Origin of the sequence: Halorubrum wangae, assembly GCF_051194135.1 — an archaeon.
Taxonomy (GTDB): Archaea; Halobacteriota; Halobacteria; order Halobacteriales; family Haloferacaceae; genus Halorubrum.
On sequence record NZ_JBLZNH010000007.1, the window covers coordinates 1 to 57,671 of the forward strand.

Consider the following 57,671-nt stretch of genomic DNA (forward strand, 5'->3'; position numbering starts at 1 on the left):
GACCTGGATGACACCGAACGACCACGGCTCACATCAGATTTCCTCTTACGCCGGAGCGCAGGGGGCGAAATCCTCATATCGGTGAGTCGGCCAAACCGACTCTGCGAAACCGGGCCGAATTGAACGGCCCGAATCCGCGGTGCGTTCTTCGCGTTTCAACCGAACGGGCTTATACACTTAAGCACGTCGGAACGCTTTGACCGGCCGCGGTGCGGCCGACCGTTGTCCCCCACGCCGGGGGACCTTCGCATTAATCACGAACCCCGGCTTGTACTTAACCCCGTCGAACCATCGGCGCCTCGTCATGCGGTTTCAATGAGAAAGGTTGCCACGACAAGCCGGGGATCGAACGCATGCGAGTTGTGTCGAGGGCGCGCCGGTCGGTCACGTCGTCAGGGGTAAGTCACACCGAATTATCTGAAATCTGTCACTGATTGTTGGCGGCCGATTTCTCGTCGAACGTGGCACTGTTCGCTCCTCTGAGAATGTCGTCGTCGCCCCATCGAAAACGGGACCCCACAGGGCGAGGCTGGCGACTTTCGTCACGGGGCCCATCTCGTATCGCGTCACGCGCCCGCGCAATCAATAATAACCTATAACGAAAAACGAGGAATTAGAACGGAAAACGACGGACCTCCGAAGGCAATAAAATGAGGTCGAGGACCACGTGGCGAGCGCGCGGTCGTTTATACCACGGGCGTTTATAAGGGAGGGGGACACATATAAAAGCGAACGATGACGAACCCTGCTGATTCGATCGAAATCCAGAACGTCGTTGCATCGACCGGGATCGGCCAAGAACTCGATTTAGAAGCACTCGCAGAGGACCTCCCGGGCGCAGATTTCAATCCGGACAATTTCCCTGGGCTCGTCTACCGGACGCAGGAGCCGAAGGCAGCCGCCCTCATTTTCCGTTCGGGGAAGATCGTCTGCACGGGTGCAAAGAGCATCGATGACGTTCACGAAGCACTCGGAATCATCTTCGAGAAGCTCCGCGGGCTCCAGATTCCGGTTGAGGAGGACCCGGAGATTACGGTGCAGAACATCGTATCGAGCGCCGACCTGGGTCACAATCTGAATCTCAACGCGCTCGCGATCGGACTCGGATTAGAGGACGTCGAGTACGAGCCGGAGCAGTTCCCTGGCCTCGTCTACCGAATGGACGAGCCGGAGGTCGTCATCCTGTTGTTCGGCAGCGGAAAAATCGTCATCACCGGTGGGAAACGAACCGACGACGCCGAGGAAGCGGTCGAGGAGATCGTCGAGCGGATCGAAGGACTCGGCCTGCTCGGCTAGGCACTCATTCGATCGGATCGGCACGGTACGCTACGTAGCGCCGAACCAGCAGCACGTGACCGGGAAGAGACGTTCCGGCGCGAGCGGCCGTCGTTCGCAGTCGGACGACGGAACGGAGTAGAGCACGCGTCGCGCGGAACTACGACGCGTTGTCCTCTGTCAGCACATCCTTCACGACACTCGGATCCTCCAGCAGTTGGTGTTTCGTGTAACTGCCCTCGGCGCTCCCGCCGCTGTGTTTCGACTGCTCGATGATGTCGAGGAAGGCGTGCTCCTTGAGGAGGTCACGGACGCGACGGAGCGAGAGGCTGTCCGACCCTTCCTGCCGACAAATGTTCTCGTATATCTCGTACACGCGGCTGGTCCGGAAGCCGTCTTGTCGCCCGTTCGAGAGGGAAAGCAACGCGAGCGCCTGCAGAACGTACCGGGAGTGCGGGGTCGACCCTCGAATGAGTTCGCGGAATCGATCCGTCTCGGCTCGTTGACGAGCCTGTGTGACGAACTCCTCGCGAACGGTCGGTTCGTCGTTTCCCTGTGCGATCTCGCCGGCGTATCGGAGGATGTCGATCGCCTTTCGGGCGTCTCCGTGTTCTCGTGCCGCGAGCGCCGCGGCCCGGGGGACCGTGGACGGTTCAAGCACGTCGTCGTGGAACGCGTCCGCGCGTGCCTGCATGATCTTTCTGAGCTGGTTCGCGTCGTACGGTGGGAACACGTACTCGCGTTCGCAGAGGCTCGATTTGACGCGCTCGTCCATCCGATCCTTATACTGAATCTTGTTACTGATCCCGACGACGCCGAGTTTGCAGTCGGTGATCTTTCCGGCCTCACCTGCCCGCGAGAGCTGCATCAGAATCGCGTCGTCGTCGAGTTTGTCGATTTCGTCGAGGATGATGAGGACGACGTCGTACCGCTGGTCGAGGATTCGCCACAGCCGTTTGTAGTAGGTCGAGGTCGAGAGTCCCTTATCTGGAACGTTGATGTCCGTCGCGTCCGGGTCGTTCACACTGTCGGCGATCGTCTGTACGGCCTGGGTCTCGGTGGTGTCCTGCGCGCAGTCGACGTATGCGAAGGTGGCGTTGACGCCCTCCTCGCCAGCGGTCGAGACCAGCCGTTTCGAGACGTACTTCGCGCAGAGCGATTTCCCGGTTCCGGTCTTGCCGTAAATGAGCACGTTGCTCGGACTCTGGCCGAAGATGGCGGGATTGACCGCGTTGGCGAGATCGGAGATCTCGTCGTCGCGACCGACGATCCGACCCTCTCCGGGAAGGTGGCTGATCTCGAGGAGCTCCTTGTTCGCGAATATCGGGTCCTCCCGAGTGAAGAGGTCGTCCGCTGCGTCCATGGGATCGACACCGGGTTTCCGGTGAAATGCGTTCCGCTTCGAAGGTGCGAGTGAGGAAGGTATCGAGACACACACCGGGTTTCCGGTGAAACCGGGGAGGTAGGGGAGGGAATGGGGTGTATCGTAGAGGGTAGGGAGAACTGAACAGAAGAAAGTGGCCAGTGAGGGCGTTACTGAACCGAAACGGACCGAACAGGACTGGTGAGTACGGACTCGAAATACCGAGTTAATTCACCGGAAACCCGGTGTCCGACGACCGCCGACAACCGAAACGGAACGGTAGAGACGTTTCCCGAAAACGCCCAAGTACCGAACAGTACGATCCGGGTCGAGCGGACAGAAGAGAACCTGTGCGAAACAGAGATACTGCTCAGGGATGGGTACACTGCTCAGAAGAGGATACTACTCGAAAGAAAACCGAGGGCGGTCATCGTATTTGAGGCGGGTCGGTGGCTCCGATGTTCAAAGTCGGCTATTCTTCGGACTGCGTCGCTGACTGCGTTTCCGATGAAAACTCTCTCTACTATGCGTAGAGAATTCTCTCTACTAAGCGAGTTAGTGGACTTTTCTCAAAACCAGTATTTGATTCTTACGGACTCAAATAGACACAAACGACGCGAATGGCAACAGTTCAACCGAGCGAATCGTGACACTCACAACGACGCCAACCACACTCGCCCCATTTCACCGGAAACCCGGTGTGTCACTCCCTATCTTCGCTGTACTGCTCGGGAGGACGTTGCTTGGAAAACTTCGAACGGAGCAATCGATTCAGACGCACCGACCAACTCGACCCACCGGTCGACTGGCCGTGCGACTGGCCGGGCGTTACTCCTGCGCGTCGACGACCGCCACGCTGGCCAGGTTAACGATGTCTTTGACCTCGTCGCCACGCTGGAGGACGTGGACAGGCTGGTCCATGCCGACCAGCATCGGGCCGATTGCCTCCGCACCGCCGAGGCGCTGGAGCAGCTTGTACCCGATGTTGCCAGCCTCGAGATTCGGGAACACGAGCACGTTCGCGGCCTCATCGAGCTCGGAGAACTCGTACGTCCCGTTGAGAATGTCGTCGACGACGGCGGTGTCTGCCTGCATCTCCCCGTCCACCGGGAAGTCGACCTCGTCGTCACCGTGGAGTATCTCGACCGCTTCGCGGGGTTTCCGCGTCCCCTCGTTGTCGACGCTGCCGAAGTTGGAGTACGACAGCATCGCCGCTCGCGGCTCGACGTTGAACCGTCGCGCGAGGTCAGCGGTGTGCCGCGTCACCTCGGCCAGCGTCTCCGCATCCGGGCTCTGGTTCACCGTGGTATCTGCGCAGAAGATGACCCGGTTCTTGAACGTCAGCATGTACACCCCGGCGATCGTCTCGGTGTCGGCGGCGGACCCGATGATCTGCAGTGGCGGTCGGAGCGCCGACGGGTAGTGGTGCGTCAACCCGGTCAGCATGGCGTCAACGTCTCCAGATTTGACCATGACGCTGCCGAGGTAGTTCGTGTCGCGGCGAACGAGCTCGTTCGCTTCTCGGCGCGTGATCCCTTTCCGCTTCCGGAGTTCGTGGAGGCGGTCACCGTACGCCGAGACGTCGCGGTGTTTCGGATCGACAATTTCGGGCTCGAACGAGAGTCCGAGCTGGCTCGCCGTTCGACCGATCTCGTCGGCGTCTCCGAGCAGCACCGGATCCGCGATGCCCTGCTCCGAGAGCTGATAGGCCGCGCGAATCATCTTCTCGTCGGTACCCTCTGCCAAAGCGATGCGTTTCGGGTCGCTCTTCGCTTTGTTCAGGACGACGCGCATCATCTCTCGGGACTTGCCGAGACGCGCTTCGAGCTTCTCGCGGTACTGTTCGAGGTCGATCTCGGTTCGCGCGGCGCCCGATTCCATCGCCGCATTGGCGACGCTCGGCGCGACCTCGAAGAGGACTCGTGGGTCGAGCGGCTTCGGGATCACGTAGTCCGCACCGAACTGGAGCGGTTCGTCGCCGTAGGCCTTCACGACGGCGTCCGGAACGTCTTTCCGCGCCAGCTCGGCGAGCGCCTCGGCAGCCGCCCGCTTCATCTCCTCGTTAATCTCCGTCGCTCGCACGTCGAGCGCACCGCGGAAGAGGAAGGGGAACCCGAGCACATTGTTGACCATGTTCGGATAGTCCGAGCGGCCGGTCGCCATGATCACCGTGTCGTCGCGGGCGTCTTTCGCGTCTTCGTAGGTGATCTCCGGGTCGGGGTTCGCCATCGCGAAGATGATGGGGTTGTCGCCCATCGACTGCACCATCTCCTGCGAGACGATTCCGCCGACAGAAAGGCCGACAAAGACGTCAGCACCGTCCATCGCGTCTGCGAGGTCTCCGTCGGGCCTGTCGCTGGCGAACTGGCTCTTGTACTCGTTGACGTCGCCGTTCGCGGCGCGCTCCTCGGTGATGATACCGGAGGAGTCGCACATCGTGATGTTCTCTCTTCGCGCGCCGAGCGAGACGTAGAACTTCGCGGTGGCGATGGCGGACGCACCCGCGCCGGAGAACACGATCTCGATCTCGGACAGGTCTTTCCCGGAAATTTCGACCGCGTTCATCAGGGCGGCGCCGGAGATGATAGCGGTCCCGTGCTGGTCGTCGTGGAAGACGGGGACGTCCATCTCGTCTCGGAGGCGTTCCTCGATCTCGAAGCACTCTGGTGCCTTGATATCCTCGAGGTTCACGCCGCCGAACGTCGGTTCCATGGCGGTGACCGCCTCGCAGAACGGATCGACTTCGTCGATGTCGAGTTCGATGTCGAAGACGTCGATGTCGGCGAAGCGTTTGAACAGCACGCCCTTCCCTTCCATTACCGGCTTCGACGCCGCCGCGCCGATGTTCCCGAGTCCGAGGACAGCGGAGCCGTTTGAAATGACCGCAACGAGGTTCCCCTTCGCGGTGTATTCGAACACCCGTTCGGGGTCCTCGGCGATATCGAGACAGGGCGCTGCAACCCCCGGTGAGTAGGCGAGAGACAGATCACGCTGCGTGTTTGTCGGCTTCGTGGTCTCGATCGCAATTTTTCCCGGTGGCTCTTGGCGGTGGTAGTCCCGCGCGTCGTCATCCAATCCCATATGCTCCTCAATTAGCGAACGGAGTAAAAAGGTATGTGAACCAGTCGAACCATCTTTTCGACGTTTAACGTGAGCCGAACCGAGTTCACACTCACTCGAATGTCGTTCCGATCTCACTCGAGCTCATTCAAACTCACTCGATCACGCTCGATTACGCTTGACCACGCTCGACCACCCCGACCACGCTCGACCACACCCGACCACGCTCGACCACACCCGACCACGCTCGACTACACTTGACCACACCCGACCATGCTTGACCGGGCCGTGTTGCGTGATTCCTCTCACCGATCGGAGTCGTCCTCAATAGATGCCCCCGTCGGTTCGTCCGTTCCGGGTCGGAGAGCGGGATGGAGCAGTGAAAGCTCGGGATCGACTCCCTCCAACGTCGAGACCTCGTAGATGAGCCGGTACGAGAGAGCGACGACCTGTACGGGTAACACGAGGGCAACGAGCCCGACGACGCCCGCAATCGCCACGACCGCGATCGCTACCGTTCCTGACGTCGTCCCCAACAGCGCGCCGAGCCCGCCCAGGAGTGCGGCCGCGATGAGGAGCACGAGCCCGGCGACGGTGGCGACGAGCGCGAGGGCGAGGAGCGTCGCGACCCCGACGACGACCGACAGCCCAATCGAAATAACGAGGTGAACGACGAGGTAGACAAAGAACTCCGGCCAGTCGGTGCGCAAGACAGGGAGAAATCGCCGCCAGCCGCCGATCACGCCGGTGTCCGCGACGACCATCGTCGGAACGACGAACTCGTAGGTGAATCGGAGTGCGAGTGCGGCCACCGCGACGACCCCAGCCCCGACGAGACCGAGTGCGACGACGGCCCCGATCGGCAACGAGACGAGGGTCCCGACCATCGAATCGATCATCGCCGACCCGGTCGGCGCGTCCGCGAGAACCGTGACGCCGACAGCGAGCGCGACGGGCGTCCCCGCGACAACACTCAACGCCACGGTAAATACGAACAAGCCAAGCGACTGACGGAGTCGAGAGAGGAAGGGTGCGATGATCCGGACCTCGTCGGTGCGAAGCGCATCGTAGAAGACGAGCCGTAGCGACAGCGACGCCACCGAGACCGCGACGATCAGGAGAATGAGGCCGACGACGCCGAGCGCGAGTAGCTCCGGAGTGACCGCGTCAGCGATCGCATCGGGCACACCGGATCCCGGACCGAAACCACCGGAGCCGGCTCCCGCCGAGCCAGACCCGACCTCTGACGAAGGCGTGACGTCCGAACCGGAGGCCGCCGGAGCGGACACGTTCGTACTCACTCCGCCGCCGCCCATGAACAGCACGAGGAGGGCGAGCTTCGTCCAGCGAACAGGGCTGAACGGAAACAGGAACCGCCGCGTCGCGTCGACCGAGTCGTCCACGGCGTCGACTGCGTGCCAACTCATGGTCGGCGCTTCTCGCGGGGCACGTATATACCATGTTGCAGGAACTCCGATCGCGCGACCGACCTCGAACATGCGACCAACCTCGAACGTGCGACCGACCCCGACCACAGCCCTTTACGCCGGACGGACCGAGTGCGCACACATGAAGGTCCGTGGCGAACGCGAGTGTCGAGAGTGCGGACGGCGCTGGTCGTACTACGAGACGGGCAGCGTCGAGTGCCCGGACTGCGAGAGCTTCCGAAGCGTCGGCGTCGACGACCGTACCGCTCACACTGACGCCCCGGTGTCGCTGGACCTCAGCGCCCATCGGGCTCGGTTCGGCGAGGCTACCGGGACGCTCCCCGCGGAGGGCGTCGACGAACTGAAGTCGGATCTCCGTGCGTACGTCCGCAAGCGTGGGTTCATTCGCGGCGGGGAGCTGCTCCCGCTCGATACGACCTACCTCGCGGCCAGAGAGCTTCTCGAGGCGGTCGACTGTTACGACCGCCTCCGAGACCCCACGGATCCGGACCGTGAGTATCTCCTTGACCTGCTGAGCGGTGCCGACGAGGGTACCCGCCTCCCAACCGAGGCCGTCCCCGACCGACTCCGCGAAGCCCGCGGCATGGCCGCGGCGCGCGCTGTCGACGAGTACCGGAGCGACCTTCTCGCGTTCCTCGACGAACTCGCCGGCGCGTCCGGAGTCGGTTCGGAGGACGAGACGCCCACGGTCTCCGTCTCCGCGGGGGACGGCGACGATGTCGAGGCGCGGATCGAGCCGGCGAGAGCGGTCCTCAACCGACTCCGCGACCGGGTGAAGCGAGTGGAAGCACTCAACGGAGACATCCCCGCAGCCGACGCGGACGCGCTCGTCGACGCCGCGAACGCGCTCGGCGAATGGGTCCGAACCGGCGACGACGTCGCGCTCGAACGGGCCCGGGAGCGCCTGACGCAGCAGGACGCCTGACGCAGCGTACGCTCCGACTCCATTCGGACCCATTCGGCCGGCGCACATCACGCGTGATACTCGCGGAGGTAGGTTCAACACAGCGCTTCGCGAACGCGTCTCCATGTCGCGGTTCGACGTCCACGACCACCGCCACGCGCTAAAACAGATCAGAGACACCGGATCGACGAAGCTGTGGGAGAACCGGAAAGAGGTCCGGTGTCCAGTCTGTGACGCGCCGTTCGTCCGGCTGTTCACCACGCGAGAGACGGGAACCACGTTTCCCGAGAGCGACGGCGCTCGGTTCTGTCTCCTCCGGGACGACGAAGCGATCCACCTGTTCCGTCACTGACTCCCGACCGTCCGTCTCCGGACGGCGTTCCGGTCGTCGGAGCGGGTCCGCTCAGTCGCTCGCGACCGACTCGACATCGGCGTCCGGGTCGTCGATGTACCGCTCGGTCCACGTCCCACGGGCGAACCATGCGACGCCGATCACCGCGCCGAGGACGTTGCCGAGCGCCATGCCGACCCAGACGCCGGTCTCACCCCACCCGGCGATGAAGACGAGGTATCCGACGCTGGCGACGCGACCGACCCAGAGGGTGAGTATCGATATCACCATCGCCGTCTTCGTGTTGCCGGCGCCGCGGAACGCGCCGAGGATCACCTGCGAGACCCCGATGAAGGCGAACTCCACGGAGCGGATACGAACGTATTCGACCGCGTAGGAGACGGTGGTCGCGGCGTCCGGGACGTCGCCCAGAAACACGCCGACGATCGATTCGGTGAACGTCACCGCGACAACCGCGACGAGGAACATCACGCCCGCCCCGGTGCCGGCGGCGAGTTTGACCGACCGCGCGGCGCGGTCCGCTCGGTCCGCCCCGAGGTTCTGTCCCACCATCGTATCGATCGCGCGCCCGAGCCCCATCGCGGGAAGGAAGACGAGCGAGATGAGTCGGTTTCCGAGGCCGTACGCCGCCACAACCGGAGGCGAGAACGTGACGACCATCGCCGTGAGCGTTATCATCGCGAGCGCGCTCGTCGTCTGCTCGACGCTGGAGGGTAGTCCCAACTCGAAGATGTCGCGGATGAACGCGAGGTCCGGGACAAGGTGGCTCACGGAGACGGTCGGACCCAGACCGGTTGCGAACAGCAGCCAGAGCCCGATGACAGTGGCGACGCCTCGCGAGAAAATCGTCGCCAACGCGGCGCCCTCGATCCCGTACCCCGTAAACCCGGTGACCGCGAACAGCGACGCTTCCAGCGCCATCGGATCGAGCACTCCGGCGACTGGGATGCCAGCGAGCCACTCGAACAGCGGGTTGTCGGCGAACCCGAAGATGAGGAACGGGTCGAGGAAGACGTTGAGAATCACCGACACCAGCATCACCGCCATCGGCGTCCGGGTATCGCCGTAGCCGCGCATCAGCGCGGAGAAGACGAAAAAGCCGAACATCAGCGGGATGCCGACAAAGATGACCTCCATGTAGTCGGCCGCGAGCGGGATCACCGTCGCCGCCGTATCGGCGTCGCTCGGGAGGAGCTCCAAGGCCGGACGCGTGTAGAAATATCCTCCGATGCCGATGAACACCGACAGTACGGAGACCGTGAAGATGGTCTGCCCGGCGACCAACCCCGCGGACCCGTCGCCGTCGGCGCCGGTGTACTGCGCCACGAGGATCGCGCCCGCGGTGGTGAACCCGCCGGCCACGGCGATGAGCAGGAAGATCAGCGGGAACGCGAGACTGATCGCCCCGACCGCCTCGGCCGACAGCCGACCGAGATAGAGCGTGTCGACGACGTTGTACGTCACCTGTAACAGCTGGATCACCACGATCGGCCACGCTAAGTGGAACAGCGGCCGAACCAGACTCCCTTCGGTGATCGACTCCTTGGAAATGCGGTCGCCGGTCTCGCCGTCGGAGTCGTCTTCGGGGGGGCGGGGATCGTCGACTTCGGGACGGTCGTCCGGGCTCGGATCGCGATCCGCGTCGGGAATCCCGTCGTCGTTTGAGCCGCCGTCGCCGCCCGCTGGAGGGGTTGTTGACCGGTCGTCGGGGGACTCGTCACTCACTACCGTAGAATCGGGGCGTTCGGTCAATCAGACTTCCGATTGCGGCGTGCTACGTGCCGGTATCTTCCCCGTTCCCGCCACGGCTCGTCGGGGGCTCATCTTCCGAGACCGTCACGCTCGCAGACTCGTCGGCGTCGGAATCCGATCGGAGATTCTCGCCATCAGACGCCTCTGCTACCTGTTGGGTCGCGGAGGGCTCGTCGTCCGGGGCGCCGACTCGCGCCACGCCGGAGGTGTCGTCGAAGATGAGGTGCCGGTGCGGGTACGCCATCTCGACGTCGGCGTCCGCGAGCCGCTCGCGGATCAACGTGTTCACGTCCGACTGGACCTTCGCGAGCTTGTACGGCTTCTTGACCCAGTACCGGAGGCGCAAGAGGATGCCGTCGTCGCCGAACTCGTGGAGGCGACAGTCCGGACTGGCGACGTAGCGCGCGACACCGACGCGGATGTCCGGGCCGCCGTTGATGACGGCTTCGCAGTCTCGAGCCGCGCGCTCGATGAGCCGCCGGGCCTGTGGAATGTCGCTCTCGTAGGTGACGAGCACCTCTATCGTCCGGCGGGTTCGCTCGTCTTCCGCCGAGAAGTTTGTCACGTCGCGTTCCCGCATCGTTCCGTTCGGAACGACGAGAAAAGTGTTATCCAGTGTGAATATCTTGGTGTACCGGATCGTGATATCCTCGACGAATCCGGTGGTCCCGTTCTCCAACTGGATCATATCACCGATCTCGAAGGGTTGGTCGGCGAGAATGAACACGCCGTTGATGAAGTTCCCGACGAGCGGTGCGAGGATAATACCGATCACGGCCGAGAACACCGCCGTCCCCACGAGCAGATCGGTGAACTGGAAGCCCGCCGCCCGCAACCCGATCAGCAACGCGACGGAGATCGTCCCGACCCGGACGCCGCGAACGATCGTCTGTGCGACGCTTTGTCTCGAAACGCGCCGCGCCACGGGTCTCCCAATAAGTCGAACCAAGAACTTCGAAACGATGGTGCCGAGCACCACGGAGAGAACCACCAACAACAGTCCCGATCCGGGGAGAGTCCCCAGCCGCGAGACGATATCAGACACCGGATCGAGGAGTTGACCCAAGACCGGTGCCATACCCGCGGGCTGTGCCATAGCCAATGCGCTGTCGCCCACCCGAAAAAGCGTTTCTCCCTGCGGACAGTTCCGAGCGGTAGAGGTCGACACCGGAAATCGGCCTGGGCAATCACTAACACCTCGCCGAACGAACCGGGTACTATGCCCAACTCGCCACATGTGCAGCCATCGTTCGACGTCAACCACGACGCCACGCCGGGCGACGCCCTCATCACCGGGTTCTCGTCGTTCGGCCTCGCGGGACTGACGGCCGTGGATTACCTGATCGACAACCTCGGCCTCACCGAGACCGGTCACATCCAGATCGAGGGGCTGCCCTCGATCACCCCCTTCGCGAAAGGCCGACCGCGCCATCCCATTCGGCTCTACTCCGCAGAGGACATCGACGTCACGGTGCTCGTGTCCGAGCAGTTCGTTCCGCCGGCGTCGGGGGAACTGCTCTCGCGGTCGATCCTTGACTGGACGGAGGGCGCCGGGGTATCGGAAATCGCGGTGTTGTCTGGGGTCCCGATTCCGCACGGGCCGGACGCGCACAAAACGTTCTACGTCGCGACTGACGACTACCGCGAGGCGCGCCTCGCGGACGAGTCGGTCCCGCCCATGGAGGCCGGCTTCTTAGACGGGACGGTCGCTTCGCTGCTCGAACAGGGGATAGAATCACCGCTCGGCGTCGGCGTGTTCATCACGCCGGTCCACGCGCAGGCTCCCGACGTGGAGGCCGCGGTTCGGCTCGTCGACACGGTGAACGCCACGTACGACCTCGGCGTGGACTCCGCACCGCTGGCGTCGTTCGCGGCAGAGATCCGCAAACACTACGAAGGGCTCGCCGAGCGGATGGAAGAGTCCGAGCCAGAGGGCACCTACGACCGAATGTATATGTGACGAGTCGGGAGCCGCTACCCGCCATCGACCGCTCCCGACCGCGTCGTTGGGTACTTGACCCACGATCGAATCCGGGGATGCGGGTTTGAAAACGCGTGCAACTCGACTCATAGTAAAAACCTATATCCGAGGGACGTGTCGCCTCCGGTATGACAGACGATCTCCGCGACACCCTCGATCACGTCGGGGACCGATTCAACCTCGGCGAGTACGAGATCGACGCCTATCTCGCGGTGTTAGAGCACGGGGAACTGACGGCGAGCGACATCGCTGACCGGACCGACATCCCGCAGCCGCGCGTGTACGACACGGTCCGGAGCCTCTCGGACCGCGGACTCGTCGAACTACGTGAATCGCGGCCGATGAAAATCGTCGCCGTCGACCCCGAGGACGCGTTCGGCGAACTCCAATCGTCGTTCGCCGAGATGGTCGACGAGCTGGAGGCGCGGTACACCGCGCCGACCCGAGAGACCGAGGCCGTGTCGCTGGTGAAGTCCCGCTCGACGATCCTCCGCTACCTCGAGGAGATCATCGCTGGCGCCGAGTACGAACTCGCGGTCTCGCTGACCCCCGGCCTGCTCCGCCGCTTCCGCGACGAACTCGCGGCCAAGGTGGCGAACGGCGTTAGCGTCGAACTCCTCGTGACGCCGGCGTCAAAGGCGCCCGATCCGACCGAGTTCGACTACCTCGAGGTCGCGACCATCGCCCGCGCGCGGCGGGGGATCACCACCCCCATCCTCGCGGTGGCCGACGGGGAGTACTCCGTCTACGCCACCCAGGACGCGCTCCGCGACGACCGCGAGCGGTACGGCGTCATCTTCAACCGGTCCGCGCTCGGCTTCCTCGTGTCCGGCTTCTTCGGGACCGTGCTGTGGACGACGGCTGAGACGCTGGCTACGAACGCGGCGGAGCGCCCGTTCCCGCGCCGGTACGCGTCGATACGCAGAGCGGTCAAGGACGTCAAAGACCTCCACGACGAAGAGTTCTACGCCACCATCGAGGGACGCGACATCGAGACGGGCGAGTCGGTTACGGTGCGCGGCCGCGTCGTCGACCTCGCGTTCGAGGACACCGAGGAGGTCGCGTCGCTGGTGATCGAGACCGACTCCGGACGCATCGAGATCGGCGGCCGCGTCGCCGCCCTCGAAGACGTTGAGGGACAGGAGATCGTCATCGGTCGCGACGAACCACCGGCGCTGTAGAGCGATACATCCTATTTATATTCGGAGCCGCGCGTGTGCCCTGATTTATTAGCCGGGGCGACGCCCGACCCGTATGGAGTACACGACCCTGGGCGACACGGGAACCACTGTCAGCGAACTCGCGCTCGGCTGTATGAGCTTCGGGAGCGAGCACGACTGGATGCTCGACGAGGAGGCGGGCCGTGAACTCGTCGAGCGAGCGATCGAACTCGGTATCACCTTCTTCGACACCGCGAACGTCTACTCGAACGGCGAGAGCGAAGAGATACTCGGCGACGTGCTCGCCGAGTACGACCGCGATCGCTTCGTCGTCGCGACAAAGGTGTACGGAGAGATGGACGAATCGAACCCGAACTCGGGCGGGCTCTCCCGAAAGGCGATCGAACAGGAGCTACAGCACAGTCTTGACCGACTTGGGATGGACACGATCGATCTGTATCAGATCCACCGCTGGGATTACGATACGCCTATCGAGGAGACGTTGGCGACGCTCGACGACGCCGTCCGCCGTGGCGACGTGCGGTACGTCGGCGCCTCCTCGATGTGGGCCCATCAGTTCGCCGAGGCACTCCACGTGAGCGAGCGCGAGGGGTACGAACGGTTCGTCACCATGCAGAACCTCTACAACCTCGCGTACCGCGAGGAGGAGCGAGAGATGGTGCCGCTGTGCAAGCGGGAGAACGTGGGAATGATCCCGTGGAGCCCCGTCGGCGCCGGCTACCTCGCGCGCCCCTTTGAGCGCGACGACGCCACGACCCGCGGAAAACACGAGACCGAACTGGGTCGCCCGTATCGCGAGGGCGGCGGCGAGGAGATCAACCGCCGCGTTCAGGAGTTGGCCGACGAGAAGGGGGTGAAGATGGCTCAGATCGCGCTTCGGTGGGTCGCCGGCAAGGACGTCGTCGACGCGCCGATCGTCGGCACATCGAGCGTCGAACACCTCGAAGACGCGGTCGAGGCGCTCGATATCGACCTCTCCGCGTCGGACGTCGAGTGGCTCGAAGAGCCGTACGAGACAGTCCGCGTCTCCGGCCACGAGTAGTCTCGACCGGCACGGTCGATCTCTCCGCCACGTCGCCGCCGTCCCTGTGTCGGCGTAACACACTTAACAGATCGCTCTGTAGTATGAGTCAGTGGCATCCCGACAGGGCGGGCCGGGAGACGCCGAGTCATCTCGTCCCGGATCGACGGAACGTCGGACCGCGTCCACGACCACGCCGGCGGAAGGGCGCGCGACGCGCTCAAACCCGTTTCCCGCGGGCCCGGAAACGACCGATCCGCGGCCGAATGGGCCTCGCTCGGATCGTCGGACTGCGGCCGCGCGGACTGCGGAGGACCCGCCAGTCCGCGACCCCGGCCGGTATGCGCTCACCGATCACTTCCGCGAACGGCTCGAACAGCCCGGTCGCTACGTGTCGACACGCACTGTGAGCGACGCAATTCGTCGGGGACAACTCCGCTGGAACCGGACGGACGGCTGGCGATTCGCCCTCGTCGAGGGCGGGATCCGATTCGTCGTGGTCGTCGGCGACACCGAGACGAACTCTCCTGTGGTCGTCACCGGTTGGACCGAGGTTGCCGACCGCGAGGCGGCCCTCGACGCCCGTCGGTGGGACCCGGTCGACGTCGACACGATCACGGTACGGGCGGCGCTCAGCGAGTCCGCCTCGACGCCCATCCCGGACCGCATTCGGCCGCGAAACGTGACTCGACCGTTCGTAGTCGGCGACCACCGCTTACAAACCGATCCGGGCGACCCGTACGTCCGGTGCGCCGAGTGCGGGTGCCGGTTCCGTTCAAAGGACGCGATCACTTCCCGCGGCTGTCACGGCCGCTCGGGTCGGTGACCGCCGCACGGCCGCCGATCGTCGACTGTTTGCCGCCGACCGCCGATCGGGGACGCTATTCCTTTCCGCATCGCGCCCTAATCGAACGTAATGACAGACGACGCCGGCGACTCCACTGCCGGGAGCGACGCCGCATCCGAGGGTCCGGGCGACCGGATCGGGTCTGAGACGACCAACGACATCTCGATCGATCGCTTCCACGAGGCACTCGAAGCCGAGGAACGCCCGATCGCAACTGCGAGCGAGGTCGCCCGACGGCTCGGCACGACGCAGTCGGCCGCCCGCGACGCGCTGGGTGCGCTTGTCGACCGCGGCGACGTGGACAGACTCGACGTCGAGAACGACCCGATCGTCTTCTACCCGACCGACTGGGGCCGCCTGGCGACCCGCGAGCGCGTCGTCGCGTTCCCGAACCGCCGCGAGATCGTCGTCGACCGCCCCACTCAGTACACCCGCGCGCGGCTCTCCCAGTTCGCTCACCTCGTCGACACGACCGGGACGGAGCCGGGCACCCGCGGGTACCTCTATCGGATTCGCCAAGAGGACGTGTGGGCCGCGCCGTTCGACGACGCCGACGCGCTGATCGCGAGTCTCCGGTCGGGACTCCCGCGGCGGTACGAGCACCTTGAGGAGTGGATTCGAGACCAGTGGCGCCGGGCCCACCGCTTCCGCCTGTACACTCACGACGACGACTACGTCGTTTTGGCGGCCGCCTCCGAGAGCCTGATGGGAAACGTCGCCGACCAACATCTCGACGACGACCACTTGCGGGCCCCGATCTCCGAGACGGAGGCGTGGGTGAATGAGGGCGCCGTCGCCGAGATCAAACGCGCTCTTTACGACGCGGGCTACCCGGTCGAGGACGACCGCGACCTCGACGTCGGCGACCCGGTCGACATCGACCTGACGACCGACCTCCGACCGTATCAGGAGACGTGGGTCGAGACGTTCCTCGAACGCCGCTCCGGTGTGTACGTCGGTCCGCCGGGGTCCGGGAAGACCGTCGCCGCCATCGCGACCATCGCTGGGGTCGGCGGCGAGACGCTCATCCTCGTTCCCTCCCGCGAACTCGCCGGCCAGTGGCGCGAGGAACTGCTCGCACACTCCACAGTCGACCCCGCCGACATCGGACTCTACCACGGCGGACAGAAGGAGATCCGCCCGATTACGATCGCGACCTACCAGATCGCGGGGATGGACCGACACCGCTCGCTGTTCGACTCCCGGAAGTGGGGCCTGATCTGCTTCGACGAGGCGCATCACGTCACCGCCCCAGTGTACTCGCGAACCGCCGAACTCCAGAGCAAACACCGGCTCGGACTCTCGGCCACGCCGGTCCGAGAGACCGGCAGTGAAGAGGAGATATACACGCTGATCGGCCAGCCGATCGGCGCCGACTGGGACGAACTGTTCGAGGCCGGCTTCGTCCAGGAGCCGGAGGTCGAGATTCGGTACGTCCCGTGGCGCGACGAAATGGCACAGAACGAGTACGCCAGCGCCGACGGCCGCGAGCGTCGCCGCGTCGCCGCGGAGAACCCCGCGAAGATAGAGGAGATCCGGTACCTGCTGGCCGCCCACCGCGACAAGAAGGCCCTCGTCTTCATCGAGTTCCTCGATCAGGGCGAGGCGATCGCGGACGCCCTCGGCGTCCCGTTCATCAGCGGCGAGACGCCGCACCACGAGCGGACGGAGCTGTTCCGGCGGTTCCGCGAGGAGGACGGAGGGAGCGACGGACTCGGCCCGGACGACGAGGGGATCGGCTCGGGAGACGACGGCCTCGACACCCTCGTCGTCTCCCGCGTCGGCGACGAGGGAATCGACCTTCCGAACGCCGAGGTCGCAATCGTCGCCAGCGGGCTCGGGGGCTCCCGTCGGCAAGGCTCACAGCGCGCGGGCCGGACGATGCGCCCCACGGGGTCGGCGCTCGTGTACGTGCTCGCGACCCGCGGCTCCAGCGAGGAGGAGTTTGCGCAGCGACAGATGCGGCACCTCGCGCGCAAGGGCGTGCGCGTGAGAGAGACGAACGTCGCGGAGTAGCCGTCGCGGACGCGATCGCCACCACCCGAGAGCACCCGCAGGGCCGGTTCGCGTCGGTATCCCGAAGGACCTGATCGCGAGCCTGACGCCCCAGCCTGCGGTCAAGATGTGCGAGACGAGCGCGCCGCCGGTCCGCCGACCTGCGTCTCGGTGACGAACGAGGCCGTCGACCGAGGCCGTCGATCCCGCCGCGGAACTGCTCGGTGGCGCTTGGCGGGGCGCGTGACCTTCTCCACGTGCTGCTCGCTGACCTTTGTAAACGCACAATTTGGGCCGTTCAGCACCTGAGGCGCAATCGAACCCGTAACGTGAACCTTAACAACTTTCGTTGTGAATTCAGGCCATGACTCACGCGAACGACGTCTCCGTCGGCATCGTCGGACTCGGCGGGATCGGAAACCACCACGCGACGAAGCTGGCCGCGCGCGGGGCGAACCTCATCGGCGGGATGGACATCGACGCGAACGCCCGTCGCCGGTTCCACGAGGAGTTCGGCGTCCACGCCTACGAGAACGAAGCGGACCTCTACGAACACTGCGACGCGGTTTTGATCACGACGCCGAACCGGTTCCACGAGGAGTACGCGGTGTCGGCACTGGAGGCCGGGCTGGACGTGCTCTTGGAGAAACCGCTCGCGCACACCGTCGAGAGCGCGGAGCGCATCGCCGCGGCCGCCCGTGACGCAGAGGGGTTCTGCATGGTCGGATTCAACAACCGGTTCGCGGAGCCGGTGCAGGTGATCAAAGGATATCAGAACGAGGGTCGGTTCGGCGAGACGACCCACGTCGAGGCGAACTACGTCCGACGCCGCGGCGTCCCCGGCCGCGGCTCGTGGTTCACGTCGAGCGACGTCGCCGGCGGTGGCGCACTCATCGACATCGGCGTCCACGCCATCGACCTCGCGCTGTACTTCCTCGACCACCCGGAGGTCGTCGAGGTGTCGGGTGAGACGCGCTCCGAGTTCGGCAGCCGCGACGACTACGCGTTCGTCCACATGTGGGGCGACGACAACGGCGCCGATGGCTTCGACGTCGAGGACTCCGCGTCGGCGTTCATTCGCGACGCCGACGGCAACACCGTGTCGCTGGAAGTGGCGTGGGCGACGAACAGCCCGACGAACGACGAGTTCGTGATTCGGGGGACCAACGCGGGCGCGACGTTCGACCGTGGCAGCGGCGACCTCACAATCCACGAGGCGCGCTCGTTCGACGGCGACCAGCACCACTTCTCCGACACCGAGATTGAGACTCGCGAGGGCGACAGCCACGACGCCGAACAGGCCGCCTTCCTCGAAGCGGTCGCGGCGGGCGAACCACCGGCGATCAACACGATCGACGAGGCGCTCTCCGTCCAGCACGTCATCGGCGCGATCTATCGATCCTCGGAGCGCGGCGAGGCGGTTCGGTTGGACTGAGCGGCGAGGTTCGCCACCCTCGAACCGTGTCGGAACCCGCGGCCCGGACCCCGGTATCAGAACCTATTCGGTCCTCCGGCCCGTTCTCGGAAGCAATCCGTGACACGCGACGCCGGCCCGACACCGCCCTCCGAACGCATCGTCAGCCTTGACGCGCTCAGAGGCTTCGCGCTTCTCGGCATCTTAGTCATCAACGTCTGGGTGTTCGCGATGCCCGAAGCGACGCTCCTGAACCCCACCGTGTACGCCGACGGAACCGTCTACGGCGAGTTCACGGGTGCGAACTACTGGGCGTGGTTCGCGGGCCACGTGTTCGGGCAGTCGAAGCTCATCACCCTGTTCTCGGCGCTGTTCGGCGCTGGAATCCTGCTGTTCATGCAGAGCAAAGAGGAGAAGGGACAAGACGCTGTCAGACTCCACTACCGACGGACCGCGGTGCTCATTGCGATCGGACTCGTGCACGCGTATCTGCTGTGGTACGGGGACATCCTCGTCGCGTACGGGTTTACGGGACTGTTCCTCGTGACTCTCCGTGACCTCGAAGCGAAGCAGCTCGCGGCACTCGGCGGGGTGTTCCTGCTGTTCGTCCCCGCGACGGAGCTGTTCGCGGCGATCAGCATCGGCGGCGACGCGATCGCGTCACAGTGGACGCCGAGCGAGGCCGTGCTGCGACAAGAGGTGGCAACGTACCGAAGCGGCTGGCTCGCGCAGATGGATCACCGCGTCTCCTCCTCGTTCCAGCGACAGACGACCGGCTTCGTCGGAGCCAGCTTCTGGCGGGTCGGCGGCGTGATGCTGCTCGGGATGGCGCTGTACCGCTGGGGCGTGCTGACCGGCGAGCGCTCTGCGAGACTTTATAAGAGGCTCGTCGCCGGCGGGGTCGTCGGGGTCGCGGTCGTCGTCGCCGGCGTCGCCTACATCGAGGCCAACGACTGGAGTGCGGGCGCGGCGCTGTACTGGCGCCAGTTCAACTACTGGGGCAGCCTGCTCGTCGCCGGCGGCTACCTCGGCGTCGTGATGCTGTACGCGAAGCGGCGCCCGGACGGCCCAGTGACGCGGACGTTCGCCGCGGTCGGTCGCACGGCCTTCACGAACTACCTCCTCCAAACCGTGCTCGCGACCACCATCTTCTACGGTCACGGACTCGGGCTGTTCGGCTCGGTGACCCGCGTCGAGCAGTACGCGATCGTCCTCGCTATCTGGGCGGTGCAGGTGGTGCTCTCGGTGCTCTGGCTCAAACGTTATCGCTTCGGGCCGGTCGAGTGGCTGTGGCGGACGCTCACGTACGGCGAACGACAGCCGATGCGAACTCCGGAGTGACTCGGTGCGCGGGGGAGGCGGGCGCTACCGTCGTATCAGCTACCGTGTGAACCCGATCACGCCTCGTCGACAACCGGGTTCGAGAGTGTCCCGACCCCTTCGTAGGTGATCTCGACGCGCTCGCCGGGTTCGACGAGCCCCGGATTCGCCGGACTGCCGAAGGCGATGCAGTCGTCGGGTTCGAAGGTGAACCGCTCGGAGAGGTACGAGACTATCTCGTGCGGCCCGAACAGCATTAGCTCCGTGTTCGCGTCCTGGCGCTGTTCCCCGCCGACCGTCGTTGAGATGTCGAGACCCGTCGGGTCGACGTCGGTCTCGATCCACGGGCCGAGCGGCGCGGAGCCGTCGAACGCCTTGCGCGCGGTCCGGCCCTGCTGGTCGAGCGCGTCCATGTCGTTCATGATCGTGTACCCGCGGACCACATCGGGTACGTCTTCGGGGGCCACATCCCGGCAGCGCTCGTCGATGACGGCGACCAATTCGCCTGCGTAGGTCAGTTCGTCGGTCCACTCGGGGTACGCTATCGACTGGCCGTGCGCGAGCAGGCTCGCCGGCGGCTTGATGAAGAAATCGGGCTCCTCGGGTCGTTCGTACTCCATTTGATCGAGCGTCTCGACGTAGTTCCGCCCGACGCAGTAGAGCGCGCTCGGGTCGCAGGGCGGGAGGAGTCGCCCGTCGCGACCGACTTCGTAGCGGCCGTCGTCGGCGACGATCGTTCCGTCATCGTACCGTCCCGTAACGGGTCCGTCGGGCGTGAGCAGGCGTGCAAGTCGCATGACAACCCGTCAGCGCGGGGCGTCGAAAAGGCGTCGGTCGCGGTCATCGCACAGCGGCCGTTTTCGGGGGCTTACTCCTCGTCGCCGGGGCGGCCGCTCTCGTCCTCCCGGCCAGTGTGGTCGGTTCCGGTGCCGATCACGACGCCGGACCGGATCTCCAGCGCCGTTTCGAACTCGTCGCGACTGGTCTGTCCGCTGCCGGCGCGCTCGACCGCCGCCTCGTGGGCCCGCACGACGGCGTCGCGCTCCCGTTCCGAGAGGCTCAGCCGCTCGCCCACGCTCTCCCAGTGATCGGGCTCGACGAGGAAGGTCTCGCGGTCCGGTTCGACGGCGATACGCTCGTACCGCCGCCGGTAGTCGTCGATGCGCGGCCCTAGATCGGCTTGCACGCGTGCGAGAAGTCCGGGAAGCTGCTCGGCGGGGACGCTCGCGAGCGCCGCCGTCTTCACGAGAGCGGACCCGTCGATCGGGTACTCGCCTCGGGTCGGCGTCGACCGCGGCTCGCTCGACTCTTCGTCGTCGACCATCAGCCCCCGGCGCGCATCGCTTTCTGCCGATATTTCGGGAGGAGCGCTGAGAGTGCCTCGGGCTCTCCCGCGAACTCAGCGGTCACCTCGGTGAGCGTGATAGACGCCGCGGCCGTGACCTTCTGCGCGCTGAGGGCGACGCGCCACCCGTCGCCGTCGACGCGGGTCGCCTCGGCGGGGTCGTCGGTGTCGACGAGCTCTCCGCCGAGGTTCCGCAGGTAGTGTGCCGCGAGTCGGCGCGATATCCCGCGATACGCGACCGTCTCGCGTACCCATCCCTCGTCGGCAGGCGGGAGACCGCTGCCGGAGTCCTCGTCGCGGGATGGACTCTCGACCTCGTCGCTATCGGTGGTCATGTGCCGCCCGCTACCGGGGGGAACACCGAGAGTCGGTCGCCGTCCTCCATCGCGGTCTCCAACCCGTCGAGATGGAGCACCTCGCGGCCGTTCTTCAGGACGTTGATCTGGGGGGCGAGGTTGCCGTCGACGATCAGGCGACCGGCCATCCCCTCGTACTCGTCTTCCAGCTCACGCAACACGTCACCGACGGTCGACCCGTCGGCGAACTCCGCCTCCACCGTCTTCCCCCCGGCGGCCTCACGAAACGTCGCGAAGAACCGCAGTTCCAGTTCCATACGCATCCATCGAGTCCCGGCGGCTTAAAAACGGGAGGCCGCGGGGATCGCTGCGTTTCGACGGTGCCGATCGGTCGCCCTGAGAATCGGTGTCGCCTACAGATCAGAGAGCCGAATGCCGTCCTCGACGAGCCGGAAGTTCCGCTCGCGACCCAGTTCGTCGCCGAGCCACTCGTGTTCGTACAGCTGTCCGATGAGTTCGACGTAGAGATTGCGCCACGCGATGGCGTAAATCGGCGACTGTCCCCACGCGCGCAGTTCCGGCACAAACTCGTGGTACGTGCTCGCCTGCGCCTCCATCCGCTCGACCGCATCGGCGACAACCTCGGCCGCTTCCGCGGGCTCCGTCCCCCCTATCTCCTCGTTGATCCGCGACTGGATCCCGGCGATGGCGCGCCGCATGTCCTGTGCCGCGGTACCATCCTCCTCGGGCAGCGACTCGAGGACCCCGCGCGGGACGCCGAGTTCGATTTCGGGCATGGACGAACCTCCGACGTCGACGCTCAAAAAACCCGTTCACCCGTCGGGCCGCACGACGGGGGCGCCAACTAGCCACCGACCCGTGACGGTCCCGACGCGCTCCCGCATGGTCGCCGGGTCGGTCGACACCGCTTCGTCGCCCGGCTGCGGTCCGTAGGCGCCGAACCCGGCGTGGTTGACGCCCGCGAGTTCGATCACGCGAGCGTCCTCCGGGAGGTTCGACCGGACGGCGCGCTCGCGATCCGCGTCGATCACGCCGTCGGCGGCGCCGAGCACCGAGAGGACGCGGAGTCCGCTCTCGGAGACGTCGCGGTCGCAGTACGAGGCGTGAAGGACGAGTCCGTCGAGGTCGTCGGCGTTGGCCGCGGCGTACCGACAGGCCATCGCCCCGCCGAGCGAGTGTCCGCCGACGTACCACGACTCGATCGCTGGGAGCGCCGACCGTGCGTCGTCCGCCCGGTTCGGCCCTAACACCGCGAGATTCAGCGGCACGTCGACGATCACGACGGCGACGTCCCGCTCCGAAACCACTTCGGCGGCAGTCGGGACGTAGCTCTCCGGTGTGACGCGTCCGCCGGGGTAGTAGACCAGTCCCCGCGTCTCCGCGGTCACGGGGCCGCTCCGAACGACCGTCAGGCCGTCGAGCCGGTCGACGGTGACGGTCGACGAGGCGTCGACCGCCGCCACCGCCGCCTCGTCCGGGCCCAGACCGGTAGCGAAGTACAATCCGGCGCCGATCGCGACCACCGCGACCACCAATGCGACCGCGGCGACGGCGATACCGACTGTCCGGCGCGAGGGAAGCCGACCGGCGTCGCCGTCTCCCTGACTCACGGCGTCGGCGCGGCCTTCTGGAGGGCCGTCTCGGCGATGTTGCCGCCGTAGTCCGCCGAGCGAAGCACGGAGTCAACGACGAGTCCGAGTAACTGCGCGCGGGCCGGATCCAGGTCGCGGAGGAGTTCGTCGATCGCACGCACCCGTTCGTCGATGGCCCTGACGCCGGTGCGGGCCTCGTTCGCCAGCCGCGTCGCCTCCTCACTGTCGTCGGCGAACAGCGCGTCCATCCCGGTGTCGATCACCTCGACCGCGTCGGCGTGGAGGTCTCTGACGGCCTCGACGACCGCTTCGGGTAGCGGCTCCTCAATGCTGAGCGTGAGGTGTCCGATCTTCGTCGCGTGGTCGCCGATCCGCTCCAACTGGCGGGCGCTGGAGTGGTAGTCGAAACACTCCTCGCGCGGGAGCCCCAGCTCCTCCGCCGCTTTGGGCGTGCGCAGCGTTGCGCGGAAGATCCGAGAGACGACGAGCCACAGGCGGTCGAGGTCGTCGTCGCGGCCGATGACGTCGCGCGCCAGGTCGTGGTCGCGCTCGGAGAGCGCGGCGATAGCGTCTTCCAACATCGACAGCGAGATCAGTCGCATCCGGGTGACGGCGTTGTGGATCGACAGCTCGGAGGAGTCGAGCAGGTCCTGAATGACGATCCGATCGCGGGTCTCCTCTAACACCTCCAGGCCGACGAGGCTCTGAACTGCCTCGCGGATCGTAGAGCGCTGCTCGGTCGAGATCTCGGCGCTCGACAGTTCGATCACGTCGAACCCGCTCACGTACATCGTCGTCACCGCACGGGTGAGTGCCCGCCCCGAGAGGTCGGTGATGTCCAGCGTTCCGCGGGTGCGTTCCTCCTCCGACTTGGGCGTGAGAAAGAGAGAGTCGCCGTCGGGGAAAAACTCGATTTCGGTGCCGGCCTCCACGTCGTTCTCCGTCGCCCACGTCTTCGGGATCGAAACGGTGTACGTCGACCCGCCGGTGACCTGCACCTTCCTCGTTTCCATGTTCCGATTCGCACACGGGCTCCCTTAAATGTGTCTGAAATATATATTCGATGTTCGAACTCTCTAAACGGCTTTACGCAGCACTAACGAATCTATCTGGCCATTCGACGGTCGAGCGTCGAGTTCGATAGCATCTCTATGACAAGGATAATGAGCGTCTATATATTTTTGTTGAGGGCCCTACGTATTCCGAAGACGTCGATTTTTGCGACCCTCGAACACGGGGGAGGCGACCCCGTCGAACCCTCCCACGCCGACTGAAGTTAAGAAGAGTTAAAACGGATGCAGCATAAGCGGGAGATGCGCTCGGTTGGTGTAGTCCGGCCAATCATGTTGGCCTTTCGACGGATTCGGCGCGACGATGCGCCGGTTCGGAAGACAGCCGACGACCAGGGTTCAAATCCCTGACCGAGCATTTTTCGAAAACCCGCACGCTCAGCGACGCCGTCGTCGCTCCGACTCCCCGAGCGCGCGTTTGCACTCGTTCGAGTCGAAGGGCAAGAGTCACCACGCCCGACGCCGTCGCCCCCGGTATGAGCGATCAGTCCGACGCAGACGACGCGAGCCGAGAGGACGCCGAGTCGCGGCGCTTCGAGACCCGCGCGATCCACGCGGGACAGGAGCCTGACCCCGAGACCGGCGCGCTAATGACGCCGATTCACGCGAACTCGACGTACAAGCAGGACGGGCCGGGCGACCATCGCGGCTACGAGTACAGCCGGACCGGGAACCCCACGCGGACCGACCTAGAGGAGAACCTCGCGTCGTTGGAGTCCGGAAGCCACGCGCGCTGCTTCTCGTCGGGGATGGCCGCGATAAACACCGTGTTGAACCTGCTGTCGGCGGGCGACCACGTCGTCGCCGGCGACGACGTGTACGGCGGTACCCATCGGATCCTTACGCAGGTGTACGACGAGTACGACGTCGACACCACCTTCGTCGACACGACAGACCACGACGCGGTCCGGGACGCGATGCGCGAGGAGACGGAACTGGTGTGGGTCGAGACGCCGACGAACCCCCTGATGAACGTCAACGATATCGGTGCGCTCGCCGACATCGCCCACGCTCACGACGCGCTCTGCGCGGTCGACAACACGTTCGCGACGCCGTACCTCCAACGCCCGCTCGAACACGGCGCCGACATCGTCTCCCAGTCGCTGACAAAGTACCTCGGCGGCCACTCCGACACCATCGGCGGCGCGCTGATTGTCGACGACGACGGCCTCGACGAGCGACTCGGCTTCTACCAGAACTCGGTTGGCGCGACGCCCGGCCCGTTCGATTCGTTCCTCGTGCTCCGCGGGACGAAGACGCTCCCAGTGCGGATGGACCGCCACTGCGAGAACGCGATGGCGCTCGCGGAATGGCTGGAGAACCACGACGACGTCGACCGCGTCTACTACCCCGGACTCGAGAGCCACCCTGGCCACGAGCTCGCGGCCGAGCAGATGGACGCGTTCGGCGGCATGCTCTCCTTCGAGTTCGACGGCACCCTCGATCAGGCGTCGACCGTCGTCAGCGAGACAGAGGTGTTCACGCTCGCGGAGTCGCTCGGCGGCGTCGAGAGCCTCATCGAGCAGCCGGCCGCGATGACCCACGCCGCCATCCCGCGCGAGGAGCGCCTCGCGGCCGGGCTCACCGACGGCCTCGTTCGGGTGTCGGTCGGAATCGAGCACATCGACGACATGAAAGCCGACCTGCAGGCCGCGTTCGACGCCGCGCTGGAGTGATCGGAGGCGAGTCGGCTAAATAGGTTCGCCACGAAGCCGGCACCCTTCGCCGCACGGGCACCCTTTATACCGCTCGCGCCGAGTGGCGACGCCATGAGCGATCCAGACGTACTCGTGTTGCGACAGACGATTCACGGATCGGGGGCGGCGGACCTCGTTGCGTCTCTCCGTGAGCGGCTCCCGGAGTACAAAATCGCGCTGGCTCGGACGCCCGCCGAGGAGCGCGAACTGATCGCCCGCGCCCGCGTCGCGGTCGGGCTCCACATCGACGAAGAGCTGTTGGCCGCCGCCGAGGAGTTGGAGCTGTTCGCCTGCGTCTTCGCCGGGACCGGCCACCTGCCGCGAGACGCGCTCGCGGACCGCGGCGTCGCGGTGACGAACGCCTCTGGCGTCCACGGGCCGAACATCGCCGAGTACGTCGTCGGGTCGATGATCACGCACGCCCGCCAATGGCCGCGAGCGCATCACCAGAAGGACCGGCGAGAGTGGCGCACCTACGAGACGACGGAGGTGTCCGGCTCGACCGTCGCGGTCGTCGGCCTCGGCGCCATCGGACAGACCGTCCTCGACCGACTCTCGGCCTTCGACGTCGACACGGTCGGCGTCAGATACTCGCCGGAGAAGGGCGGGCCGGCAGACGCGGTGTACGGCTTCGACGAGTTCCACGAGGCCGTCGCCGACGCGGAGTACGTGGTGCTCGCGTGCCCTCTCACCGAGGCCACGCGGGGGCTCGTCGACGCGGACGCGCTCAAGACGATGCGACCCGACGCGGTCCTCATAAACATCTCACGCGGACCGGTCGTCGACACCGAGGCGCTCGTCTCCTCGCTTCGAAACAACCGCATCCGTGGGGCCGCACTCGACGTGACCGACCCCGAACCGCTCCCCGAGGACCACCCGCTGTGGGGGCTCGGAAACGTCACCATCACCCCGCACAACGCGGGCCACACCCCGCACTACTACGACCGGGTCGCCGACATCCTCGCCGGGAACCTCGGTCGGCTCGACAGGGGCGAGGCGTTAGAGAATCAGGTGGCCTGAACGGACGCGACGACTGACCGCGTCTCGCTTACTCGTCGACCGTGACGCCGTCGATCGTGACGGCGTCGCGGGGCTCATCTCGCCGGTCGGTCGGTACGGCGCCGATCTCCTCGACGACGTCCATCCCGTCGATGACCTGCCCGAAGACGGCGTGCTTGCCGTCGAGGTGCGGGGTCGCGTCCAGCGTGATGAAGAACTGCGAGCCGTTGGTGTTCGGGCCGGAGTTCGCCATCGAGAGGATACCGGGACCGTCGTGGGTGAGGTCGTCGTGGAACTCGTCGTCGAACTGGTAGCCGGGGCCGCCACGACCGTTCTGCTGCGGGTCACCGCCCTGGATCATGAACCCCTCAATGATGCGGTGGAAGACGTTCCCGTCGTACAGGGAGTCGCCGCGGATCTCGCCGCTTTCGGGGTCCGTCCACGTGTTCGTATCCCGCGCGGGGTCGGCGTCCGCGGCGGGGTCGTGCCGCGCCAGGCCGAGGAAGTTCTCGACCGTCTTCGGGGCGCGTTCGGCGAACAGTTCGATGACGATATCGCCGTGGTTCGTGTGGAGCGTCACCTGCGGATTGTCGGGGTTGGAAACCTCGTTTGCCATGCCGTTACGGAGGAGCGCGTATCGGAAAACCCTACTCATCCGTCACGCCGGTCGGTGATCCCGCCTCCCGCTCTCACCCCCGCTACGGGCGCGCGTCTTGGAACGTCTTCGCCCGCGACGACTGACCGACTCGCCGGACCCGAACGCCGCGCTTATAACCGGACACCGCCGACGCCTCGACATGAGTTCGACCGCCGTCTTGACCGTCGCCGCCCTCGTCGTCGGAGTGACGGTCGGCGCGCTGTTCGCGTTCCTCCACGTCCCGATCCCCGCCCCGCCGGAGCTCCCGGGCGTAATGGCAATCGTCGGGATCTACCTCGGATTCAAACTCGTCACCCACGCCGGCGTCGGCTTCGACCTCCTCAACGCGCTCGGCCTGTAGCGATCGCCCTACCACCGACAGTGGAGGGCCGTCCGAACCGCTCGAACACCGTCCGCACCGCTCGAACGCCGGTATCGTTTTGCACTCGGCGCGAGCAGTATCGCGCATGTACCACGACATCCTCCTGCCCGTCGCGCCCGGCGGCGAAGCGAACGACGCGATTCCGCACGCGGCGAGCCTCGCGGAGCGGTACGGCGCGACCGTCCACGTCGTCTCGGCGGTCGACACGCTGGCCCGGACACTCCGCGGACCGCAGGCCGGCGCGTTCGCCGAGCGAGTCGAGACGGCGGCACGCGAGCGCGTCGAGATGGTGACCGCAGAGCTCGAGGCGGCCGGCGTCGTCGCCATCGGAAGCGTCCGTCAGGGCGAACCCGTCGACGTCATCGAGAGCGCCATCGCCGACACCGGCGCGGACATCGTCGTGATGCCGAGTCACACCCGGAGCGGCATCCGCCGGATGCTGCTCGGCAGCGTCACCGAGAAGGTAGTTCGCGTCTCGCCCGTCCCCGTCGTCACCGTGCCGATGGCCGACAGCGAGGGCGGAGCGAACGGCGAAGGGGAAGCGACCGCGGGCGCGGACCGCGACGACTCGACCGACGGCGAAGTGTGACCGCGGCCGGGACGACCCGCGCGTTCCGGGTCGCGTACGACGGCCGCGAGTACGCAGGCTTCCAGCGTCAGCCCCGCGCGACGACCGTCGAGGGCACCCTCCTCCGGGCGCTCGCGAAACACGGCATCCTCGACCGCGGCGACGGACCCACGCACGCGACCCCGCCCGGCTACGCTGCGGCGGGCCGGACCGACGCCGGGGTCTCGGCCGTCGCCCAGACGGTCGCGTTCGAGGCGCCGCCGTGGCTTACGCCCAGGGCGTTCAACGGTCACCTTCCGGGCTCGGTCAGGGTCTGGGCTGCCGCCGACGTCCGAGACGGGTTCCACGCCACCCACGACGCGGCTCGGCGGACGTACCGGTACCACCTCTATGCGCCCGCTATCGGGAGCGAGACTGGGGATTCACTCGAAGAGACGTCGGCGGATCGACCCGACGATGACGGTCGCCAGCGGTCAGCCAGTCAACCGGACGCGGTGGACGACGACCGCGTTCGGCACGCCCTCTGCCGGCTCTCTGGTCGCCACGACTTCCACAACCTGACCAGCGACGACGCGGGAACCGTCCGGGACCTGACGGCGACGGCGACGCGAACGGGTGATATCCTCGTGATCGAGATCACCGCCGACGGGTTCCCCCGAGCGCTCGTCCGCCGTCTCGTCGCCGCGGTTCGTGCGGTCGGGCGAGGACAGACGGAGCCGTCACGGATCGACCGGCTGCTCGACTCGGAGCCGGTGCCCGGCGAACTCGGCGTCGGCCCAGCGCCGCCAGAGCCGTTAGTGCTGTGGGACGTCGGCTACAAGGGAGTTTCCTTCGGGGTCGATAGGGAGGCCGCCGAAACCGCTCGAGTCACGTTTGGGGACCGCTACCGGGCTGCCCGACACGCCGCCGCCGCCACGGGTGCGATCCGCGACCGGATCGCGACGGGCGTCGAGGGCGGAGAGGAGTAGCAGACTGCGGGGGTTAGCTGGCCGCCTCGGCGGGCGTCTCCATCCCGTCGATACGCAGCAGGAGGGTGTTGCCGTCGACGTTCGTAGCGTCGATGATGCCCGAGAGCCGGAGTCCAGTCGCGGGCGTCGGCCCCACCGTAACGTGATCGCCGGGTTCGAAGGGGCCGACCGGCCCCCGGATCACAAGCTCCGCGCGGCAGAGATCGGGATTGGCGACGGAAGACAGATCTATCGCCTCGACGTTCACTCCATCGACTGGGGTGCCGTCGACCGCGATCGGTGTGGTCTCCGCGTCGTCCATCCGTTCGAGGTCGAGCGCGTCGTAGGCGCCGTCAGTGGGGACGTACCCGCCGTCGGGACCGGGGATGCCTTCGACTAACTGTAGGTCGCGGAGGCTCTGCATCTGGTTCCGAACCGTCCCCGCGTTCCGGTCTATCGACTCGGCGATCTTCCGCCCTGATATCGGCCGGTCGGTGTTCTCCGCGAGGTTTACGAGCGCAGTGAGCACGCGTTTCTGACTCGATGTGAGCCGTATCGCTGACATGGGCGGTTCGAATGGCCGAGAATTGATAAACATTTGGTTCTACTGGCCTTATATTCTTGTTACGCTTGTTTTAGAACTCAAAACCAACAATCCATAGTTCTATGGCGCTGAAAACAATACAAATATTGTATTCTATACTCACATTGTCTATTTATTGGTTGAATATAGTCATTTCAGGCTCAAAATAGACCGTACACAGCTCTATTTCCCATGGAAATCTAAATCACTCATGAATTCGAACAAGACCTTATACAATTTGCACCACGAATATTTACCCGACCGTTCAGAATCCACGACTACCAATGCATATCGTACGGTGCGGTCGGTCGCGTCGCCGTAGAGCCGGGACGACCCCGTGTTTCGGACGGTGTCGTCTCGCGAGAGCGACCCGGACGAACGGAGGGGCACTCCATGGATGAGCGCGGCGGGTCGGCGTTCGACGGGGACTCGCTGGACAGACGCACAGCGACCGGAACCCGATCTGGAGCGAGCGACGAGACGGAAGCGTCGGACCGCGCTCGTGGCGGCCTGCCCACCGACGACGGGCCCGCGGCCGCCGACGAACTCGATCCGAGCGCCGAGCGTGAGCGCGTCCGTTCGTTCCTCGCGTCGTCGGTCGCGGCCGCCGGCGCCGACGGGATCGTCGTCAACATGAGCGGCGGGCTCGACTCCACGGTGACCGCGGCGCTCGCCGTCGAGGCCCTCGGTGCCGACCGGGTGTACGGCCTGATCCTCCCGTGTAACAAGGTGGGCGCGACCCACGCTCGCGACGCCGAGGCGCTCGCGGGCGCCCTCGGGATCGACCACGACACGGTGCATCTCCACTCGCTGTTCGCGCAGTTCGGCGCGGTTGCCCCCGACCGGTTCGACCTCCACGACGAGCCGATCCTGTCCGGCAACGCGACCGCGCGGCTCCGGATGACGCTCGCGTATCTGGCTGCCAACGCAACGAACGGTCTCGTCTGCGGCACCGCCAACCGGAGCGAACTACTGCTCGGCTACTTCACGAAACACGGCGACGGCGGCGCGGACGTCCACCCGCTGGGCCACCTGTACAAGACCGAGGTCCGCGCGCTGGCGGCCGAACTCGACGTCCCCGATTTCGTCGTCGAGAAACCGCCGACCGCGGGGTTCCTTCCCGGACAGCGCGACGCCGACGACCTTGGGGCCCCGTACGAGGTGATCGACCGCGTGCTCCGACTCGGCGTCGACCGGGGGCTCGACGTAGCGACAGTCGCGGATCGGTTGGGCGAGGGAGACGGCGCCGACGTCGACGAGCGCACCGTCGCGGATCTGCTCGCTCGGCATCGGACCACGGCGCACAAGCGAACCACTCCGGGGGTCCCGGCCGAACGCGGACGGGACTTCCCGTAAGTCCGGGAGGCTCCGGCGGCATCGACGCTCACGGCTTCGACCGCCCTGCCACCTTACTCCCAGTCGGCGGGCCAGAGATCGGCTGCGCGCATCCCCGCTTCGAAGTCGGCGTCGCGGAACTCCTCGATGAGGCTGTCGCGGTCGAGGCGAGGCACGTCCCGCTCGTCGGCCGCGAACTCGCAGACGAGCAATGCTGTCAGCATCGCGTGCTCCCGGATGTTCCGGTCGTCGACCTTGTCCCGCGTGTCCGCGTGGGTGTGTCCCCAACCCCGTCCGCGGTCGCCGGAATCGCTGTGAAGCTGGAGCGCCGGCACCCCTCGCTGGACGAACGGCCACTGGTCGGAGAACGGGTGCGGTTGGGCGTCCACCGCGATCGGCTGACGCGTCGCCGCCGACACCGACTTCGCGATCGACGCGGCGGCGTCAGAGGCGTGCGTGAGCGCGACCAGATCGCGGTGCCGCCCGGCGCCGTCGACGTTGATCACGCCCCGAACCGCGTCACTATCGACCGTCTCGGCCAGGTGCTCCGCGCCGAGCAAACCGACCTCCTCGGCACCCATCGCGACGATGTCGACGCCGATCGGGAGGTCGGCCTCGGTCAGGATCCGTGCCGCGGTCGCGACCGTCGCGATCCCGCAGCCGTTGTCGAGCGCCCCCTCCGCGATGTCGTGGCCGTCGTAGTGGGCGAGCAGCAGGAGTCGCTCGTCCGTGTCGGGCCCCGCCCGCCCGCGGACATTTCGGCTCTCACCCGGGGTGGTCGTCGCCTCGACCGTGATCTCGGCCTCGGCCGCACTGCCTCCCGCGTCACCTCCGCCGCCCCCGCCCGCCGCGTACTCTCGGAGCCACGCGCCGGTTTCCTTGGAGACGCCGACGGCGACCGCGTCGGCCTCGTTGCCGAACGTCAGCGAGCCGGTCGGCGGGAGCTGGCCGTCGAGGTGGTTGACAAAGACAAACCCGACCGCGCCCGCGTCGATCGCGTACCCGAACTTCTCCATGCGATGGACGAACCGACCGTCCGGCGTCGTCGTCGAGGCGACCGCGATCCGACCCTCGACGTCGCGCTCGTCTATCTCGGTGGGGGTACCGTAGCCGACGTCGACGAGTTCCCCGTCGACTTTGCCCGCGGGCGAGTACGGGAGCGCGATCGACTCGAACTCGCGTACTGTGTCCCCTTCTGCTCCGTCCGGAATTCGGACACGGAGGTCCGCGCTGCCGCGCTCCCACGCGTTCAGGTCGAACGGCTCGATGTCCACGTCGGCGAGGCCCGCGCGCTCGAACGCGTCGGCGACGACCCCTGCCGCCCGGCGTTCGCCGTCGCTGCCCGCCATTCGGCTCCCGATCGCGGTGAGGTCGGTGATGAAGCGCCAGGGCTCGCGGTCGGTCCACGTCCGTCCCAGCGCCGGGGCGAGCGCGGCGCGGCGCTCGCGGACGCGCTCGACCGCGTCGGAGTCGGCGGCCACGTCGGTTCCAGTCGGCTGTGAGTGCATGAAGCAGACTGCCTCGGCAGCCCATTAAGCGTGTGGCTCTCGGTAGTCGAACCCTTCCGCGATCGCTCGGATGGCGCGCAGCGATCGGACTGACCGCGTCACTCGCTTCCCACCTTCGACGTCACGCGGAAGGTCTCCGGGGGGTTGAGAATACCAACGACCGTCCCCATGGAGTGGACGACGGTGATCACCGGCGCCAGCGGGAGCGCGAGCGCCCATCGACGGTGGTCGTCGCCGTAGTAGACGACCCCCAAGAGGAACCATCCGAGGGTACACAGCGCCAGCCCCATGGACGCCGCGAAGAACAGTCCGCTGTACGCGATCGTCACGCTCAGGAACGACAGCGGCACGACGAGCAGGGTGACGATCGGCGAAAGCGCCCAAGCGTAATTCCGCAAACGCGTTAGCAGTTCATACCGCAGCGGGAGCATCGCCGAAGCCTGCACGTTGCCGGCCGCCCATCGGCGGCGCTGCTGGAGGATCTCGTACAGCGAGGGCGGGGCCTCGTTCCGGCAGACCGCGTCAGCCAGCGCGAACGAGACGTCGAACTCCTGGAAGGCCGCCCAGACGAAGGCGGTGTCCTCCACGAGGGTCTCGCGGTCCCACGTCGTCTGCTCCTCGACCTCCGTCCGGACGGCGATCCCCCCGCCCCACGCGAACAGCGGGATCGAGAGGCGAGCGAACGCGCGCTGCTCGTACTGCACGCCCATCCGGTAGATGTCGGCCAGGTAGCTCAGATTCGACCCGGTGCGGCGCGGCTTCTCGCGTAGCTGGACGATATCCGCGTCCGGCAGCCCGTCGAGTGACTCGATAATGCTGTCCTCGTCGAGATACAGCACGAACTCCTTCCGACACGTCAGGGACTGCCGTGCCCACTCCTGTGCGCGGCCTTTCCGGACCGCCCGGCTCGAGAACTCGTCCGGAACGACGTGGACCGTCGCCCCGGTCACGTCGATTGGCGACTCAGCGACGACGTGCACGTCGTCGAGCCCCTCGGGCAGGGAATCGACGGTCTCCTGGACCACGTCGGCGGCGTCGACAGTCATGATCCGGACCTGCATCTCGTCGAGACCGTACTCGTTCGGCGGCGTCTCGTAGCCCGCCCCGACCACCGCCGTCAGGGTGAACCACACGAGCGAGGTCGCTCCGAACAGCAGCGTCACACCCCACAGGGTGACGCCGAACAGCGACGCGAGTCCGCCGTCGAGGACGGCGGTAGTCGTTGCCGCCGCGTGAGCGGGGGCGGTACCGGGACCAGACATGACGGTCGGCGCGAACACCGTCGCCACACCGCCGACGAGCAGCGCCAGCGTGACCGCGACCAATCCGACGCGTTCCGTGTTCATCGTGTCTTCACCTCGCTGCTCAACCCCTATGAACCGTCCAAACGCTGCACCGGAGTTCACCCGCTTTTCGTTCGAATTAGCGCGCTTAATCCGCGCTAATCGAACTTAATCGAGGGATGTGAGTGCGATGTGACTCGTAGCCATACGGACTGACACCAACCACTATACGTGCCGAAGACTCCGTCGGACGGCCCGGGTGAAGTCCCACGCGCGCACCGCCTCGCTGTCCCATGCCGGTGGTGAAATGCCGCCTCGTGGAGGTGGAACGCGCTGGGTGAGACGCGGAAGCGAACCGCCCGACCATCGTACAAAACGCTATGTTAAAGTGCGGCCACACGGACGTTGAAATAGGGCACCGTTGGTCCAGTGGTAGGACATTAGCTTCCCAAGCTAATAGCCCGGGTTCAATTCCCGGACGGTGCATCCTTCTACATCATCCTCAGGAGCGTTGCCGAATCGCCATACAGCGGTGCTTCCGGTTGCTCGATTTGGGAACTGCAGTGTGAGTTCATTCTGAGTGCTGATGGAGGTCCGTCCAGTCGTGCGATTAGCGTAGTGTATTCTGTTCAGGATCGGATGATAAGTGCTCATCTCTAGTCAAGTATCGACCGTACTATCTGCGCCAAAACGGGCTTACCGAGGTGTCCTCGATGAACTCGGAACAGACAGACAGGGTACGTCTCTGCGACAGTCACGTGCTATTCGCTGAGTCAAGAGACTAGCTGTCCGTCTCGAACTCCCATAACCTGTACCCGTCCGAATAGGCACGGAGGTATCCGATGCTGTCTCCCTCGTCGTATCCGCTGTCATCTGGTGCCGATAAGCCATCCATCGCGGCGTTCCAGTCGGACACCGATGCGAAGCGAGAACTGGCCTCCGCAAACGACGTGAGGTCGCCCATCAAATGACATGATATGCTGCTTGGTTGCCGCAAGAACGTTCCGACGTTCTCGATTGACTGCATCAGGTCGCTAGATACGCTGGTTCCGTGCGGAATACGTGCGTTGTATTCAGCAGACATCTCGAACCTATCACCGACCAAGGGTTTCAACGAGGCGGATTCACCATAAACTGAGAACCGTCACTTATTTTTTTGACACTTAGTTTGATTATGCTAGGTATGGGCGATGACGCTCCGGATCGTGTGACCCATGAGACAGGGGGTAACGCTACTCAGGCGCGATCCGGCGAAGTGGAGACGGAACTCTCGCGGGATATGAGCGTCTACGACATCACGTTCATCGGTGTCGGGGCGATGATCGGGGCTGGTGTCTTCGCGCTCACGGGCTTCGCTGCAGGGCTCGCCGGGCCCGCACTGATTCTCGCGTTCGCTCTCAACGGCTTCGTAGCGATGTTCACAGCCGTTTCCTACGCCGAACTCGGGGCGGCGTTCCCGGAGGCAGGTGGGGGGTATCTCTGGGTGAAAGAAGCGCTCGTCGATCCGAATGGCTTCTACGCGGGCTGGATGTCCTGGTTCGCGCACGCGGTCGCCTGTTCGCTGTACGCGGTGACATTCGGTGTGTTCCTCACCGAGTTTCTGGTCTACGGCGGTGTTCTCGCTGAAGGATTCCAGCTCTTGGGATTCATCGGTCGTGGATTGCTGGATAAGCTCCTCGCAGTCCTCATGGTCTCTCTGTTCGCGTACATCAACTATCGCGGAGCGGAGGAGACGGGGAAAGCGGGTGTCATCGTCACGATAATCAAGGTCGCTATTCTCGGAATCTTCGTCGTGTTCGGCATCCTGGCGACGGTTCAGACGCCGGACTGGCCTTCCAAATTCCTCAACAGTCCCCAGTTTGCACCCAACGGTGTCATCGGCATTATCGGTGCAATGGGCTTCACGTACATCGCCTTCGAGGGTTACGAAATTATCGTCCAGTCCGGCGAAGAGGTCGTCGATCCGGGTGAGAACATCCCGAAAGCCGTCTTCTACTCGATGGCGATTGTCGTTCCGATCTATATTCTCGTCGCATTCGCTGCAATTGGTGGGATTGAGGCCATCCCCGAACTCGCGGAACGAGCGGGCGTTGCAGTTGGGGCTCCCACGTGGCAACTGCTCGGCAATCTGGGCGAACTCGGCATTATCGAGGCAGCCGGTCAATTCGTTCCCTACGGCGTTCCGTTACTCTTGCTCGCCGGTCTGACGGCGACGATGAGTGCGCTGAACGCGACCATCTACTCCTCGTCACGCGTCTCGTTTGCAATGGGTCGTGACAGAGCCCTCCCCGAGATCTTCAGCGAGATCCATAACGAGAAGCGGACGCCACACTGGGCGATTCTCCTCTCAGCAGTGCTCATCGCACTGATGGCAGTGATACTACCCATCGAATCGGTTGCCGCCTCAGCGGACATCATGTTCATTCTCCTGTTCGTACAGGTCAACTGGACCGTCATCAAGATGCGCAAGATCCGCCCCGACCTGCCGCGCACGTACGAAGTCCCCTATATGCCGTGGCCCCCGCTCATCGGGATCGTCCTTCAGTTCATGTTGACGCCGTTCCTCCTCTCGGCGCTGGGTATGCAGATCGGATTTGGGCCGAACTCGCACGGGTTCATCGCCCTCGTGACGACTGCGATCTGGATGAGTCTGGGGCTCCTCCTCTACTACGGCTACTCGCAGCGGAAGGAGGAGGAGAAGCTCGAAGAGGAAACGCCGACTGTCACAACCGAGCAAGCGCCCGCAGATGAACGGCGGGAACGCGAGCAGCGGATTCTCGTCCCGGTGGCGAACCCGGCAACCGTCGAGCAGTTGATGCGGACGGCACTCGACCTTGCCGAAGAGCGAGATGCCGAGATAGAAGTGGTAAGCGTCGTCACGGTTCCCCGACAGACGCCGATTTCGGAGGGGCGTCAGTTCGTCGATGAGGAACGAACCGTCATCGACCAAGCAATCAACTTTGCGGACGAAGAGCGCCCGAAGGTCCCGGTAAGTGGCAAAATACGCATCGGACACGACGTGTCACGGGCAATTCTCAATACGATCGAGCAGGACAATATAGACCTCGTGCTGATGGGCTGGCGGAGTAATCCCCGTCGTCGTGATGTCGTCTTGGGGAGTAACGTTGACGAGGTGGTGACCAAGGCCCGCTGTGACGTCCTCGTTGAGCGTGTCGGCCCCGCCGCCGACAGCAAGTCTGTCGGGAGGGTGGATTCGATCCTCCTGCCGACGGCCGGCGGTTCGCACGCCGATTTCTCAACCGAAATCGCCCGTGCCGTTGCCAGGCGCAACGATGCTCACATCAAAGTGATCTACGTCCGGTCGGACGGATCAGACCGTGACGACGATGTGCAATCGATTCTCGACTCGACCGTCGCCGAACTCGAGAACATCGAGACGACGACAGAGATCACTGACAGCACGGATATCGCGGATGCCATTATCGAGGAATCGGCAGACCATGACCTCACCGTCATCGGGGCCTCCCGGGAAGGACTCCTCCAACAAGTCGTGTTCGGGGCCATTCCCGAAGAGGTCGGCAGGCGAGCACAGAGTACGGTCATTATGGCGAAACAGGATCTCGGGCTCACGTCACGCGTGACTCGGTGGTTCAAAAATCGCCGCTCGTAATCCCACCGACTCGTCCTTTTCGCTCATCTCGAAGTGATGAGTTACCTCGCCGGTCGGAACTCTACTCCTCACAGCCGACTCAGGCGACCGATCCGTGACTGAAACCGTACCGCTCGGGGGATAGCGACGCAGTTCCCGGTCCGATCGGGAACCGTCGCGACACGCGGCGGGGTCGCTCGTCAGAAGATGTTCGCCTGCCCATAGACGGAGATGCCGGTGTCGGTAATATCGTACGGCTTCGTCTCGCGGGAGTGGTTCGCGTCCCGGATCTTCTGGATGTCGACGGCGAGTCGCGTCTCGCGGAAGTCCGACCCGCGGACGTACTGTAACACGAACACCGCGTCGGTGAGGTACTCGACGATGCCGTGCCGGGAGGCGTACGCGTTCGTCTCGCTGGCCTCGGAGGTGAGTAGCGTCGTCACGCCCGCCTCCTTCAGCGATCGGGTGAATCCGAACACCTCCGAGCGTCGCTTCGCCGGGTGGTCGTACATCATCTCCAACAGCGAGACGGAGTCGAGCACCAGTCGATCAGCGTCGAATTCGGCGATCAGGCGCGTGAGATCGTTGCGGATCGACGCCAGCGAGTTCGCCATCTCGATAGGGTCGATGGCGACCACCGCGAGTCGACCCTCGTCGGCGTGCTCGCGGAACGACCATCCCTTCTCCTTCGCTGTCGAAAAGATAGAGTCCCGCGTCTGCTCGAGCGTGATGTAGACGCCCTTACCGTCCGATTCGAGCGCCTCGTTGAGAAACTGGAGCGCGAACGTCGTCTTCCCCGTCCCGGCACCGCCGATGACCGAAATGAGCGATCGCCGCGGGACGCCGCCGAGGATCATCTTGTCGAGTCCCTCGATCCCGATCTTCGTGCGCTCGATGGACGACTCGAACTCGTCCGGATCGACGTCGAATCCCGTCTCGCCGCCCGTACCGCCTCCCTCTCCGTCGAACTCGCCGAATCCGAAGTCGTCAGACGGTGACGAGTTATCGGCGCGGAATCCCCCGAACGGGTCGTCGTCGCCGAACGGGTCGTCGTCGCCGAACGGGTCGTCGTCGCCGAACGGGTCGTCGTCACCGAACGCGTCCCCACCGCCAAACGTATCGTCGCCTGCCCGTCCGAACGGGTCGTCCGGTCCGTCACGGGACGGATCGGCTGGGTCGTCGGCATGAGCGTCCTGATCGGCGTCTCCGGCGCCGCCTCCGAAGCCCCCGTCGAAGTCCTCACCGACCGCGCCGTCGCCGAACGGGTCGTCGTCACCGAACGAACCGCCACCGAAGCCACCGCTCTCATCGGAATCGGCCCCTCGGCCACCGGATTCTCTCTCGGGCGTCTTGTCGCGGACTCCGCCGAATGGGTCGTCAGCGTCAGCTTCGTCTTCGTCGCCGTCAGCCACGCTGTCACCGTCGTCCTCACCGACACGTTCGCCCTCACCCTCACTCACACCGTCGCCGTCATCCACCTCCACGTCACCGCCGACATCCCTGTCACCGGCTTTGTCGCCGGTCGAGCGGGCGGATTCCTCGTCGAGCTCGCGCAACGCGCGCTCGAACCAGTTTTCCTCCTCGCTCATCGTTTCAGTCGGCCGTGCGGGGTCGACATACCTCGGCTAATGTTGCCAGGCGGCTTGAAACTTTCCGGACCCCGGGGTCGAAGTCCGCATCCTTTTGTTCGCCGGGGAGAACCGATAGCGTATGGAGGTCGGCATCGTGGCTCGGAAGGGAAGCGACCCCGCGACGAGCCTCGCAGCGACGCTGCGAGATGCGGTCGTCGCCGCCGGGCAGACCGTCTGGCTCGACGCGGAGACGGCGACCGCGCTCGGTGAGGCAGAGCGCGGTCGGCCGGTCGACGCCCTCACCGACGCGGATCTCGCCGTCGCGATAGGCGGCGACGGCACGTTTCTCTTCGCCGCGCGCAACGCCGGCGACACGCCGATCGTCGGCGTCAACCTCGGAGAAGTGGGGTTCCTCAACGCGGTCTCCCCTAAAGACGCCGAAGACGCCGTGCTCGCCGAGGTGGAGGCGTTCGGTCGCGGAGAGATGAACGTCCGCGAGGCGCCGCGGCTCGCCGCCCGCGCGGGCGACTGGTCCTCGGTGCCGGCCGCAAACGAGATCGTGATCCAGAGCGACAGACGCGGACCCGGCTCCGGCATCGACTACGAGGTCCGCGTGAACGGAAGCCGCTACTCCGGCGGGCACGCCGACGGCGTCCTCGTCGCGACGCCGACCGGTTCCAGCGCGTACAACCTCTCCGAGCGCGGCCCGCTCGTCGTGCCGGACGTGACCGGACTCGTTGTGAACGAAATGGCGGCCGAGTCGGGGATGCCCCCGCTCGTCGTCGACGTCGACGCCGAGATCACGGTCTCCGTCGACGGCGTCGACGAGGCAGTCGTCGTCAGCGACGGTCGGAACGCGACGACGCTCTCCGCGCCGGTCGAGGTGACCGTCGAGCGGACGACGCCGCCGATGCGGATCGCCGGTCCCCCGTCGAACTTCTTCGAGGCGCTCGGGAAGCTCTCCTGACCGCGACGCGTCGCGCGTTCGTCGACGAGTGACTCCACAGCGGGGCGGCACCGGCCCACAAAGTGTTTATCCCACGGAGAGAATCGTCGGTCGTGAACCGTCGGTTCGTACTGTTCGGCTACCTCGTCGCCGCCGTCGCGGTCGCCGGCGTGGCCGTGGTCGCCTGGGTCGTCTCGCCAACGGCCGCCGTCGCGCGGCTGGGGCTCCTCGCGGACCACCCGATTCGCTTCGGCGTCGCCCTGCTGGCGTTGGCGGCCGTCCGGCCCTTCCTCGCGTGGCCGACGACGCTGCTCGCCGTCGCCGTCGGATTCGGGTACGGATGGGTCGGCGTCCCGCTCGGCGTCGCCCTGCTCGTGGCGACGGCGGTCGCTCCCTACCTGCTCGCGCGGGCCGGCCGCGTCCGGGTCCGCGGCACCTCCCAGACCGTGGACCGGCTCTGCGACGCGGGCGAGCGGCTGGCGACGACGGCCGGCAGCGTCCGAGCCGTGACGGCCACACGGTTGCTTCCGCTCCCGTCCGACGCGGTTTCCGTGGGGGCCGGGGCCGCGGGCATCGGAGTGCGGCCCTTCCTCCTCGGCACCGCGGCCGGCGAGCTACCGTGGGTGATCGTCGGCGTCGCTGTCGGGGTCTCGCTGGAGCGGCTCGCCGCCGGCGACCTCTCCGCGGTCGATCCCACCGCCCTGGTGGCGATGGCCGGAACGGGGGCGCTGCTGCTGGCCGGGCCGCTGTATCGGACGGTCTCAGGCGACGAGGCCGCGTCGACTGCGTGACCCAATCAACGGACGATACGCGGTGGTTTCTTCGATACGCGGCGATACGCGGCGATACGCGGTGAACGTGGCAAACCGACCGCAGTCGACGTGAGCTCTAAATAGATCAGTCGGTCGAGGAGGGCGCGGCACTGATTCCTCTCGACGGTGTGACGCGTCGATGCGAGCCCGCGGTCCGGAGTGGACCGCGCGTCCGCAAAACGAGTCGTCCGCTCGGGCGAACCGCGGTGGCTCCGAGCGGTCGAACCGAACGTGTGCCTCTCCACGAGCCGGTACGGGCGTCCATTCCCCCAAACCCCGATTCCCGGGACCGTCCCAGCCCTATCCCCGAAGCCGCGAAGGTGCGTCCCCGTGGGACACACCGGTCGGACGCGACTTCAACGGGGGCCTGAGGGAGCCATGCCACCGCGTCCCGGCGTCGGTTACCGGTCGGCGGTCACCACCTTACGACCCGTCGCCGGTCTCGTTGCCGCCGGAATCGGTGTCGTCGCCGTCCCCATCGCTCTCGTCGGACGACTCGTAGGTGACCTCGATACCGCTCGGGACCGGGCGAAGGAGGTACGTCCCGTTGCCGCGACGCACCGGCGCGAAGTCGGCGGTGAAGCTCGTCTGCGTGTTCTCGCGGACCTCGAACGACTCGTTGAACGTGAGCGGCGCGTTCCCCGGAAGGTCGACTTCGGCCTCCTCGCCGCCCGCTAAGGTACCGTCGACGTTCGAGACGTCGAGCTGGAGGAACCGGTAAGTCGCGACCGACAGTTCGCGCTCGTCGATCAGCTGCGTCTCGCCGTCCTGCAACTGAACGAGATCGGCCTCCGCCGGCTCGTCGAACGCCTGATACTCGCGGCCGGCGGGTTCGGATCCGTCATCTCCGTCGTCGGTCTCGTTCCCGCCGGCGTCCTCGCCGTCGGTGGAATCGTCGTCGTTCATCTCGCTCCCGTCGTCGGTCACGTTCCCGTCCGCGCCGCTCTCGGCGCCTTCGGGCCCGAGCCAGATTCCCTCGATGGTGACCACGAGCGACTCGAAGTCGCCGATGTCAGCCGGCTGGTCGGTAACCCGCGTCGCGAGCGTCCCGGTCGCCTTGCCGACGCAGCCGGAGAGTCCGGCCACCCCGAGCGCTGCGGCGCCGGTCGCTTGCAGGTACGTCCGCCGGGAGACCGGGTCGGAATCGGGCGCATCGACGTCGGGTGTGCGGTCCGTCACGTTACGCACCGTTGTCTTCCGTCTCGTCGTCGGTGGGGTTCTCGCCGCCGGCGATGTCGCTCACGGTCTCACCGAGGTCGTCGACGCCGCCCGACAGGAAGTCGGTCACGCCGTCCAGGATGTCGCCGACGAAGTCCGGCACCTGATCCGGCAGGTCACTCGGCGGGCCCGCGTCGCCCGACGCGTCGTCGGGGCCGGGCGTCGCCGCAACGGCACCGGCGGCAGCGCCGGTCCCGATCAGTACCACTGTGGCGAGCGCCACGAGCAGCGTCGTTCGGATTGCGTTCATGACAACTTCCCCTCGTGGCGCTACCCACTTCAATGACTGAAGTCGTTGAGCCGAATTGTCCCCGATTTAAACCGGTTTAATCGCCAGAAGAGAACACGAACTCCGCTTTTCGCCCGAGGCCGGCGTCCACTTATAAATAGAGTCTCAGATGAGCGGTCACCGACGGTGGCGCGCGACGGGACCGACCGAGTCGGTTACGGCTCCAGCCGGTTCGGGTCGCGCGGGAACATGATCGCCTCCTTGATGTTGTCGAGGTCGGCGACCTTCTGGACGAGGCGGTCGATACCGAGTCCGTAGCCGCCGTGAGGCGGAGTGCCGAAGCTGAGCGCCTCGATGTAGAACTCGAAGTTGGCCGTCTCGACTCCCTCCTCCTCCATGACCTCGACCATGCGGTCGACGTCGTGTTCGCGCTGACCGCCCGACGAGAGCTCCTGGCCCTTGTAGATGAGGTCGAACTTCCGCGAGGCGATATCGTCGCCCTCGACGTCCTGCATGTAATAGAACTTCTCGCCGGGGTAACCGACGACGAAGAACGCGGGGTGACCCTGCTCCTCGAAGTGCTCACCGAGCAGCTTCTCGCCCTTCGTGTCGAGGTCGGTCGGGTCGTCCGGGAAGTGCCCGTACTCGGTCTCCAAGATGCCGAGCGCCTCGTCGAACGTGATCCGCGGGAAGTCGTCCTCGGGAACCTGCAGATCGACGTCGAGGAGGTCGAGTTCGCGCTGGGCGTTCTCGGCGGCCTCGCGGAGCGCGTACCGAAGCGACTCCTCCTGGACGTCCATCACGTCGTTGTGGTCCTCGATGTACGCGAGTTCGACGTCGAACATCGCGATCTCGGAGACGTGTCGGGAGGTCGCGAAGTCCTCCGCGCGGAACGCGGTACCGGTCTCGTAGACGGCCTCGTAGCCGGAGGCCATCAGCATCTGCTTGTACAGCTGCGGGCTCTGCGAGAGGAACGCGTCTTTGTTGTAGTAGAGGATGGGGAACAGCTCCGCGCCGCCCTCGGCGCCGCCCTTCGAGATGAGCGGGGTCTTGATGTCGACGTACCCCTCGTCGTCGAACCAGTCTTCCATCGCCGTCATCAGCTTCGAGCGAAGGGTGAACACCGCGAGCGTCTCCGGCTTCCGGAGGTCGAGCGCGCGGTTGTCGAGCCGGGTCGAGAGGTCGACCTCGATGTCCTTCGATATCTCCAGCGGGAGCGGAGAGTCGGCCTCGTCGATAACCTCGTACTCGGTCGGCGCAATTTCGACGCCGCCCGGCGCCTGATCGCTCTCCAGCGGCTTGCCGACGACGCGCACGACGTCCTCGGCGCCGGCGTCCTGCACGGCCTCGAACAGCTCCGGTTCTCGCTCCTCTTTAAATACGACTTGGATGAGTCCTTCGCGGTCGCGTACGATGAGGAAGACGAGCCCCCCAAGGTCGCGGATCTCGTGGACGTGGCCGGCGATGGCGACCTCGTCCGCGTCCGGTTCGACGTCCGACGTGTGGATTCGCTCGATCATGACGGTGGCTGCGTTACGTCCACCTGGTCGGGCGTTCGGCATAGGCCTGTCGTCTCGCCGTCGACGGAACCCGTCGTGCGCGGCGGTCTCGCTCCCGATTCGCGGCACTCGGGCGACCCCGATTCGAGACGACCTAACGCCCCCGACCGCCGCGACATCGCGTATGAACTTACAGGCGAGCCATAAATTTGAAAATAACACGATATATTTGACGATGACCCCTTCGTCCGCCGTCGGAGTTCACGCATGTCTCACCTCAGTTCCATCGCCTCGGCGTGCACTGCCCCCCGCAGCGGCTGGCTCCACGGCTGGAACCGCGACGGGACACCGGGCACACGGTCCGTCCGATCGACCGCGTAGCGCGCGTCGGCTGGAGGCGATTCATCCGCGGGACGGGCAGCACCCTGTCCTCTCCAGCCGCCACCATACCGACCGCGGTGTCGACCCGCGTCACCGGACGCCGCGCGCGACGTCGTCGGACACCCCACCAGACCACACGGAACGTCTCGCCGGGGCCCGCCGAGCTACTCCCCAGCTACTCGCCGATCGACTCGCGCACGCGGCTCTCCGCCCGTCGGATCACGTCACGAACCGGAAGTCCCGTGGCCTCGGCGACGGCGGCCGCCTCGTCGTACTCGGCGCTCAGGTCGTAGACGTCGCCGTCCGCGGTCGAGGCCACCTTCACCGAGACCTCGTGTTCGTCGCCGTCGATCCAGAGTCTCGCCGCTTCGAAGGCGCGCTCGGCGATCCACCTGTGGCTCGCGCCCGACTGACGGACCCCCAGTGTCCCCGTCTCGCGGGCGAGTCGAGCCGCGACCGCCTCGGCGTCCGCCGGCTTGCAGATGACCTTCACGAGGTGGCCCGGCCGCGACTTCTTCATCGTCGTCGGAACGATCGTCACGTCGCGGGCGCCGGCGCGGGCGAGTGACTCCTGAAGCCCTCCGAGCACCTCCGGCGAAGCGTCGTCGAGGTTCGTTTCCAGGACCGCGATGTCGTCGTGGACGAGCCCATCGGGAGTGACCTCCACGCTCGCCTCGTCGTCTCCGCCGTCACCGACGAGCGCGCGGAGCACGTTCGGGTGATCTGGGAACGTCGCGTCGCCCGCGCCGTAGCCGGCGGTGTCGACGTCGAGCGCGGGCAGTCGGTCGACCCCCTCGGCGACGGCAGCGAGGATCGCGGCCCCGGTCGGCGTGAGCAGTTCGCGGTCGACCGGGCCGCCGACCATCGAGAAGTCGGCGCCCGCGACGATTTCGGTCGTCGCCGGCGCGGGGACCGGATAGACGCCGTGGCTCATCTCGACTTCGCCGCCGCCCGCGGCGACGGGCGTCGTCGCAACCCGGTCGGGATCGAGGTCGTGGAGGAGCAGCGCCGCTCCCACCACGTCGGCGAGCGCGTCGTCCGCGCCCACCTCGTGGAAGTGCGTCTCGTCGAGGTCGGTGCCGTGAACCGACGCCTCGGCGCGGCCGAGGCGCTCGAAGGCGTCGAGCGCGACCGACTCGACGGGCTCGGGGAGGGCCATCGACTCGACGATGGCGACGACTTCGGGGTAACTGCGGTGGACGCCCGCGCCCTCGGCGTGGGTCGCGTCGGGGTCTCGGCCGTGGCTGTGGTCGTGAGTGTGGCTGTCGTCGCGGTGGTCGTGAGTGTGGTCGTGCGTGTGATCAGCAGTATTGCTGGTAGTATCGTCGTGGTCGTGCGAACCGCCGTGATCGTGGCGGTCTCCATTCTCGTCGCCGTGACTCCCGTCGTCCTCGCTGCTCGTCTCAGCGGGGTCGTCGGCGACAAGCACGTCCACGGTCGTCGCTCGAATGCCATTTTTCGTCGTCTCCCCGACCTCGTATCGGACCGGGAGCCGGTCGGTCACGGGCGTGAGGACATCGGGGTCGGCGCCGGCCGCGATCAGCGCGGCGCAGATCATGTCGCCGGCCGCGCCGGTCCGACCGTCGAAGACGAGCGTTCGCATGCCGGATCGGAGGTGATCGGGCGACAAATACCTCGTGGTCCCCCGGCCGGGTCTGGCGGCGGTCTCGTTGACCGGGGCAGCGATGACGAGCGGACCGGGTCGGCGTCGACACCGGATCGACGGCGAAAACGAGCCCTTACGACGGCGTTTTAAGTCGGGGTGCCATATCGTGTTACATGATAGCACAGTCCAGCACGGTCCCCGGGTTTGCCGGACGGACCGGCGGAACTGACATGGGCAACAAGCTTATTCCCGAACCGAAAGGAGATACGGGTATCCCCCGCGAGGAATCATGAACGAAGTCCAACTCGAAGTGGCGAAAGCGTACCCGAACGACTCGGGGCGCGGCATCGCCCGACTCGACCCCGACACGCTGTTGCATCTCAAGCTCTCGCCCGGCGACATCATCGAGATCGAGGGCGCGGAGACGACCGCCGCGAAGGTCTGGCGCGCGGACCGCCAGGACTGGAACACCGATACCGTCCGCGTCGACGGGTTCACCCGGCAGAACGCCGACGTGGGCATCGGCGAGCGCGTGACCATCCGGAAGGCCGAAGCCGAGAAGGCTGAAAAGCTCGTCTTGGCCCCGCCCGAGGAGGCGTCGGTCCAGTTCGGCTCGGACGCCGCCGGCATGGTGAAACGCCAGATCCTCAAGCGTCCGGTCGTCGAGCGCGACATCGTTCCCGTCATGTCTTCGACGAACCACCCGTTCATGCGGTCGCCCGGTCAGGCGATCCCGCTGATCGCGGTGGAGACGAAGCCCGACGGCGTCTGTCTGATCACCGAGGACACGGAGGTCGAACTCCGCGAGGAGCCGATCTCCGGCTTCGAGAAGACCGGCGGCGGCATCACGTACGAGGACATCGGCGGCCTCCAAAACGAGATCCAGCGCGTCCGCGAGATGGTCGAGCTGCCGATGAAGCATCCGCAGATCTTCTCGAAGCTCGGGATAGAGCCGCCACAGGGCGTCCTCCTGCACGGCCCGCCGGGCACGGGGAAGACCCTGCTCGCGAAGGCCGTCGCCAACGAGACGTCGGCGTCGTTCTTCTCCATCGCCGGTCCGGAGATCATCTCGAAGTACTACGGCGAGTCCGAACAGCAGCTCCGGGAGATATTCGAGGACGCCAAAGAGGAGAGCCCGAGCATCATCTTCATCGACGAGCTCGACTCGATTGCCCCCAAGCGCGAGGACGTCACCGGGGAGGTCGAGCGCCGCGTCGTCGCGCAGCTGCTGACGATGATGGACGGCCTCGAGACGCGCGGACAGGTCGTCGTCATCGGTGCGACGAATCGGGTCGACAGCGTCGACCCCGCCCTCCGCCGTCCGGGGCGGTTCGACCGCGAGATCGATATCGGCGTTCCCGACGAGGTGGGTCGCAAGGAGATCCTCCAGATTCACACCCGCGGGATGCCGCTCTCGGACGACGTCTCCCTCGACCACCTCGCCGACGAGACGCACGGGTTCGTCGGCGCCGACATCGAGAGCCTGACGAAGGAGGCCGCGATGAAAGCGCTCCGGCGCTACCTCCCCGAGATCGACCTCGACGACGAGGAGGTCCCGCCGAGCCTGATCGACCGGATGATCGTCAAGCGCGACGACTTCAACGGGGCACTCACCGAGGTGGAGCCGTCTGCGATGCGGGAGGTGCTGGTCGAGCTTCCGAAGATCTCCTGGGAGGACGTCGGCGGACTCACCGATGCCCAAGAGCAGGTGCAAGAATCCGTTGAGTGGCCGCTGACGTCGCCTGAGAAGTTTGACCGGATGGGCGTCGACGCGCCGAAGGGCGTCCTGTTGTACGGCCCGCCGGGTACCGGGAAGACGCTGATGGCGAAGGCCGTCGCCAACGAGACGAACGCGAACTTCATCTCGGTCAGGGGACCGCAGCTGCTCTCGAAGTGGGTCGGCGAGTCGGAGAAGGCGATCCGCCAGACCTTCCGGAAGGCTCGGCAGGTGAGCCCGACGATCATCTTCTTCGACGAGCTCGACAGCCTCGCGCCCTCGCGCGGGCAGGAGATGGGGAACAACGTCTCCGAGCGCGTCGTCAACCAGCTGCTCACCGAGCTTGACGGGTTGGAGGACATGGGCGACGTGATGGTTATCGGTGCCACCAACCGCCCCGACATGATCGACCCCGCGCTGCTGCGCTCGGGTCGGTTCGACCGTCTCGTGATGATCGGGCAGCCGGACCAAGAGGGTCGCGAGCAGATCCTCGACATCCACACCAAGGACACGCCGCTCGCGCCGGACGTGAGCCTCCGCGAGATCGCGGAGATCACCGACGGCTACGTCGGCTCCGACCTGGAGGGCATCGCCCGCGAGGCCGCCATCGAGGCGCTGCGCGACGACGACGACGCCGAGGAGGTGGAGATGAAACACTTCCGGCGCGCCATGGAGTCGGTGCGCCCGACGATCAACGACGACATCCTCGCGTACTACGAGGAGGTCGAACAGCAGTTCAAGGGCGGGAGCGGAAACGCGATCCGCGACACTGGCGGTCGGATCGGGTTCCAGTAGGCGACGCCCTCGGTCGAGGAACCGTCGCCCCCGCACCGGGACCCGTCCCTCACCATTGATTTTTCGCCGACCGTTTTTGCGTCCGGAGCACGTACCACGGCCGCCTATGTCTGAAGAGGTCACCGTCGACGTAGAGGTCGACGTGGAGGTCGACAGCGACGAGCTCGAGATCGAACGCGAGGACGCCGAACTCGTCGAAGCCAGCTACGAGGCCGGCGGTGTCGAGATCGAAATCGAGGCCGAGATCAAGACACACGGCGACGATCACGAGCCGAACGGCGAGAGCGACGCACAAGGCGATGACGACGCGGCGGGCGAAGGGGCCGACGGAGACAGCGACGCCGAGGACGGCGAGTAACCCGCCGATCCGGCCTCCGACCGTCGCGTTCCGCGTCTTTTAACCCCGACAGCGACCAAGTGCGCCCATGTCCCAGCCGCGCGTCCCGGGCGGTGACGAGAACACGCTGGAGCTGCCGTGCGGGCGGACGATGGCGGCCGGCGAGTTGGACCTCGGCATGCGCGAATTCGAGTGCGACTGCGGCGAGACGCACGCGGTCGTGATGGACGTGCATCCGCCCGAGCGGTTCCTTCCGGACTTCCTCGTCGAGGTGCTCCGCGAGGCGATCGAGACGACCAGCGAGGAGATGCCGGAGTTCGACACGCCGCACCTGCTCGGCGTCGTGTTAGAGGAGTTCCCAGATGCCGTCGTCGCCTACGACGCCAGCGAGAACGCCGACGTCGGCTACGCGATGGCGTGGGTGACCGACTTCGACTCTCGACGCCTCCACGAGATCGTCGTCGAACTGGTGGTCGAGCTAATGGAACACGCCGTGAGCCACGCCGAGGACGACGAGGCGCTCTCGGCGTTCGAGTCCGAAATGGTCGAGTTCGACGTGAGCGAGTTCGTCGAACAGTACCGCGCGGAGCGCGACCTAGAGGCCGAAGATCCGTACGCCTGAGATCGATCACCGGCGACTCGGCCCGGGAAACCGGCTATCTTCCGTCACCCCACGTTTTCGCGTTCCTGTCATACGACTGTCCGACTCCTGTCTCACTGATGACTATATGTCCGGAAGTCGTACGTAAGACACATGAACACCGGTGGATACGACCGGTACGACCGAATTCGTCGCGTGCTCGCCGAGGCCGACGAGCCGCTGACGGCGCGAGAGATCCTCACCCTCGCCGAGGGCTGCGACGACATCGACAGCCCGCACCGCGTCGCGACCGTGCTGGGCCGGTGGGCCGAGCGCGGCGAGGTCGAGGTCATCGCGGACCGGCCCTACCGGTATCGCCTCGAGACCTGAACACGGCGACTCGGCCGTGGTCTATCCGAAACGCGGTGCCGTCGACGGGACGCGAGGAGGCCTCGGTCGCGAACGTCCGACCATCGGCGAACGGTGACGGAGTCACGAACGACACAGCGGCGGGCTCTTTTTGACGTCGAACGAGTCGTCCGAGCGCATGGTATAAAGACTCGTGTGGTATGAGGGGGCGTACCTTGCGAAAATCGCAAACTCGCTGCGAGATTCGTATTCTATCGTCGGCCTTATTACGATGAGCGTATTCCGTCCGCGTAATGAGCGAGGACCGGACCATTCTACTCATCGGTAGCGGGCCGATCCAGATCGGACAGGCGGCGGAATTCGACTACTCCGGCGCGCAGGCGTGCCGCGCCCTTCAGGAGGAGGGCGCCCGCGTCGTGCTGGTGAACTCGAACCCGGCGACGATCATGACCGACCCGGAGACCGCAGACCGGGTGTACATCGAGCCAATCACGACGGAGGCGATTTCGGAGGTCATTCGGATCGAGGAGCCGGACGGCGTCATCGCCGGCCTTGGGGGGCAGACCGGCCTCAACGTCACCGCCGAACTCGCCGAAGAAGGGATCTTAGAGGAGTACGACGTCGAGGTGATGGGAACGCCGCTCGACACCATCTACGCGACCGAGGACCGCGACCTGTTCCGCCAGCGGATGGAAGGGCTGGGCCAGCCGGTCCCCAAGTCGACCACCATCTCGCTGGACGAGGGCGAGTCGGTCACCGACTTCGACGAGGAGGCCTTCCGCGGTCGCGTCCAGGAAGCGGTCGACTCCGTCGGCGGGCTTCCCGTCATCGCCCGGACGACGTACACCCTGGGCGGCTCCGGGTCGGGGGTCGTCGACGAGTTCGAGGAGCTCGTCGAACGCGTGCGCAAGGGCCTCCGCCTCTCGCGGAACAGCGAGGTGCTGATCACGGAGTCCATCGCGGGGTGGGTCGAACTGGAGTACGAGGTGATGCGGGACGCAGACGACTCCTGTATCATCATCTGCAACATGGAGAACATCGACCCGATGGGGATCCACACCGGCGAGTCGACGGTCGTCACCCCGTCGCAAGTGATCCCCGACGACGGTCACCAAGAGATGCGCGACGCCGCGCTCGAAGTCATCCGCGACCTCGGCATCCAGGGCGGCTGTAACATCCAGTTCGCGTGGCACGACGACGGGACGCCGGGCGGCGAATACCGCGTGGTGGAAGTGAACCCCCGCGTCTCGCGCTCCTCCGCGCTCGCGTCGAAGGCAACCGGTTACCCGATCGCCCGCGTCACTGCGAAGGTGGCGCTCGGCAAGCGGCTCCCCGAAATCGACAATGAGATCACCGGCGAGACGACGGCTGCGTTCGAGCCAGCCATCGACTACGTGGTGACGAAGGTGCCGCGCTGGCCCATCGACAAGTTCGACGACGTCGACTTCGAACTCGGCACGGCGATGAAGTCGACCGGCGAGGCGATGGCGATCGGCCGCAACTTCGAGGAGAGCCTGTTGAAGTCGCTCCGGTCGTCGGAGTACGACCCGGCCGTTAACTGGGAGACGATCAACGACGACACCCTCGAAACCGAGTACCTCGAACGCCCCTCGCCCGACCGCCCGTACGCGATCTTCGAGGCGTTCGACCGCGGCTACACCGTCGCGGACATCGAGGACCTGACCGGCATCAAGCCGTGGTACCTCGAACGGTTCAAGCGCGTCAGCGACACGGCGCAGGGCGCTCAAAACGGCGAGTTCGCGCCGGCGGCCTCCGCGGGTCACACGAACGTCGAGATCGCCGCGCTGGCCGGCGGCGGCGTCGATGTCGACGCCGTCGAGGAGGACGTGCCCGGTCGGACGTACAAGCAGGTGGACACCTGCGCCGGCGAGTTCGCTGCCGAGACCCCGTACTACTACTCCGCCCGGCAGTCGGAGTTCAACCGCGGGCCGCTGAAAGGCGACGCCGCGGCCGGTGAACTCGTCGTCGACAAGAGCGTCGACAGCGTGGTCGTCGTCGGCGGCGGGCCGATCCGGATCGGGCAGGGTGTCGAGTTCGACTACTGCTCGGTCCACGCGATCCAGGCGCTTCGCGAGCTCGGGATCGAGGCGCACGTCGTCAACAACAACCCCGAGACCGTCTCGACCGACTACGACACCTCCGACGGGCTGTTCTTCGACCCGATCACGGCCGAGGAGGTCGCCGACGTGGCCGAGGCGACCGGCGCCGACGGCGTGATGGTCCAGTTCGGCGGACAGACCTCGGTGAACATCGGCGAACCGCTCGAAGCGGAGCTGGAACGCCGCGGGCTCGACTGCGAGATTATGGGCACGAGCGTCGAGGCGATGGACCTGGCCGAGGACCGCGACCGGTTCAACGTCCTGATGGACGAGATGGGAATCGCTCAGCCGAAGGGCGGGACCGCGACGAGCGAGGAGGAGGCGCTGGAACTGGCTCACGACATCGGCTACCCCGTACTCGTGCGTCCCTCCTACGTCCTCGGCGGGCGCGCGATGCGGGTCGTCGAGAGCGACACCGAACTCGAAGAGTACATCGAGGAGGCGGTCCGCGTCTCCCCGGACAAGCCCATCCTGGTCGACCAGTTCCTCGACGACGCGGTCGAACTGGACGTCGACGCCGTGGCGGACGGCGAGGACGTACTGCTCGGCGGCGTGATGGAGCACGTCGAGAGCGCGGGCGTCCACTCGGGCGACTCCGCCTGCATGATCCCGCCGCGCTCGCTGGACGACGAGACCATGTCGCGCGTCCGCAAGGTCACCGAGGACATCGCTCGCGCGCTCGACACCGTCGGCCTGCTCAACGTTCAGCTCGCGGTGACCGGCGTCGGCGACGACGCCGACAGCGAGGTGTTCGTGTTGGAGGCGAACCCGCGCTCCTCGCGGACGGTCCCCTTCGTCTCGAAGGCGACGGGCGTCCCCATTGCGAAGCTCGCAGCAAAGGTGATGACCGACGACCTGACGCTCGCGGACCTCGACGCCGACGAGCAGATCCCCGAGCACCGCAGCGTGAAGGAGGTCGTGCTCCCGTTCGACCGCCTGCCGGGCTCTGACCCGCGCCTCGGGCCGGAGATGAAGTCGACCGGTGAAGTGATGGGCACGGCCCGCTCGTTCGGGAAGGCGTACGACAAGGCGCAGGACTCCACCGGAAAGCCGATTCCCGAGTCGGGCACCGCCGTCGTCGACCTCTCCGCAGAGGAGTTCCCGGACCCCGACACGGAGGCTGGTGAGGCGCTCGTCGAGGGGTACGCCGAATACTTCGAACTCTCGACGGCGACGGACCTGATCGAGGCGGCGAGACACGGCGAGATTGACCTCATCGTTTCCCGCCAGCGCGAACTGTTGGAGGTCGCAGTCGAGGAGGAGATCACGTACTTCTCGACGCACGCCTCTGCGAAGGCGGCCCTGGAGGCGCTCGCCCACGCGAACGACGACCTCGACGTGATGGCCGTCTCCGATCGGCCGAAGCGCGTCGAGGAGTGGGGCGCGGCGGAGTAGACGGCGCGGCGGAGTAGACGGCGCGACGACCCTTTCGGGCGCCGTCTCTACGGACTCGCGGGCTCGTCGGGTATCCGTGTCTCCCACCGTGGTTCCGCTTAAATAATATCAGGTTGTCATTTATTCCGAAACGGACGTGCGGAGGTCTGCGTCCGCTCCACGCGTTAGTCGGCGCCGTTCGTCCGCCTCAACGTCGCTTGGAGCAGAGACGGCGTGATCAGAACCGATACCAGTAAGAGCACGACGAACGCCGAGAACAGCCGCGTCGAAACGTATCCACCCGTGAGAGCGGCGCTGGCGACCGCCAGTCCGACCCCCGCCTTGGGCATCATACCGACGCCTATCGCGACGGACTCGTCGGCGGTTCCGCCCAGTACCAGATTGCCGAGGAACCCGCCGACGAACTTCGCCGTGAGGCCGACGGCGACGACGGCAATGACGAACGCGTCGAGAGTGGTGAGCACGCCGAGATCGATTCGCGCCCCGATACCGGCAAAGAACAGCGGGATAAACACCCCGTACGCGATGCCGACGATGCCCTCGCGGAGTTCCAGCCGCGAGAGACGCTCGTCTTCGCCGACGAGCAGGCCGATCACGAGTGCACCGAGAGTTACGTCGAGACCGGCCGCCTCCGCGCTGAAACTACCGAGGAACACGACTCCGAGGAGGGCCAGAATCTCTCCTCCCAGTTGCCGTGAACGCGTGAGAAGCGACGACAGTCGTTCGACAACGACGAACCGCGCGATCAAGGCGGCGGCGAAGAACCCGATCACCTTACCGATCGTCGTCACGACCTCGACGGCACCGTCCCCGGAGATCGCGAGCAGGAGCAGTGCGAACGCGACCAGTCCGACGACGTCGTCCACGACCGCGGCCCCGACGACTCGGTGCCCGATCTGCGAATCGAGCTGGTGTAGATCGAGCAGCGTTCGCGCGGTCACGGCGATGGAAGTCACGGAAAGCACGAGCGCCAGGAACGCGCTCTCGACGACGCCGAAGTCGAAGGCGAGGCCGAGTGCGAAGCCGGCGCCCGCGGGCACTATCATCCCGAAGAGCGCGATACTGACGGCGACGGGACCCACCGACAGGAGGTCCGTGAGATCCAGGTGCTCGTAGCCGATATCGAAAAAGAGGAGCATCGCGCCGATGATCCCGAACGCGGCGAAGGTCCCGTCGTAGTCGATGAGACCGAAGACGGACGGGCCGAGGACGAGTCCGGCGATGATCTCACCGACGAGAGCGGGTTGACCGACTCGCTCGAGGACCTCCCCGAAGGCGAACGCGACCAACAGCGTCACGCCGATCACGAGCAGAAATTCCGCCATTACCGGCGAGTTGCGGTCGGGCGTACTATGTCTTTCTCCCGACAGGAAACTCCCGGCCGTCGAAGCGCACGGGCTCGGCGGCTGTTAGGCCGTCGCACCCCTCTGAGAGTTCCGCCAGAACCGGGTCGTCGACCTCGGTAGAAGGCGCTCGGCCGAGCGTTCTCTCGCCCGCGTCCGCTTATAAGGCTTCGAGCGTCGAGCGCTCGACGTCCTCGGCGGACATCGGCTCGCCGCCGTACTCCTCGACGAAGGCGTCGACGTCCCCCTCCTCGCTGAACGGGATCAGTTCGGGCCCCATGGATCCGACGACCTCGCTCCGCGCGACGACGGTGAGGTCGGTGGTCCGCGAGAACGCCTCGCGCTCGACGTGCGAGGAGAACATCGTGTCGGAGCCCGCCTCGAACGCCTCCTGGTCGACGAGCGAGTAGTCGGTGAGCAACGTCGCCAGCGGGGTGCGTCCAGCGTCCTCTGCGTCGAATCGGAAGGTGTAGGTGCAGGTGCTGCTGCAGAACTGGCCCGGTCGTCCGCCCTCGGGCTCGTCGTCCTCGAAGTGGATCTGCCCGACCGGACCGGGGTGGTCCTCGATGATCATGCCACATTGGTCACACGCGCGCTCGCCGTCGAGCGAAACCGGGGTGATAGACGCACGCTCGTCGCCGAGACACCCGGCGACCGCGAGCGTGAGGCCCGCGCCGACGCCGGCGAGCAGACGTCGGCGCGAGGTCGAGGGGAGGTTGTTTGCTGTCACGAGTCACCGTTGCGTAACGGACGCCTTAGGCCCTCGGAACCCGTTCAGCCGTCCGTTCGAGGAACGAACCAGATCGGATAAACCCCCACCGACCGAACCGCCACCGTGACGCGTTTCGACCCGTACGGCGATCCGTCGCTCGCGGTCCGGCTTGCGTTCGCCGTGATCCTCCTCGTCGCCGCGGCAGCGACGGCGGGAGCGTTCGCCGTCGACCCCGAATCGGCCGCGCCGTCTCCGATCGCCTACGACGACGTAGTCGAACTCGGGCTCTCCTCCGAGACGGACGCGCTGATGGCGGGGTCGGCCACGGTCCCCCGAACGCAGGTGTTCTACTCGCAGCTCCAGTACGTCGTCGGCTACAACGGCGTCGAGTCGTTCGCGGCGACGTTCGACGACGGGCGGACCGAGCGGCAGTTCGGCTACCCCATCGTCGCCTACGTCGAGACCTTCGACGACGCGCGACCGGGAACGACGGATTCCGGCCTGTTCGCGGCCGAACTGCCCGGAGAGTGGACACCGGCTCCGGAGGCGGCGTACGTGGTCGGAAGCGACGCCCGAAGCCCGGCCGGCGAGACGGTCATCCCGTTCCGCGAGCGGGACGACGCCGAGGCGTTCGTCGCCGACCACGGCGGCCGAGTGACGGACTGGGAGTCGGTCCGGAATCGACCGTTCGAGACGGACTCCGCGGGGGCGCTGCGCGAGGCGGCTCCGGATCGGTGGACCGCGGCTGACGACCGGATCGCGGCCGCCGAGCGCCGCACCGACCGACCCGTCTCCGTCGTCGTCGGGGAGGACGCGCCGACTATCGGGGCGGCGCTCGCGGCCGCGCCGGCGAACACGACCGTCGTCGTCCCGTCAGGGAGTTACGAAGAGACCCTGACAGTGACGAAGCCGGTGACGCTCGCCGGCGAGGACGCGCGGATCAGCGGCGACGGGAACGGCTCGGTGATCACGGTTCGAGCGCCCGACGTGGCGGTCACTGGGGTCACGATAGTCGGGAGCGGGAACCGGACGCGCGACCCGGAGGCGGCGCGCGAGTCCCGCGACAGTGAGGGCGAGGCGTGGGACACCAACATCCAACTCGGGTACGGCCACGGCGACGCGGGGATACGCGCGGTCGGCGCACCGGGACTCTTCGTCGACGACGTGGTTATCGAGGCGAACGCGAGCGGCCTGCTCCTTCGGGACGGCTCTCACGCGGTCGTCCGGGACCTCCGCGTCGACGGGACGGACGACTGGCGAGAGGGATTCATGGGAATCACCGGCATGCAGTCGCGGGTGACCGTGACGGACAGCGCCGTTTCCGGCGGCCGAGACGGAATCTACCTCCACCGCGCCGACGGCTCGGTCGTCCGGAACTCGTCGTTCGCGGACAACCGCTACGGCGTCCACCTCATGTACACCGGCGACGCACTGATCGCCGACAACACGTTCCGAAACGAGCTCTTCGGCGGGATCACGGTGATGACGCGCCCGTCGGGTAACGCGATCGTCGGCAACCACGTGCGGAACTCCAGCGCGGGGATACAGGCTTCGGGGACCCGATCCTACATCGGCTACAACACCCTCGTCGGCAATGAGCTCGGCTTCGCGACCAGTTCGCGGGGGTCGCTGTACGAGCGCAACGTCGCCGCGAACAACGAACTCGGCGCCCGCGCGACCACGGTCGTCCCGTCGAGTCGGGTCGTCGAGAACGACTTCGTCGGCAACGCGGACCACGCGACCGCCGGTGCGGGCGCGCTCCGCGTTTGGGCCGACGACGGTCGCGGGAACTACTGGGAGGGGGCGAACGTCGGCGTCCACGAGCCCGGCGAGCGCGCGTACCGTCCCACCTCGCCAGTGGACGGCGCCCTCCACCGTGACGTCGCCGTGGTCGCGGTGCGCGAGTCGCCCGCGGCCGCCCTCCTCGACCGGCTTCGGGGAACCGTCCCGGGCGCGCGCTCGGGGAGCATCATCGACCCGGTACCCGCGAGGTCGCCCTACTCGCCGGAGCGGGTGGACGAGGCGCTCGACCCGGACTCGGGGCCGATCCACGCCGACTGGCGCGACCGGTTCGAGCGAACAGACGACGGAGACACCGAACGGATGCACTCACCCACTCGACACGCGACGGACGCTGGTATCGCTCCGGGAACGCGCCGCGCAGACCCGGTTGCTCCGACTGTGGTCGGAGCGACGCGGACGCCACGGACGGGGGCGACGCATGCCTAACGAGCCTGTGGCGAGCCTCTCCGACG

General features: G+C 66.1%; 49 protein-coding genes and 2 tRNA genes (1 of these 51 running past the window's edge). 28 read left to right on the forward strand and 23 right to left on the reverse strand.

Annotated elements, in window-relative coordinates; genetic code table 11:
* Positions 1 to 735 precede the first annotated feature (735 nt).
* A complete protein-coding gene (locus tag ACNS84_RS15530; protein ID WP_015910251.1) occupies positions 736 to 1,296 on the forward strand; it encodes a TATA-box-binding protein in 561 nt (186 codons plus the stop codon).
* 139 nt (positions 1,297 to 1,435) lie between these two features.
* Here the strand turns inward: ACNS84_RS15530 and ACNS84_RS15535 are convergent, their stop codons facing one another.
* From ACNS84_RS15535 to ACNS84_RS15545, 3 genes are all read right to left on the reverse strand, one after another.
* On the reverse strand, positions 1,436 to 2,638 hold the full coding sequence (locus ACNS84_RS15535; protein WP_435075774.1) for a Cdc6/Cdc18 family protein: 1,203 nt from the start codon (positions 2,636 to 2,638) through the stop codon (positions 1,436 to 1,438).
* A gap of 828 nt (positions 2,639 to 3,466) precedes the next feature.
* The gene (locus ACNS84_RS15540; protein WP_435075775.1) at positions 3,467 to 5,719 is read right to left on the reverse strand and encodes an NADP-dependent malic enzyme; all 2,253 of its coding nucleotides are present in this window, start codon (positions 5,717 to 5,719) and stop codon (positions 3,467 to 3,469) included.
* Positions 5,720 to 6,003: 284 nt separating this feature from the next.
* Positions 6,004 to 7,125, reverse strand: coding sequence for a DUF7544 domain-containing protein (locus tag ACNS84_RS15545; protein WP_435075776.1), 1,122 nt, complete (start codon positions 7,123 to 7,125; stop codon positions 6,004 to 6,006).
* 142 nt (positions 7,126 to 7,267) lie between these two features.
* Between ACNS84_RS15545 and ACNS84_RS15550 the strand changes: the two genes are divergently transcribed.
* Together ACNS84_RS15550 and ACNS84_RS15555 are read left to right on the forward strand one after the other, a co-directional pair.
* Positions 7,268 to 8,071: a DUF7117 family protein gene (locus ACNS84_RS15550; RefSeq protein ID WP_435075777.1), complete on the forward strand. Its 804-nt coding sequence runs from the start codon at positions 7,268 to 7,270 to the stop codon at positions 8,069 to 8,071.
* A gap of 103 nt (positions 8,072 to 8,174) precedes the next feature.
* The gene (locus ACNS84_RS15555) at positions 8,175 to 8,402 is read left to right on the forward strand and encodes a DUF7385 family protein (protein ID WP_435075778.1); all 228 of its coding nucleotides are present in this window, start codon (positions 8,175 to 8,177) and stop codon (positions 8,400 to 8,402) included.
* Between the two features lie 51 nt (positions 8,403 to 8,453).
* On the opposite strand, the gene ACNS84_RS15560 is transcribed toward ACNS84_RS15555, so the two are convergent.
* Both ACNS84_RS15560 and ACNS84_RS15565 read right to left on the reverse strand, forming a co-directional pair.
* The gene (locus tag ACNS84_RS15560; protein WP_435075833.1) at positions 8,454 to 10,052 is read right to left on the reverse strand and encodes an MATE family efflux transporter; all 1,599 of its coding nucleotides are present in this window, start codon (positions 10,050 to 10,052) and stop codon (positions 8,454 to 8,456) included.
* Positions 10,053 to 10,176: 124 nt separating this feature from the next.
* A complete protein-coding gene (locus ACNS84_RS15565; RefSeq protein WP_435075834.1) occupies positions 10,177 to 11,232 on the reverse strand; it encodes a mechanosensitive ion channel family protein in 1,056 nt (351 codons plus the stop codon).
* A 141-nt stretch (positions 11,233 to 11,373) separates the two neighbouring features.
* On the opposite strand from ACNS84_RS15565, the gene ACNS84_RS15570 reads away from it, so the two are divergent.
* The 7 genes from ACNS84_RS15570 (at position 11,374) to ACNS84_RS15600 (ending at position 19,934) form a co-directional block, all read left to right on the forward strand.
* Complete coding sequence (locus ACNS84_RS15570) at positions 11,374 to 12,114, forward strand: proteasome assembly chaperone family protein (protein ID WP_435075779.1); 741 nt, start codon at positions 11,374 to 11,376, stop codon at positions 12,112 to 12,114.
* A gap of 149 nt (positions 12,115 to 12,263) precedes the next feature.
* On the forward strand, positions 12,264 to 13,316 hold the full coding sequence (gene trmB, locus ACNS84_RS15575; RefSeq protein ID WP_435075780.1) for an HTH-type sugar sensing transcriptional regulator TrmB: 1,053 nt from the start codon (positions 12,264 to 12,266) through the stop codon (positions 13,314 to 13,316).
* Positions 13,317 to 13,389: 73 nt separating this feature from the next.
* Complete coding sequence (locus ACNS84_RS15580; RefSeq protein ID WP_435075781.1) at positions 13,390 to 14,358, forward strand: aldo/keto reductase; 969 nt, start codon at positions 13,390 to 13,392, stop codon at positions 14,356 to 14,358.
* Positions 14,359 to 14,449: 91 nt separating this feature from the next.
* Entirely contained in the window at positions 14,450 to 15,163 is a 714-nt protein-coding gene (locus ACNS84_RS15585; RefSeq protein ID WP_435075782.1) for a hypothetical protein, read from the forward strand.
* Positions 15,164 to 15,253: 90 nt separating this feature from the next.
* Positions 15,254 to 17,200, forward strand: coding sequence for a DEAD/DEAH box helicase family protein (locus ACNS84_RS15590; protein ID WP_435075783.1), 1,947 nt, complete (start codon positions 15,254 to 15,256; stop codon positions 17,198 to 17,200).
* A 343-nt stretch (positions 17,201 to 17,543) separates the two neighbouring features.
* Entirely contained in the window at positions 17,544 to 18,614 is a 1,071-nt protein-coding gene (locus tag ACNS84_RS15595) for a Gfo/Idh/MocA family protein (protein WP_435075784.1), read from the forward strand.
* 99 nt (positions 18,615 to 18,713) lie between these two features.
* Positions 18,714 to 19,934 carry a DUF418 domain-containing protein gene (locus tag ACNS84_RS15600; protein ID WP_435075785.1) on the forward strand — a complete coding sequence of 407 codons (1,221 nt, stop codon included), beginning with the start codon at positions 18,714 to 18,716 and terminating at the stop codon, positions 19,932 to 19,934.
* A 56-nt stretch (positions 19,935 to 19,990) separates the two neighbouring features.
* On the opposite strand, the gene ACNS84_RS15605 is transcribed toward ACNS84_RS15600, so the two are convergent.
* From ACNS84_RS15605 to ACNS84_RS15635, 7 genes are all read right to left on the reverse strand, one after another.
* Positions 19,991 to 20,710, reverse strand: coding sequence for a fumarylacetoacetate hydrolase family protein (locus ACNS84_RS15605; RefSeq protein WP_435075786.1), 720 nt, complete (start codon positions 20,708 to 20,710; stop codon positions 19,991 to 19,993).
* Between the two features lie 71 nt (positions 20,711 to 20,781).
* Positions 20,782 to 21,237: a DUF8048 family protein gene (locus ACNS84_RS15610; RefSeq protein WP_435075787.1), complete on the reverse strand. Its 456-nt coding sequence runs from the start codon at positions 21,235 to 21,237 to the stop codon at positions 20,782 to 20,784.
* Entirely contained in the window at positions 21,237 to 21,593 is a 357-nt protein-coding gene (locus tag ACNS84_RS15615) for a MoaD-like domain-containing protein (protein ID WP_435075788.1), read from the reverse strand. The genes ACNS84_RS15610 and ACNS84_RS15615 overlap by 1 nt, the downstream gene beginning before the upstream one ends.
* Positions 21,590 to 21,871 (reverse strand): ubiquitin-like small modifier protein 1, encoded by a 282-nt coding sequence (locus ACNS84_RS15620; RefSeq protein WP_435075789.1) that lies wholly within the window; start codon positions 21,869 to 21,871, stop codon positions 21,590 to 21,592. The genes ACNS84_RS15615 and ACNS84_RS15620 overlap by 4 nt, the downstream gene beginning before the upstream one ends.
* A 96-nt stretch (positions 21,872 to 21,967) precedes the next feature.
* A complete protein-coding gene (locus ACNS84_RS15625) occupies positions 21,968 to 22,351 on the reverse strand; it encodes a DUF7971 family protein (RefSeq protein ID WP_435075790.1) in 384 nt (127 codons plus the stop codon).
* A 36-nt stretch (positions 22,352 to 22,387) separates the two neighbouring features.
* Positions 22,388 to 23,185, reverse strand: coding sequence for an alpha/beta hydrolase (locus ACNS84_RS15630; RefSeq protein WP_435075791.1), 798 nt, complete (start codon positions 23,183 to 23,185; stop codon positions 22,388 to 22,390).
* Positions 23,182 to 24,180, reverse strand: a complete 999-nt coding sequence (locus ACNS84_RS15635; RefSeq protein WP_435075792.1) for a PhoU domain-containing protein — start codon at positions 24,178 to 24,180, stop codon at positions 23,182 to 23,184. The genes ACNS84_RS15630 and ACNS84_RS15635 overlap by 4 nt, the downstream gene beginning before the upstream one ends.
* A gap of 304 nt (positions 24,181 to 24,484) precedes the next feature.
* Here ACNS84_RS15635 and ACNS84_RS15640 point away from each other — a divergent pair.
* From ACNS84_RS15640 to ACNS84_RS15650, 3 genes are all read left to right on the forward strand, one after another.
* Positions 24,485 to 24,595, forward strand: a tRNA-Glu gene (locus tag ACNS84_RS15640).
* A 118-nt stretch (positions 24,596 to 24,713) separates the two neighbouring features.
* On the forward strand, positions 24,714 to 25,913 hold the full coding sequence (locus tag ACNS84_RS15645) for a cystathionine gamma-synthase (protein WP_435075793.1): 1,200 nt from the start codon (positions 24,714 to 24,716) through the stop codon (positions 25,911 to 25,913).
* 93 nt (positions 25,914 to 26,006) lie between these two features.
* Positions 26,007 to 26,954: a D-2-hydroxyacid dehydrogenase gene (locus ACNS84_RS15650; RefSeq protein ID WP_435075794.1), complete on the forward strand. Its 948-nt coding sequence runs from the start codon at positions 26,007 to 26,009 to the stop codon at positions 26,952 to 26,954.
* Between the two features lie 28 nt (positions 26,955 to 26,982).
* Here ACNS84_RS15650 and ACNS84_RS15655 read toward each other — a convergent pair whose 3' ends face one another.
* Positions 26,983 to 27,549, reverse strand: a complete 567-nt coding sequence (locus ACNS84_RS15655) for a peptidylprolyl isomerase (protein ID WP_435075795.1) — start codon at positions 27,547 to 27,549, stop codon at positions 26,983 to 26,985.
* A 181-nt stretch (positions 27,550 to 27,730) separates the two neighbouring features.
* Here ACNS84_RS15655 and ACNS84_RS15660 point away from each other — a divergent pair, with 181 nt between their 5' ends.
* The 3 genes from ACNS84_RS15660 to truA all read left to right on the forward strand — a co-directional run bounded on the left by ACNS84_RS15660 (position 27,731) and on the right by truA (position 29,488).
* Positions 27,731 to 27,931 (forward strand): XapX domain-containing protein, encoded by a 201-nt coding sequence (locus ACNS84_RS15660; protein WP_435075796.1) that lies wholly within the window; start codon positions 27,731 to 27,733, stop codon positions 27,929 to 27,931.
* 106 nt (positions 27,932 to 28,037) lie between these two features.
* The gene (locus ACNS84_RS15665) at positions 28,038 to 28,541 is read left to right on the forward strand and encodes a universal stress protein (protein ID WP_435075797.1); all 504 of its coding nucleotides are present in this window, start codon (positions 28,038 to 28,040) and stop codon (positions 28,539 to 28,541) included.
* The gene (gene truA / locus ACNS84_RS15670; protein ID WP_435075798.1) at positions 28,538 to 29,488 is read left to right on the forward strand and encodes a tRNA pseudouridine(38-40) synthase TruA; all 951 of its coding nucleotides are present in this window, start codon (positions 28,538 to 28,540) and stop codon (positions 29,486 to 29,488) included. The genes ACNS84_RS15665 and truA overlap by 4 nt, the downstream gene beginning before the upstream one ends.
* A 13-nt stretch (positions 29,489 to 29,501) precedes the next feature.
* On the opposite strand, the gene ACNS84_RS15675 is transcribed toward truA, so the two are convergent.
* A complete protein-coding gene (locus ACNS84_RS15675) occupies positions 29,502 to 30,032 on the reverse strand; it encodes an Rrf2 family transcriptional regulator (protein WP_435075799.1) in 531 nt (176 codons plus the stop codon).
* A gap of 411 nt (positions 30,033 to 30,443) precedes the next feature.
* Here ACNS84_RS15675 and nadE point away from each other — a divergent pair, with 411 nt between their 5' ends.
* Positions 30,444 to 31,406: an NAD(+) synthase gene (nadE, locus tag ACNS84_RS15680; protein ID WP_435075800.1), complete on the forward strand. Its 963-nt coding sequence runs from the start codon at positions 30,444 to 30,446 to the stop codon at positions 31,404 to 31,406.
* A 53-nt stretch (positions 31,407 to 31,459) separates the two neighbouring features.
* Here nadE and ACNS84_RS15685 read toward each other — a convergent pair whose 3' ends face one another.
* Positions 31,460 to 32,893, reverse strand: a complete 1,434-nt coding sequence (locus ACNS84_RS15685; protein ID WP_435075801.1) for a M28 family peptidase — start codon at positions 32,891 to 32,893, stop codon at positions 31,460 to 31,462.
* Between the two features lie 98 nt (positions 32,894 to 32,991).
* Positions 32,992 to 34,239 carry a glycosyltransferase family 2 protein gene (locus ACNS84_RS15690; protein WP_435075802.1) on the reverse strand — a complete coding sequence of 416 codons (1,248 nt, stop codon included), beginning with the start codon at positions 34,237 to 34,239 and terminating at the stop codon, positions 32,992 to 32,994.
* Between the two features lie 352 nt (positions 34,240 to 34,591).
* Here ACNS84_RS15690 and ACNS84_RS15695 point away from each other — a divergent pair.
* Positions 34,592 to 34,662, forward strand: a tRNA-Gly gene (locus ACNS84_RS15695).
* A 697-nt stretch (positions 34,663 to 35,359) separates the two neighbouring features.
* Positions 35,360 to 37,807 carry an amino acid permease gene (locus tag ACNS84_RS15700; protein WP_435075803.1) on the forward strand — a complete coding sequence of 816 codons (2,448 nt, stop codon included), beginning with the start codon at positions 35,360 to 35,362 and terminating at the stop codon, positions 37,805 to 37,807.
* Positions 37,808 to 37,986: 179 nt separating this feature from the next.
* Here the strand turns inward: ACNS84_RS15700 and ACNS84_RS15705 are convergent, their stop codons facing one another.
* Positions 37,987 to 39,375, reverse strand: coding sequence for a KaiC domain-containing protein (locus ACNS84_RS15705; RefSeq protein WP_435075804.1), 1,389 nt, complete (start codon positions 39,373 to 39,375; stop codon positions 37,987 to 37,989).
* 121 nt (positions 39,376 to 39,496) lie between these two features.
* Here ACNS84_RS15705 and ACNS84_RS15710 point away from each other — a divergent pair, with 121 nt between their 5' ends.
* Positions 39,497 to 40,324 carry an NAD(+)/NADH kinase gene (locus ACNS84_RS15710; protein ID WP_435075805.1) on the forward strand — a complete coding sequence of 276 codons (828 nt, stop codon included), beginning with the start codon at positions 39,497 to 39,499 and terminating at the stop codon, positions 40,322 to 40,324.
* Between the two features lie 92 nt (positions 40,325 to 40,416).
* Entirely contained in the window at positions 40,417 to 41,094 is a 678-nt protein-coding gene (locus ACNS84_RS15715; RefSeq protein ID WP_435075806.1) for a TVP38/TMEM64 family protein, read from the forward strand.
* Positions 41,095 to 41,538: 444 nt separating this feature from the next.
* Here the strand turns inward: ACNS84_RS15715 and ACNS84_RS15720 are convergent, their stop codons facing one another.
* The 4 genes from ACNS84_RS15720 to larC form a co-directional block, all read right to left on the reverse strand.
* Complete coding sequence (locus tag ACNS84_RS15720) at positions 41,539 to 42,294, reverse strand: DUF4382 domain-containing protein (RefSeq protein WP_435075807.1); 756 nt, start codon at positions 42,292 to 42,294, stop codon at positions 41,539 to 41,541.
* A 1-nt stretch (position 42,295) separates the two neighbouring features.
* Positions 42,296 to 42,583, reverse strand: coding sequence for a hypothetical protein (locus tag ACNS84_RS15725; protein ID WP_435075808.1), 288 nt, complete (start codon positions 42,581 to 42,583; stop codon positions 42,296 to 42,298).
* Positions 42,584 to 42,777: 194 nt separating this feature from the next.
* Complete coding sequence (aspS, locus tag ACNS84_RS15730; RefSeq protein WP_435075835.1) at positions 42,778 to 44,082, reverse strand: aspartate--tRNA(Asn) ligase; 1,305 nt, start codon at positions 44,080 to 44,082, stop codon at positions 42,778 to 42,780.
* Positions 44,083 to 44,617: 535 nt separating this feature from the next.
* Positions 44,618 to 46,045 (reverse strand): nickel pincer cofactor biosynthesis protein LarC, encoded by a 1,428-nt coding sequence (gene larC / locus ACNS84_RS15735; RefSeq protein WP_435075809.1) that lies wholly within the window; start codon positions 46,043 to 46,045, stop codon positions 44,618 to 44,620.
* A 292-nt stretch (positions 46,046 to 46,337) separates the two neighbouring features.
* On the opposite strand from larC, the gene ACNS84_RS15740 reads away from it, so the two are divergent.
* The 5 genes from ACNS84_RS15740 (at position 46,338) to carB (ending at position 53,361) form a co-directional block, all read left to right on the forward strand.
* Positions 46,338 to 48,560: a CDC48 family AAA ATPase gene (locus ACNS84_RS15740; protein WP_435075810.1), complete on the forward strand. Its 2,223-nt coding sequence runs from the start codon at positions 46,338 to 46,340 to the stop codon at positions 48,558 to 48,560.
* 106 nt (positions 48,561 to 48,666) lie between these two features.
* A complete protein-coding gene (locus ACNS84_RS15745) occupies positions 48,667 to 48,918 on the forward strand; it encodes a hypothetical protein (RefSeq protein WP_435075811.1) in 252 nt (83 codons plus the stop codon).
* 67 nt (positions 48,919 to 48,985) lie between these two features.
* Positions 48,986 to 49,519, forward strand: coding sequence for a DUF5815 family protein (locus ACNS84_RS15750; RefSeq protein ID WP_435075812.1), 534 nt, complete (start codon positions 48,986 to 48,988; stop codon positions 49,517 to 49,519).
* A gap of 132 nt (positions 49,520 to 49,651) precedes the next feature.
* Positions 49,652 to 49,867: a hypothetical protein gene (locus ACNS84_RS15755; RefSeq protein WP_435075814.1), complete on the forward strand. Its 216-nt coding sequence runs from the start codon at positions 49,652 to 49,654 to the stop codon at positions 49,865 to 49,867.
* A 272-nt stretch (positions 49,868 to 50,139) separates the two neighbouring features.
* Positions 50,140 to 53,361 carry a carbamoyl-phosphate synthase large subunit gene (gene carB, locus ACNS84_RS15760; RefSeq protein WP_435075815.1) on the forward strand — a complete coding sequence of 1,074 codons (3,222 nt, stop codon included), beginning with the start codon at positions 50,140 to 50,142 and terminating at the stop codon, positions 53,359 to 53,361.
* A gap of 164 nt (positions 53,362 to 53,525) precedes the next feature.
* Here carB and ACNS84_RS15765 read toward each other — a convergent pair whose 3' ends face one another.
* Both ACNS84_RS15765 and ACNS84_RS15770 read right to left on the reverse strand, forming a co-directional pair.
* Positions 53,526 to 54,686 carry a cation:proton antiporter gene (locus ACNS84_RS15765; RefSeq protein WP_435075816.1) on the reverse strand — a complete coding sequence of 387 codons (1,161 nt, stop codon included), beginning with the start codon at positions 54,684 to 54,686 and terminating at the stop codon, positions 53,526 to 53,528.
* 178 nt (positions 54,687 to 54,864) lie between these two features.
* Positions 54,865 to 55,434: a nitrous oxide reductase accessory protein NosL gene (locus ACNS84_RS15770; RefSeq protein ID WP_435075817.1), complete on the reverse strand. Its 570-nt coding sequence runs from the start codon at positions 55,432 to 55,434 to the stop codon at positions 54,865 to 54,867.
* Positions 55,435 to 55,539: 105 nt separating this feature from the next.
* Between ACNS84_RS15770 and ACNS84_RS15775 the strand changes: the two genes are divergently transcribed.
* The gene (locus ACNS84_RS15775; RefSeq protein WP_435075818.1) at positions 55,540 to 57,645 is read left to right on the forward strand and encodes a NosD domain-containing protein; all 2,106 of its coding nucleotides are present in this window, start codon (positions 55,540 to 55,542) and stop codon (positions 57,643 to 57,645) included.
* Positions 57,638 to 57,671, forward strand: the 5' end (the start) of a protein-coding gene (locus tag ACNS84_RS15780; RefSeq protein ID WP_435075819.1) for an ABC transporter ATP-binding protein. It continues 758 nt past the right edge of the window; 34 of the gene's 792 nt are visible here — the first part of the coding sequence; the start codon lies at positions 57,638 to 57,640; its stop codon lies beyond the right edge, outside the window. Before ACNS84_RS15775 ends, ACNS84_RS15780 begins: the two co-directional genes overlap by 8 nt.

Excerpts from the sequence above, each read along its gene's own strand:
- ACNS84_RS15620 (WP_435075789.1), bottom strand. The coding sequence starts at position 21,871 with ATGGAACTGGAACTGCGGTTCTTCGCGACGTTTCGTGAGGCCGCCGGG.
- ACNS84_RS15685 (WP_435075801.1), bottom strand. The coding sequence starts at position 32,893 with ATGCACTCACAGCCGACTGGAACCGACGTGGCCGCCGACTCCGACGCG.
- ACNS84_RS15635 (WP_435075792.1), bottom strand. The coding sequence starts at position 24,180 with ATGGAAACGAGGAAGGTGCAGGTCACCGGCGGGTCGACGTACACCGTT.
- ACNS84_RS15570 (WP_435075779.1), top strand. The coding sequence starts at position 11,374 with ATGCCCAACTCGCCACATGTGCAGCCATCGTTCGACGTCAACCACGAC.
- ACNS84_RS15765 (WP_435075816.1), bottom strand. The coding sequence starts at position 54,686 with ATGGCGGAATTTCTGCTCGTGATCGGCGTGACGCTGTTGGTCGCGTTC.
- ACNS84_RS15750 (WP_435075812.1), top strand. The coding sequence starts at position 48,986 with ATGTCCCAGCCGCGCGTCCCGGGCGGTGACGAGAACACGCTGGAGCTG.
- ACNS84_RS15710 (WP_435075805.1), top strand. The coding sequence starts at position 39,497 with ATGGAGGTCGGCATCGTGGCTCGGAAGGGAAGCGACCCCGCGACGAGC.
- larC (WP_435075809.1), bottom strand. The coding sequence starts at position 46,045 with ATGCGAACGCTCGTCTTCGACGGTCGGACCGGCGCGGCCGGCGACATG.
- ACNS84_RS15655 (WP_435075795.1), bottom strand. The coding sequence starts at position 27,549 with ATGGCAAACGAGGTTTCCAACCCCGACAATCCGCAGGTGACGCTCCAC.
- ACNS84_RS15550 (WP_435075777.1), top strand. The coding sequence starts at position 7,268 with ATGAAGGTCCGTGGCGAACGCGAGTGTCGAGAGTGCGGACGGCGCTGG.
- ACNS84_RS15745 (WP_435075811.1), top strand. The coding sequence starts at position 48,667 with ATGTCTGAAGAGGTCACCGTCGACGTAGAGGTCGACGTGGAGGTCGAC.
- ACNS84_RS15590 (WP_435075783.1), top strand. The coding sequence starts at position 15,254 with ATGACAGACGACGCCGGCGACTCCACTGCCGGGAGCGACGCCGCATCC.
- ACNS84_RS15580 (WP_435075781.1), top strand. The coding sequence starts at position 13,390 with ATGGAGTACACGACCCTGGGCGACACGGGAACCACTGTCAGCGAACTC.
- ACNS84_RS15660 (WP_435075796.1), top strand. The coding sequence starts at position 27,731 with ATGAGTTCGACCGCCGTCTTGACCGTCGCCGCCCTCGTCGTCGGAGTG.
- aspS (WP_435075835.1), bottom strand. The coding sequence starts at position 44,082 with ATGATCGAGCGAATCCACACGTCGGACGTCGAACCGGACGCGGACGAG.
- ACNS84_RS15740 (WP_435075810.1), top strand. The coding sequence starts at position 46,338 with ATGAACGAAGTCCAACTCGAAGTGGCGAAAGCGTACCCGAACGACTCG.
- ACNS84_RS15675 (WP_435075799.1), bottom strand. The coding sequence starts at position 30,032 with ATGTCAGCGATACGGCTCACATCGAGTCAGAAACGCGTGCTCACTGCG.
- nadE (WP_435075800.1), top strand. The coding sequence starts at position 30,444 with ATGGATGAGCGCGGCGGGTCGGCGTTCGACGGGGACTCGCTGGACAGA.
- ACNS84_RS15690 (WP_435075802.1), bottom strand. The coding sequence starts at position 34,239 with ATGAACACGGAACGCGTCGGATTGGTCGCGGTCACGCTGGCGCTGCTC.
- ACNS84_RS15700 (WP_435075803.1), top strand. The coding sequence starts at position 35,360 with ATGGGCGATGACGCTCCGGATCGTGTGACCCATGAGACAGGGGGTAAC.
- ACNS84_RS15615 (WP_435075788.1), bottom strand. The coding sequence starts at position 21,593 with ATGACCACCGATAGCGACGAGGTCGAGAGTCCATCCCGCGACGAGGAC.
- ACNS84_RS15605 (WP_435075786.1), bottom strand. The coding sequence starts at position 20,710 with ATGCGACTTGCACGCCTGCTCACGCCCGACGGACCCGTTACGGGACGG.
- ACNS84_RS15705 (WP_435075804.1), bottom strand. The coding sequence starts at position 39,375 with ATGAGCGAGGAGGAAAACTGGTTCGAGCGCGCGTTGCGCGAGCTCGAC.
- ACNS84_RS15725 (WP_435075808.1), bottom strand. The coding sequence starts at position 42,583 with ATGAACGCAATCCGAACGACGCTGCTCGTGGCGCTCGCCACAGTGGTA.
- ACNS84_RS15555 (WP_435075778.1), top strand. The coding sequence starts at position 8,175 with ATGTCGCGGTTCGACGTCCACGACCACCGCCACGCGCTAAAACAGATC.
- ACNS84_RS15755 (WP_435075814.1), top strand. The coding sequence starts at position 49,652 with ATGAACACCGGTGGATACGACCGGTACGACCGAATTCGTCGCGTGCTC.
- carB (WP_435075815.1), top strand. The coding sequence starts at position 50,140 with ATGAGCGAGGACCGGACCATTCTACTCATCGGTAGCGGGCCGATCCAG.
- ACNS84_RS15535 (WP_435075774.1), bottom strand. The coding sequence starts at position 2,638 with ATGGACGCAGCGGACGACCTCTTCACTCGGGAGGACCCGATATTCGCG.
- ACNS84_RS15530 (WP_015910251.1), top strand. The coding sequence starts at position 736 with ATGACGAACCCTGCTGATTCGATCGAAATCCAGAACGTCGTTGCATCG.
- trmB (WP_435075780.1), top strand. The coding sequence starts at position 12,264 with ATGACAGACGATCTCCGCGACACCCTCGATCACGTCGGGGACCGATTC.
- ACNS84_RS15625 (WP_435075790.1), bottom strand. The coding sequence starts at position 22,351 with ATGCCCGAAATCGAACTCGGCGTCCCGCGCGGGGTCCTCGAGTCGCTG.
- ACNS84_RS15545 (WP_435075776.1), bottom strand. The coding sequence starts at position 7,125 with ATGAGTTGGCACGCAGTCGACGCCGTGGACGACTCGGTCGACGCGACG.
- ACNS84_RS15665 (WP_435075797.1), top strand. The coding sequence starts at position 28,038 with ATGTACCACGACATCCTCCTGCCCGTCGCGCCCGGCGGCGAAGCGAAC.
- ACNS84_RS15645 (WP_435075793.1), top strand. The coding sequence starts at position 24,714 with ATGAGCGATCAGTCCGACGCAGACGACGCGAGCCGAGAGGACGCCGAG.
- ACNS84_RS15565 (WP_435075834.1), bottom strand. The coding sequence starts at position 11,232 with ATGGCACCGGTCTTGGGTCAACTCCTCGATCCGGTGTCTGATATCGTC.
- ACNS84_RS15540 (WP_435075775.1), bottom strand. The coding sequence starts at position 5,719 with ATGGGATTGGATGACGACGCGCGGGACTACCACCGCCAAGAGCCACCG.
- ACNS84_RS15610 (WP_435075787.1), bottom strand. The coding sequence starts at position 21,237 with ATGGTCGACGACGAAGAGTCGAGCGAGCCGCGGTCGACGCCGACCCGA.
- ACNS84_RS15650 (WP_435075794.1), top strand. The coding sequence starts at position 26,007 with ATGAGCGATCCAGACGTACTCGTGTTGCGACAGACGATTCACGGATCG.
- ACNS84_RS15595 (WP_435075784.1), top strand. The coding sequence starts at position 17,544 with ATGACTCACGCGAACGACGTCTCCGTCGGCATCGTCGGACTCGGCGGG.